Annotated in this window: 51 protein-coding genes and 1 riboswitch (2 of these 52 cut by a window edge); all 51 genes read right to left on the bottom strand. The window is 37.1% G+C overall.

What is annotated here, in order from left to right; translation table 11 throughout:
- Positions 1-270, bottom strand: the start of a protein-coding gene (gene gatB / locus CUU59_RS02350; protein WP_099950409.1) for an Asp-tRNA(Asn)/Glu-tRNA(Gln) amidotransferase subunit GatB. Its footprint begins 1149 nt before the window's first position; 270 of the gene's 1419 nt are visible here — the first part of the coding sequence; the start codon lies at positions 268-270; its stop codon lies beyond the left edge, outside the window.
- Positions 270-1670 carry an Asp-tRNA(Asn)/Glu-tRNA(Gln) amidotransferase subunit GatA gene (gatA, locus tag CUU59_RS02345; RefSeq protein ID WP_099950408.1) on the bottom strand — a complete coding sequence of 467 codons (1401 nt, stop codon included), beginning with the start codon at positions 1668-1670 and terminating at the stop codon, positions 270-272. Before gatA ends, gatB begins: the two co-directional genes overlap by 1 nt.
- Positions 1670-1939 carry an Asp-tRNA(Asn)/Glu-tRNA(Gln) amidotransferase subunit GatC gene (locus CUU59_RS02340; protein WP_099950407.1) on the bottom strand — a complete coding sequence of 90 codons (270 nt, stop codon included), beginning with the start codon at positions 1937-1939 and terminating at the stop codon, positions 1670-1672. Before CUU59_RS02340 ends, gatA begins: the two co-directional genes overlap by 1 nt.
- Positions 1936-3924, bottom strand: coding sequence for an NAD-dependent DNA ligase LigA (gene ligA, locus CUU59_RS02335; protein ID WP_099950406.1), 1989 nt, complete (start codon positions 3922-3924; stop codon positions 1936-1938). The genes CUU59_RS02340 and ligA overlap by 4 nt, the downstream gene beginning before the upstream one ends.
- A gap of 1 nt (position 3925) precedes the next feature.
- Positions 3926-6052: an ATP-dependent helicase gene (locus CUU59_RS02330; protein ID WP_099950405.1), complete on the bottom strand. Its 2127-nt coding sequence runs from the start codon at positions 6050-6052 to the stop codon at positions 3926-3928.
- A gap of 237 nt (positions 6053-6289) precedes the next feature.
- Positions 6290-7138, bottom strand: a complete 849-nt coding sequence (locus CUU59_RS02325; protein WP_075573832.1) for a bifunctional 5,10-methylenetetrahydrofolate dehydrogenase/5,10-methenyltetrahydrofolate cyclohydrolase — start codon at positions 7136-7138, stop codon at positions 6290-6292.
- A 14-nt stretch (positions 7139-7152) separates the two neighbouring features.
- Positions 7153-8163: a C40 family peptidase gene (locus tag CUU59_RS02320; RefSeq protein ID WP_099950404.1), complete on the bottom strand. Its 1011-nt coding sequence runs from the start codon at positions 8161-8163 to the stop codon at positions 7153-7155.
- A 70-nt stretch (positions 8164-8233) separates the two neighbouring features.
- Positions 8234-9526, bottom strand: a complete 1293-nt coding sequence (gene eno / locus CUU59_RS02315) for a phosphopyruvate hydratase (RefSeq protein WP_099950403.1) — start codon at positions 9524-9526, stop codon at positions 8234-8236.
- Between the two features lie 3 nt (positions 9527-9529).
- Positions 9530-10273: a triose-phosphate isomerase gene (gene tpiA, locus CUU59_RS02310; RefSeq protein ID WP_099950402.1), complete on the bottom strand. Its 744-nt coding sequence runs from the start codon at positions 10271-10273 to the stop codon at positions 9530-9532.
- Positions 10273-11457 (bottom strand): phosphoglycerate kinase, encoded by a 1185-nt coding sequence (locus tag CUU59_RS02305; RefSeq protein ID WP_099950401.1) that lies wholly within the window; start codon positions 11455-11457, stop codon positions 10273-10275. The genes tpiA and CUU59_RS02305 overlap by 1 nt, the downstream gene beginning before the upstream one ends.
- Positions 11454-12455 (bottom strand): type I glyceraldehyde-3-phosphate dehydrogenase, encoded by a 1002-nt coding sequence (gap, locus tag CUU59_RS02300; protein ID WP_099950400.1) that lies wholly within the window; start codon positions 12453-12455, stop codon positions 11454-11456. The genes CUU59_RS02305 and gap overlap by 4 nt, the downstream gene beginning before the upstream one ends.
- A gap of 12 nt (positions 12456-12467) precedes the next feature.
- Complete coding sequence (locus CUU59_RS02295) at positions 12468-13400, bottom strand: ABC transporter permease (protein WP_099950399.1); 933 nt, start codon at positions 13398-13400, stop codon at positions 12468-12470.
- On the bottom strand, positions 13400-14506 hold the full coding sequence (locus CUU59_RS02290; protein WP_099950398.1) for an ABC transporter permease: 1107 nt from the start codon (positions 14504-14506) through the stop codon (positions 13400-13402). The genes CUU59_RS02295 and CUU59_RS02290 overlap by 1 nt, the downstream gene beginning before the upstream one ends.
- Complete coding sequence (locus tag CUU59_RS02285) at positions 14499-16016, bottom strand: ABC transporter ATP-binding protein (RefSeq protein ID WP_099950397.1); 1518 nt, start codon at positions 16014-16016, stop codon at positions 14499-14501. The genes CUU59_RS02290 and CUU59_RS02285 overlap by 8 nt, the downstream gene beginning before the upstream one ends.
- A 50-nt stretch (positions 16017-16066) precedes the next feature.
- Positions 16067-17146, bottom strand: a complete 1080-nt coding sequence (locus CUU59_RS02280; RefSeq protein ID WP_099950396.1) for a BMP family lipoprotein — start codon at positions 17144-17146, stop codon at positions 16067-16069.
- 89 nt (positions 17147-17235) lie between these two features.
- Positions 17236-18423 (bottom strand): glycine/sarcosine/betaine reductase complex component C subunit alpha, encoded by a 1188-nt coding sequence (gene grdD / locus CUU59_RS02275; RefSeq protein WP_099950395.1) that lies wholly within the window; start codon positions 18421-18423, stop codon positions 17236-17238.
- Positions 18424-18433: 10 nt separating this feature from the next.
- On the bottom strand, positions 18434-20005 hold the full coding sequence (grdC, locus tag CUU59_RS02270; protein ID WP_099950394.1) for a glycine/sarcosine/betaine reductase complex component C subunit beta: 1572 nt from the start codon (positions 20003-20005) through the stop codon (positions 18434-18436).
- A gap of 299 nt (positions 20006-20304) precedes the next feature.
- Positions 20305-21615, bottom strand: coding sequence for a glycine reductase complex selenoprotein B (gene grdB, locus CUU59_RS02265; protein WP_099950393.1), 1311 nt, complete (start codon positions 21613-21615; stop codon positions 20305-20307).
- A 33-nt stretch (positions 21616-21648) separates the two neighbouring features.
- Positions 21649-22122, bottom strand: coding sequence for a glycine/sarcosine/betaine reductase complex selenoprotein A (gene grdA, locus CUU59_RS02260; RefSeq protein ID WP_099950392.1), 474 nt, complete (start codon positions 22120-22122; stop codon positions 21649-21651).
- Between the two features lie 54 nt (positions 22123-22176).
- Positions 22177-23463, bottom strand: a complete 1287-nt coding sequence (locus tag CUU59_RS02255; RefSeq protein ID WP_099950391.1) for a glycine/sarcosine/betaine reductase component B subunit — start codon at positions 23461-23463, stop codon at positions 22177-22179.
- A 98-nt stretch (positions 23464-23561) separates the two neighbouring features.
- The gene (trxA, locus tag CUU59_RS02250; RefSeq protein WP_075573847.1) at positions 23562-23876 is read right to left on the bottom strand and encodes a thioredoxin TrxA; all 315 of its coding nucleotides are present in this window, start codon (positions 23874-23876) and stop codon (positions 23562-23564) included.
- Between the two features lie 28 nt (positions 23877-23904).
- Positions 23905-24846, bottom strand: a complete 942-nt coding sequence (gene trxB / locus CUU59_RS02245) for a thioredoxin-disulfide reductase (RefSeq protein WP_099950390.1) — start codon at positions 24844-24846, stop codon at positions 23905-23907.
- Positions 24847-24959: 113 nt separating this feature from the next.
- Positions 24960-25046, bottom strand: a riboswitch (glycine riboswitch).
- 193 nt (positions 25047-25239) lie between these two features.
- Positions 25240-26850 carry a Na/Pi cotransporter family protein gene (locus CUU59_RS02240; RefSeq protein ID WP_099950389.1) on the bottom strand — a complete coding sequence of 537 codons (1611 nt, stop codon included), beginning with the start codon at positions 26848-26850 and terminating at the stop codon, positions 25240-25242.
- 70 nt (positions 26851-26920) lie between these two features.
- Positions 26921-27388, bottom strand: coding sequence for a tRNA (uridine(34)/cytosine(34)/5-carboxymethylaminomethyluridine(34)-2'-O)-methyltransferase TrmL (trmL, locus tag CUU59_RS02235; protein ID WP_099950388.1), 468 nt, complete (start codon positions 27386-27388; stop codon positions 26921-26923).
- Positions 27382-28194, bottom strand: a complete 813-nt coding sequence (locus tag CUU59_RS02230; protein WP_099950387.1) for a Cof-type HAD-IIB family hydrolase — start codon at positions 28192-28194, stop codon at positions 27382-27384. Before CUU59_RS02230 ends, trmL begins: the two co-directional genes overlap by 7 nt.
- Complete coding sequence (gene nrdR / locus CUU59_RS02225) at positions 28184-28648, bottom strand: transcriptional regulator NrdR (protein ID WP_099950386.1); 465 nt, start codon at positions 28646-28648, stop codon at positions 28184-28186. The genes CUU59_RS02230 and nrdR overlap by 11 nt, the downstream gene beginning before the upstream one ends.
- Before the next feature lie 58 nt (positions 28649-28706).
- A complete protein-coding gene (gene ftsZ / locus CUU59_RS02220) occupies positions 28707-29771 on the bottom strand; it encodes a cell division protein FtsZ (RefSeq protein ID WP_099950385.1) in 1065 nt (354 codons plus the stop codon).
- Between the two features lie 45 nt (positions 29772-29816).
- Positions 29817-30155, bottom strand: coding sequence for a small basic family protein (locus tag CUU59_RS02215; protein ID WP_099950384.1), 339 nt, complete (start codon positions 30153-30155; stop codon positions 29817-29819).
- Entirely contained in the window at positions 30155-30820 is a 666-nt protein-coding gene (locus CUU59_RS02210; protein WP_099950383.1) for a DUF881 domain-containing protein, read from the bottom strand. Before CUU59_RS02210 ends, CUU59_RS02215 begins: the two co-directional genes overlap by 1 nt.
- Complete coding sequence (locus CUU59_RS02205; RefSeq protein ID WP_099950382.1) at positions 30807-31529, bottom strand: DUF881 domain-containing protein; 723 nt, start codon at positions 31527-31529, stop codon at positions 30807-30809. Before CUU59_RS02205 ends, CUU59_RS02210 begins: the two co-directional genes overlap by 14 nt.
- Complete coding sequence (locus CUU59_RS02200) at positions 31519-32283, bottom strand: cell division protein FtsQ/DivIB (protein ID WP_075573857.1); 765 nt, start codon at positions 32281-32283, stop codon at positions 31519-31521. The genes CUU59_RS02205 and CUU59_RS02200 overlap by 11 nt, the downstream gene beginning before the upstream one ends.
- A gap of 1 nt (position 32284) precedes the next feature.
- Entirely contained in the window at positions 32285-33340 is a 1056-nt protein-coding gene (locus CUU59_RS02195; protein WP_099950381.1) for a UDP-N-acetylglucosamine--N-acetylmuramyl-(pentapeptide) pyrophosphoryl-undecaprenol N-acetylglucosamine transferase, read from the bottom strand.
- A complete protein-coding gene (locus CUU59_RS02190; RefSeq protein WP_099950380.1) occupies positions 33337-34446 on the bottom strand; it encodes an FtsW/RodA/SpoVE family cell cycle protein in 1110 nt (369 codons plus the stop codon). Before CUU59_RS02190 ends, CUU59_RS02195 begins: the two co-directional genes overlap by 4 nt.
- Positions 34436-35740, bottom strand: a complete 1305-nt coding sequence (murD, locus tag CUU59_RS02185) for a UDP-N-acetylmuramoyl-L-alanine--D-glutamate ligase (protein WP_099950379.1) — start codon at positions 35738-35740, stop codon at positions 34436-34438. Before murD ends, CUU59_RS02190 begins: the two co-directional genes overlap by 11 nt.
- Positions 35741-35747: 7 nt before the next feature.
- On the bottom strand, positions 35748-36707 hold the full coding sequence (gene mraY / locus CUU59_RS02180; RefSeq protein ID WP_099950378.1) for a phospho-N-acetylmuramoyl-pentapeptide-transferase: 960 nt from the start codon (positions 36705-36707) through the stop codon (positions 35748-35750).
- Positions 36708-36725: 18 nt separating this feature from the next.
- Positions 36726-38747: a PASTA domain-containing penicillin-binding protein gene (locus CUU59_RS02175; RefSeq protein WP_169922826.1), complete on the bottom strand. Its 2022-nt coding sequence runs from the start codon at positions 38745-38747 to the stop codon at positions 36726-36728.
- Positions 38748-38893: 146 nt separating this feature from the next.
- The gene (locus CUU59_RS02170; RefSeq protein WP_099950376.1) at positions 38894-39331 is read right to left on the bottom strand and encodes a septum formation initiator family protein; all 438 of its coding nucleotides are present in this window, start codon (positions 39329-39331) and stop codon (positions 38894-38896) included.
- Positions 39332-39339: 8 nt separating this feature from the next.
- A complete protein-coding gene (rsmH, locus tag CUU59_RS02165) occupies positions 39340-40272 on the bottom strand; it encodes a 16S rRNA (cytosine(1402)-N(4))-methyltransferase RsmH (protein WP_099950375.1) in 933 nt (310 codons plus the stop codon).
- Positions 40272-40706, bottom strand: coding sequence for a division/cell wall cluster transcriptional repressor MraZ (mraZ, locus tag CUU59_RS02160; RefSeq protein ID WP_099950374.1), 435 nt, complete (start codon positions 40704-40706; stop codon positions 40272-40274). The genes rsmH and mraZ overlap by 1 nt, the downstream gene beginning before the upstream one ends.
- Positions 40707-40885: 179 nt before the next feature.
- Positions 40886-41542 (bottom strand): deoxyribose-phosphate aldolase, encoded by a 657-nt coding sequence (deoC, locus tag CUU59_RS02155; RefSeq protein WP_099950373.1) that lies wholly within the window; start codon positions 41540-41542, stop codon positions 40886-40888.
- Positions 41529-42188, bottom strand: coding sequence for a TIGR01906 family membrane protein (locus CUU59_RS02150; protein WP_169922825.1), 660 nt, complete (start codon positions 42186-42188; stop codon positions 41529-41531). Before CUU59_RS02150 ends, deoC begins: the two co-directional genes overlap by 14 nt.
- A complete protein-coding gene (locus CUU59_RS02145; RefSeq protein WP_099950371.1) occupies positions 42172-42897 on the bottom strand; it encodes a YebC/PmpR family DNA-binding transcriptional regulator in 726 nt (241 codons plus the stop codon). The genes CUU59_RS02150 and CUU59_RS02145 overlap by 17 nt, the downstream gene beginning before the upstream one ends.
- A 1-nt stretch (position 42898) precedes the next feature.
- A complete protein-coding gene (gene nadE / locus CUU59_RS02140) occupies positions 42899-43615 on the bottom strand; it encodes an NAD(+) synthase (protein ID WP_099950370.1) in 717 nt (238 codons plus the stop codon).
- Positions 43612-44247: an IMPACT family protein gene (locus tag CUU59_RS02135; RefSeq protein ID WP_169922824.1), complete on the bottom strand. Its 636-nt coding sequence runs from the start codon at positions 44245-44247 to the stop codon at positions 43612-43614. Before CUU59_RS02135 ends, nadE begins: the two co-directional genes overlap by 4 nt.
- Positions 44216-45439, bottom strand: coding sequence for a GTPase HflX (hflX, locus tag CUU59_RS02130; protein WP_099950368.1), 1224 nt, complete (start codon positions 45437-45439; stop codon positions 44216-44218). The genes CUU59_RS02135 and hflX overlap by 32 nt, the downstream gene beginning before the upstream one ends.
- A gap of 154 nt (positions 45440-45593) precedes the next feature.
- The gene (locus CUU59_RS02125) at positions 45594-46355 is read right to left on the bottom strand and encodes a peptidylprolyl isomerase (RefSeq protein WP_099950367.1); all 762 of its coding nucleotides are present in this window, start codon (positions 46353-46355) and stop codon (positions 45594-45596) included.
- On the bottom strand, positions 46352-46678 hold the full coding sequence (locus CUU59_RS02120) for a DUF1667 domain-containing protein (RefSeq protein ID WP_099950366.1): 327 nt from the start codon (positions 46676-46678) through the stop codon (positions 46352-46354). The genes CUU59_RS02125 and CUU59_RS02120 overlap by 4 nt, the downstream gene beginning before the upstream one ends.
- Positions 46662-48005: an MATE family efflux transporter gene (locus CUU59_RS02115; RefSeq protein WP_099950365.1), complete on the bottom strand. Its 1344-nt coding sequence runs from the start codon at positions 48003-48005 to the stop codon at positions 46662-46664. Before CUU59_RS02115 ends, CUU59_RS02120 begins: the two co-directional genes overlap by 17 nt.
- Complete coding sequence (map, locus tag CUU59_RS02110; RefSeq protein ID WP_099950364.1) at positions 47998-48756, bottom strand: type I methionyl aminopeptidase; 759 nt, start codon at positions 48754-48756, stop codon at positions 47998-48000. Before map ends, CUU59_RS02115 begins: the two co-directional genes overlap by 8 nt.
- A 59-nt stretch (positions 48757-48815) precedes the next feature.
- The gene (locus CUU59_RS02105) at positions 48816-50819 is read right to left on the bottom strand and encodes a heavy metal translocating P-type ATPase (protein WP_099950363.1); all 2004 of its coding nucleotides are present in this window, start codon (positions 50817-50819) and stop codon (positions 48816-48818) included.
- Positions 50820-51081: 262 nt separating this feature from the next.
- Positions 51082-57671, bottom strand: partial view of an S-layer homology domain-containing protein gene (locus CUU59_RS02100; RefSeq protein ID WP_169922823.1) — the 3' portion only. The gene runs 7 nt beyond the window's last position; the window shows 6590 of its 6597 coding nt (coding positions 8-6597); its start codon lies beyond the right edge, outside the window; it ends in the stop codon at positions 51082-51084.

Below are 57671 nucleotides of genomic sequence, written 5' to 3'. Positions count from 1 at the left end.
GATTTGATAACCCTTGACCAAGTCTGGATAAAAATAATTTTTCCTATCCATTTTGATGACCTTTGCAATCTCAGAATTTAAGCCAAGGCCAGCTCTAATGGCCTGTTCAATAGCAAATTCGTTTATAACAGGAAGGGCGCCCGGCATACCAAGGCAAACTGGGCAAACATTTGTATTTGGTTCATCGCCAAAAGCTGACTTGCACTTGCAAAACATCTTTCTTTGAGTTTTTAATTCAACGTGGAGTTCTAATCCAATTAAAGTTTTCATTATTTCACCAACCCTTCGTATGCCATGGCAATCCTTGCCAAATTTGCATCATCTTTTTTATTTCCAATAAAGTGCATACCAGCATTTATCTTTCTTTCGCTTGTTGATGGAACAGAAATTGCAGGAAGTCCTGCCATATTTGGAGAAACTGAAAGTATGTCGCCTTCCATCATCTTCTTTGGATCTGTGGTCTTGCTGCCAAGTTTAAAGGCAAGTTCGTTGACAGTAGGAGTTAAAATTACGTCAGCATTTTTAAAAATCCTGTCGTAATCATTTCTAATGGCTTGTCTGATTTTCAAAGCCTTGCCATAAATTTGGTCTTTATTTTTGCTGGACAAAATATACATGCCAAGTAAAACCCTGCGCTTTACACTTTCATTTAAGCCCTCTGACCTAACCTTGGTCATGTAATCTTCAATACTTCCAGTATAATCTATGCCTGAATACCTAATCCCATCAAATCTGGAAATATTGCTTGAACATTCAGCGGCCACAAGGGTATAATAAGCGGCAACGGCAAAGTCTAAATACTTAAACTCATCTTCCACAATAATTGCCCCTGCATCTTGGAGGGCTTTAATGGATTTGTCATAAGCATCTCTTACGCCGTCTTCAAAATCAAAGTCATCAAAGTTTTTAAAGATGGCAATCTTCTTGCCCTTCAAATTTTCTATAGCCTGGTCATGACTTTTGTATAAGTCTGGCAAATCAACCTTAATCTTGGTCATATCATTTTGTGTGTCACAGGCAATATTTTGTAGGAACAAATAAGCGTCCTCAACTGAACGGCCAAGTGTGCCTACAGTATCAAAGGTATTTGCCAGGCTTTGAACACCGTACCTGGACACTGCCCCATAAGTCGGTTTAATACCAACAACTGAGCAAAAACTAGCAGGCTGCCTAATACTGCCGCCAGTATCAGTACCAATAGCCACGTCCACAAAGCCCATGGCAACTGCAGCAGCAGAACCGCCTGAGCTGCCCCCTGGCACAAGTGAATTATCCAAAGGATTTTTAACTGGGCCAAAGTATGAGCTCTCGTTGGAAGAACCCATGGCAAACTCGTCCATATTTAATTTGCCCAGTATAGTTGCCCCTGAATTTCTGATGCTCTTGGTCACATCAGCATCAAAAACGCTTTCAAAATCTTTTAAAATCTTTGAAGCACAAGTTGTCTTCATGCCCTTCACATTTACGTTATCCTTGATGCCAACTACAGCACCCCTTAGTGGGCCAGTCTTAGAATTTTTTGCCATTTCCTTAGCGGCTTCTAGTCCCAAGCTGATAAAAGAATTTATATTTTCATCTTCTTTTATATTTTCCAGGACCTCTGATAAATGCTCTTCTGGAGATAGCTTTCCTGAATTAATTAAATCTAAAGTTTCTGTTAAATTTCTCATTATTCACCTACATATTTATTAATAACAAAATAGCCATATTTTTTCCTGTCTGCATTTAGCAAAGCTTCTTCACTAGTTAGGCCTGCTTGTGGCTGGTCCGCATCTGGCTTTACCTCTGGAGAGTTTATATTGTAATCAACTTCCAAGTCTCCATCAAAATCACTTACATGCATGATAACATCAAGTGCTGATTTAAAACCTTTAAACATATGGTCTTCATATTCTATGCGTGCAAGTTTGCATATATCTTTAAATTCTTGTTCCTTCATTTTACCTCCAAAAACTCATCTATATCCATTACTCTAATGCCAAGTTCCCTCGCCTTATCCAGCTTTGATCCCGGCTTTTCGCCTGCCAAAACAATGTCTGTATTCTTGGAAACAGAGCCTGTGCATTTGCCTCCTTGACTTTCAATTATAGCCTTTAATTCATCCCTCTTATAATTTTCAAAGCTACCTGTAATTACCACCGTCTTGCCGCTAAAATAGCCTTCGCTAGTCTCTGCGTCCTCGCGTTCGATAGTGTTTACTCCACGCTTATCAAACTCATCTAGCATTTCAATTATATCGGGTCTGGCAAAATAATCCAAAATATTTTTTGCTATTATATCTCCAACCCCTTCAACTTCTATAAGCTCATCATAAGTCGAGTTTATAATATTATCAAGGGTCTTAAACTTAATTGAAATATCCCTAGCTGTCCTCTCTCCAACCTCTGGGATCCCTAGGGCAAATAAAAATCTATGCAAGTCTCTTAGCTTGGATTTTTCTATGGCCGCCAGTAAATTATCCGCTCTCTTTTCTCCAAAGAGGGGCAATTTTAAAAGCGATTCCTTATCCAAGTCATAAAGTTGATATACGACTGATATATCCAAAACATCGACTAGGCTCATGGCAGTTTTTTCGCTGAGGCCCTCTATGTCCATAGCATTTCTGCTACAGAAGTGCTCAATCCTAGAAACAATCTGTGGCTTGCAATAAGTTGAATTTGGACAGATCAGATAGGCCCCCACTTCTTTTAGTTCAGTCCCACAAGATGGGCAATGACTTGGTATTTCAATTTCCTTAGTGCCAGCAAGATCGCCAATGGTCCCCATTATCTCGGGTATAACTTCATTTGACCTCCTTACAATTACATCCGCACCAATCCTAACGCCCTTGCGATTTATATCGCCAACATTATTTAATGTTGCGTTTTGCACCATGGCCCCAGAAATTTCCACTGGCTCAAGGCTGGCAACAGGTGTTACCTTGCCAGTCCTGCCCACATTCCAAGTCACATCCAGGAGCTTAGTTTGAACTTCTTCTGCTTCAAACTTAAAGGCCAGGGCCCAGCGGGGGAACTTATTTGTAAAGCCAAGGATTTCCCTGGTCCTAATATCATTTATCTTTATTACTGCTCCGTCTGTCAAATAATTCAGTTGGTGGCGGGATTCGTCTATAAAATTAATTTCGTCAATCACTTGGTCAATTGTCTTTACCAATTTGTGATAAGGATTTACTGGAAACTTTTCCCTTTGCAAAAACTCCAAGGCCTCCATGTGAGTCTTAAAAGTTTTTCCTTCGATGTAACCTATGTTATAAGTGAAGACTTTTAAGTTTCTCTTGGCCGTTTCGGTCGTATTTAAATTTCTAAGGGCACCAGCAGCCGCGTTTCTTGCATTTTTAAGGGGAATCTCATTAGTCGCATTATAATTATCAAAAGCATCCAGTGGCATATAGCCTTCGCCTTGGATTTCCATAAGGCCTTTAAAATTTATAGCCAGGGGAAAGTTTTTTATAGTAAGTGCCTGCTTGGTAATATTTTCCCCAATAATTCCGTTTCCACGAGTTGCAGCGTTTACAAACTTGCCGTCCTCATAAGTTAAATTTATGGTAAGACCGTCAAATTTATATTCAACTACATACTCGACTTCAGGGAGGGGAGCAAGCGGATTTGCCTCATTATAAGCTGCCACTTCTCTCTTGCACCTTTCATCCCAAGCCCTTAGCTCTTCAAAGGATTGAGCCTTGCCAAGACTCCAAAGCTGGGCCCTGTGGGTGTATTTTTCAAATTCTGTTAAAAGGTCTCCTCCAACCCTTTGAGTCGGGCTGTCATCAAATTTAAAATTATTTTTGTGCTCCAGGTCAACAAGCTCGCTGTATAATTTATCGTAAACACTATCCGTAACAATTGGATCATCCAGAGTGTAATAGTGGTAATTGTATTCATTTAACTGGTCCACCAGCTCTCTCATTCTAATTTTAAAATCCATATTACACCTTCTTTTTAATTGGAGCGAGCGATAATTTTAATTTTTTCAAGCCCTTGGAGTTAAATACAATTGTGATGTCATCTCCATTTTTGCTAACTACTCGTCCTTCACCCCAAAGCTTGTGTTCAACCAAATCTCCAGTTCCAATATCAGCAGAATTTGCAGATGGACTATTGTACTTCATTGGCTTATAACCAGTTGTAAGTATAGTCCTGCCTGGAGAGCTTTGTGTTTTTATCGGAGCCTTCTTTTCACTCTCTTGTCTGTCTATATAGTCTTCAATTTCTTCTACAAAACGGCTGGGCTTGCCATAGATAACATTGCCGTACATCATTCGCTCATCAGCCGAAGTTAAAAACAATCTGTCCTTGGCCCTGGTAATGGCAACGTACATTAGCCGTCTTTCTTCCTCTACCTCTTCCTCAGAATCCATTGACCTGGAAGATGGAAAAAGCCCTTCTTCAAGACCAACTACAAAGACATTTTTAAATTCCAAACCCTTAGAAGAGTGAACAGTCATCAAGGTTATCTTATCATCTTCGCTCTTGGAATCTATATCTGATAATAGAGATATTTCTGCTAAAAAGTCAGTCAGACTTGCGTCTTCATGAGTCTGTGAATACTCTTCAGCAAAAGTTAAAAACTCTTCGATATTTTGAACCCTTGATTCGTCTTCAACTGCATTTGAAAGCCTTAAGCTATCCAAATATCCTGATCCATCAACTATAGCCTTTACCCTATCCATTAAAGAAAGATTTTTATTGTCCATAATCTCAAGCATTTTATTGCCAAAGTCCGCGGCTTTTTTATTGTTGGAATTGGTTATAATTGCAAAGAAATCTTCTCCCGTGTAGGTCTTGGCATTCAAAAACTCAGTTAGAGTCTTCTCTCCAACTCCACGACGTGGTGTGTTTATAATCCTCTCAAAACTAACTGTATCATAAGGATTTTCGTAGAGCCTCAAATAAGCAATTACATCCTTTACTTCCTTGCGGTCATAGAATCTTAAACCACCTATAATCTCATAAGGTATTGAAGACCTCAAAAATATATCTTCAAAATTCCTGGACTGGGCGTTGGTCCTATATAAAATCGCTATATCGTTATAGGAAACACCCTTTAGGTTGAGCTCTTCAATTTTATTTGCAACATAAAATGCCTCGTCGCTATTGTTGGGCAAATTTATAAAGACAACTTGATCATCGGATTCCCTGGATGTGAACAAGTCCCTCTTGTATTTTTGATAGTTATTCGCAATCAGGTGGTTGGCTGCATTTAGAATTTGATTTGTAGACCTATAGTTTTCGTTTAAATATATAACCTTGGCATCTTTAAAATCATTTTCAAAATTTAAAATATTTTCTAAATTAGCCCCCCTAAAGGCATAGATACTTTGATTTTCATCACCCACAACAGTGATATTGTTGTGGTAGCTGGAAATCAGTTTTACAAATTGGTATTGGATGTCGTTAACGTCTTGGTACTCATCTACAAAAACATACTCGAATTTTTTTGAGTACTCTTCCCTAACCTGGCTGTTAGATTTTAAAATCTGAACAGTTTTTAAGATCAGGTCGTCAAAATCAAGGGCGTTTGCCTCCTTCAGCCTCTTTTCGTACTCTTCAAAAACCCTGCCAATTCTCTCCCTATAATAATCAGCGCCAGCATCGGTCAAGTATTCATGAACTCCCTTGCCTCTGTTTTTGTAATCTGAAATCTCATACCTAATTGACGATGCTTTAAAAGTGTCGGTATCGTAGTCAAAATCTTTTATAATTCTCTTAATTAAATTTGTGGTATCAGCAGTATCATAAATTGTAAAAGATGATGAATAATGCTTCCTTAAAATCCTAACGCATATGCTATGAAAGGTCCCTATCCAAAGCCCATCTACAGGTCTGTTTAAAATACTAGAAGCCCGGTCTTTCATCTCGTTGGCAGCCTTGTTGGTAAAAGTAATAGCCAAAATATTATAAGGGCTAACGCCCAAATCATTTATAAGATGTGCGAGCTTGTATGTAACAACCCGTGTTTTTCCACTTCCAGCCCCGGCTAAAACCAAGACTGGCCCTTCAGTTTGCATTACAGCTTCGTATTGATTTGTGTTTAATAAACTTTTTATATCCATATGCCTTCCTTTAAATATAATCATATTCATTATACTTTTTATAGGAATTTAAGTCAAGAAAAAAGCAGGTCCATGAAAATTTCAGCCAGCTTATAAATTGCATATTAATTTAAAATTTACTTTCATTTTAAATAAATATTTTATTTAAATCTATCTACAAAAACACTTTGAACAATAAATTTTAAATTGAAAACAAGGGCACAAAAAAACTGCGGCTAATCCGCAGTTTTAAATTGCTTATTTATTTTGATTTTTGCAAGCTTTTACAACTTGGCTTAAAAGAATTGTTGTGGTGATAGATCCAACTCCACGTGGAACTGGAGTAATCGCTGCAACAAAATCTTTAACATCGTCAAAGTTTACGTCGCCTGATAACTTGCCATCCGCTGTTGTGCCTACTCCGACGTCAATTACAATTGAGTCCTCTGTGAAGTAAGACTTATCAAGCATGGCAGGTCTACCCAAAGCAGTTACAACTATGTCAGCTCTTTTTGTGTGAGCCTTTAAATCCTTGGTTCTGGAATGGCAAATAGTAACTGTGGCATTTTCTTGTAAAAGCATCATTGAAAGTGGCTTACCAACAACCATTGACCTATTGATTACAACAACGTCCTTACCTTCAAGTTCATAGCCGTGTCCTTTGATCATTTCAACAGCTGCTCTTGGAGTTGCAGGTTCTAGTCCTGTTGGATCGCCTTCAAAAATCTTTTCTAGATTTATAGGGTTCATAGCGTCAACGTCTTTTTCAGCTACAATAATATTTTGCATCCTGTCTTGGTCAATGTGCTTTGGAAGTGGTCTAAACATTAAAATTCCATGAACTTCTTTGTCATTGTTTAACTTAACAAGTTCAGCTTCCAATTCTTCTGTTGTGGTCGATTCTTTCAAAGTAACGAGCCTTACCAACAAGCCAATAGCTTCTGAAGCTTTGACTATAGCTCTTTCGTAAGAAATATCTGAATCATTTTCGCCAACCCTTACAACAGCAATTGTAGGATTAATACCCTTGGCTTTTAATTCTTCTATATCTTTTGATAAGCCTTCTTTAATTTGATCAGCAACAACTTTGCCTCTTAATTCTTTCATATAATCTCCTTAAATTATAAAACGCGTCTAGCGCAAACGTAACGGGCGTTATAATATTTCTCACTTAGAGAATTGATCATAACCTTCATATACGGAGCGCTTGCGGCATGAATAAATTTATCATTTCCAATATAAATTCCAACGTGGCTTACTCCACTACCTGAAGTGTTAAAGAAAACTAAATCTCCAGGAACCAGGTCATTTCTATTCACCAATTGGCCAAAACCTGATTGAGATGCGCTTGATCTTGGCAATTTAACTCCAAGTTGCTTGTAAACCCATGTTGAAAAACCTGAGCAGTCAAAAGAATTTGGACCTGCAGTTGCATAAACATATGGTGTGTTTAATTTAGTTTGTGCTATTGCAACTACGTCATTTTCTAAACTTGGATTTCTGTTAGCAGCCCTAGATAATCTATCCTTTACAATTTTTACAAATTGTTTTGCAATAATAAATTCCTTCTTATCTTTTGTACTTGCAGTAAAATTCCCGTCTGCAAATCCATTAATGACAACAGGAGTACCCACTTCTAGAGTTGTCCCATCAATTAGCTGTATCAAACCAAGTAATTCACCTGTTACAACATTTGAAACAACTTCTTTGTCCAAGTCACTTGACAATACATAACCTGTTAAATTATCTGTGGTTAAAACAAACGAGTATTCACCTTCGTTTTTTTGAACAATAATAGATTCGCCTTCAAGCAATTGTCTTTTTACCTGGTCACTAGCCTTATCATCTTTTAAAGCTGTTAACCTTCTAACGGTAAATTCATTGCTTTTTTTATTGAACTGAATAATATTTTCGCCATCAAGCTCTGCAGTTTGGTTGTCTTTTTGAATGACATATCCATTGGGAGTTTCCTTTAATATTTCAACTTCTTCTCCCTCTACAAAGTTAATAACTAAATTATCTTTTGTTTTTACATCAACATTATTTATGATAGTACCTGTATCGAAAGTGGATAAAGCTAGAATAGAAATTGCTCCTACAAGCTTTATTGTCCCTTTTAAAAACTTGTTCATAAATCCTCCTTTAGTTAACAAAATAATTATATCAAAATTTGCTATCATTTGCAAATTTTAAGGAGTTTTATTATTTTTTAAGATTGTAAAAACCCTTTAGTCCTTTGTATTCTGCAGTGAAATCTAAAAATTCTTCAATTCTTAGAAGCTCATTATACTTAGCAACCCTATCTGTTCTGGCAGGTGCACCTGTTTTAATTTGTCCAGTGTTAAGTGCAACTGCAAGGTCAGCTATAAAGGCATCTTCACTTTCGCCTGATCTATGGGATATAACAGCTGTGTATCCAGCTTCCTTGGCCATAGAAACTGCGTCAATGGTTTCTGTTAGGGTTCCAATTTGATTTAACTTAATCAAAATTGAATTTGAAATTCCTTCTTCAATACCCTTTTCGAGTCTCTTGGTGTTTGTAACAAAGAGGTCGTCGCCAACCAATTGAATTTTTCCGCCCATTTTTTCGGTCATATACTTCCATCCGGCCCAATCGTCTTCTGCAAGACCATCTTCGATTGAGATTAGAGGATATTTATTGCAAAGATCTTGATAGTAATCTACCAATTCTTCAGCCTTAAACTCCTTGCCTTCTCCCTTTAAGATGTAAGCTTTTTTATCTGCATCATAAAATTCAGTGCTTGCTGCGTCAATGCCCAGATAAATGTCTTCGCCTGGCTTGTAACCTGCAGCTTCTATTGCTTCAATAATAACCTTTAAGGCTTCTTCATTTGAATTTAGATTTGGAGCAAAGCCGCCTTCATCGCCAACGCCTGTTGAAAGATTTTTATCCTTCAAAACATTCTTTAGGCTGTGATAAACTTCTGATCCCATGCGAAGTGCTTGGTGGAATGACTCTGCACTTACTGGCAAAATCATAAACTCTTGGATGTCAACGTTATTATCGGCGTGTTCTCCACCGTTTAAAATATTCATCATTGGAACTGGCAGAACTTTTGCGTTTACTCCACCGATATATTTATATAGTGGCAAGCCTAGCTCTCCTGCAGCTGCCCTTGCCACAGCAAGGCTAACTCCCAAAATAGCATTGGCACCAAGTTTGTCTTTGTTTTCTGTACCATCAAGATTGATCATGATGTTGTCAATTTCAGTTTGAGCATCAACTGGCAGGCCAATTAATTCATCTGCAATTATATCATTTACATTTTCTACAGCCTTTAAAACGCCCTTACCAAGATATCTTTTCTTGTCTCCGTCCCTTAACTCGAGGGCTTCGTGGGCACCTGTTGATGCGCCAGAAGGAACTATTGCCCTTCCAACAACACCGCTATCTGTAACAACTTCGACCTCAACGGTTGGATTTCCCCTTGAATCTAGCACTTCGCGTGCATGAACATCAATAATTTCACTCATCATTTACTCCTTAAATTCCACTATTCTCTTCCATGAATCGAATTTTAAACTAGCTCCACCGACCAAGACGCCGTCAACATGTTCAGTTGCCATTATCTCATCGATATTGCTATCTTTAACGCTACCACCGTATAAGAGGTGGACATCATCCTTAATGCCCTTGTACATATAGTCAAGTGTATTTCTTATATACTCAAGAGCTGACTTTATATCCGATGTGTGGGCCGTCTTTCCTGTGCCAATTGCCCAGATAGGTTCATAGGCATAGATAATTTTTCTAGCATCTTCTATATCGACACCTTCTAGGCCCTCTTTTAATTCCTTGTACAAATAGGCTTCGTAAGTCGAATTTTCTCTTTCACTAATGGGTTCGCCAATGCAAAAAATTGGTGTGATTCCATTCTTTAAAGCAGCCTTAACTTTTTTATTTAAAAGCTCATTTGATTCATAAAAAATTGTTCTGCGTTCAGAGTGGCCAATAATTGCATATTTAATTCCAAAGTCCTTGGCTTGTTCTAGAGAAATTTCCCCTGTAAAAGCTCCACTTGCCTCGTAGTAAAAATTTTGTAGGCCGTAGCTCTTGCCCTCCAAATACTCTTCAGCTTGATATAAATATATATTTGGTAGGCAGATAATCATCTCGCGATTTTCTTTTTCTTCAATTTGTGAAAGATTTTTTAATAAGTCTTCGGATTCTTTTTTAGACAGGTTCATCTTCCAATTTGCTGCTAAAATTTTTTTCCTCATTAGGCTTCCTCCAAACACTTAATACCTGGCAGTTCTTTGCCTTCCATCATCTCAAGACTTGCGCCTCCGCCTGTAGATACGTGGGTAACTTTGTCTTCATAACCAGAAAGTTTAACGGCGAGGCTTGAGTCGCCACCACCAATAATGGAAATGGCATCACTTTCTGCAACTGCCCTTGCAATTTCAAAAGTACCTTTTGCAAAATCTTTGTTTTCAAATACTCCCATAGGTCCATTCCAAATTACAAGTTTGGCATCTTTTATAGCCTTTGAGAAATTTTTAATTGATTCTTCCCCAATATCTACAGCCATCAAATCTGATTTATCATCGTCAAGTTTAACAGTCTTTATGACTTTTGAATCATCTAAGCTATCAGTCATAACTAAATCAACAGGTAATAAAATTTCAACATTTTTATCATCAGATTCATTCAAAAGTTCTTTTGCCAAATCAATTTTTTCATCTTCAACTAAGGATTTGCCCATATCATAGCCCTGAGCTTTTAAAAAGGTATTAGCCATTGCCCCGCCTATGATAATCTTATCGACTTTGTTTATAAGATTTTCAATTACACCAATCTTATCCGAAACTTTTGCTCCACCTAAGATGGCCACAAAGGGATGCTTAGGATTGTCAAGGTTTTCTTTGATGTATTTGATTTCATTTTCAACCAAAAATCCTGCTACAGCCGGCAAAATTTCTGAGACACCAACATTAGATGCGTGTGCCCTGTGGGCTGTGCCAAAGGCATCATTTACATAAATATCTCCGTGGGCTGCAAACTTCTTTGCAAGTTCTGGATCATTTTTTTCTTCACCTACATCATATCTAGTATTTTGCAGGAGCAAAATGCTTCCATCAAAGTCCTTTGAAGCCTTTAAAGTATCGTCATTAACTGGACTTTTTATGTCAAAGAAGATAACTTTTTTGCCTGTTAATTCCTCTAACTTTTCAGCAACTGGTTTAAGTGAAAACTCAGGCTTATATACGCCCTTTGGGCGACCAAGATGGCTCATCAATACTACCTTGGCTCCTTTGTCCATCAGATAATCAATGGTTTTTAAAGCTGATTTTATCCTAAAGTCATCGATTATCTTACCGTCTTTCATAGGAACATTAAAATCAACTCTAACTAGGGCTCTTTTATTTTTAAAATCAATATCTCTAACAGTTTTTTTCATTATATGCTCTTTGCTATCATTTTAGCTAAATCTACAACTCTGCAGGAATATCCCCATTCGTTATCGTACCATGAAACGATCTTTACCATGTTGTCGCCCATCATCATTGTGAGTTTGCTATCAACAATTGAACTACGTCTGTCGCCTTGGTAGTCAATGCTTACAAGCTCTTCATCTGAGAAGCCTAGGATGCCCTTCATTTCATTTTCACTTGCTTTTTTCAAAGCAGCATTTACTTCTTCAACTGTAGTTGTTTTTTTAAGTTCTAGTACAACATCAACAACTGATACTGTAGGAGTTGGAACTCTTAGAGCATAACCATTTAATTTTCCCTTTAATTCAGGAATAACCTCTGCAACAGCCTTAGCAGCACCTGTTGTTGTAGGAACCATGCTCAATGCAGCTGCTCTTGCCCTGCGTCTATCCTTTTTATGTCTCTTATCAAGAATCATTTGGTCGCCTGTGTATGCGTGGCAGGTTGTCATCATACCTTTTTCAATACCAAAAGTATCTTCAATAACCTTAGCTACTGGTGCAAGGCAGTTTGTTGTGCAGCTTGCGTTTGAAATAATATTTTGTTCTGGCTTATATGTGTCACAGTTAACACCCATAACAATTGTATTATCAAGACCCTTGCCAGGAGCAGTTAAAATAACTTTTTTAACACTTCCTTTTAAGTGTTTTCCAAGGCCTTCCATATCCTTAAAAGCACCTGTTGCGTCAATTACGATTTCAACTCCGTGTTCTGACCAGTCAATTTCAGCTGGGTCTCTAAATTGTGTAAAGTGGACTTTGTGGCCTTCGATATCAAAGCCATCGCCTTCAACTTTTATATCCTTAGTAAATTTACCATAAAGACTGTCATATTTAAATAAGTGTCTTAGGTCATCCAAGTCACCACTAGCATTGATATGAACTAGTTCAAGACCGTGGTCTTCCTCTAGTAAAATCCTAGCTACGTCCCTACCAATTCTTCCAAAACCGTTAATTCCTACTTTCATTTTAACCTCCTACTAATTTTTCTTTACATATTGCAATCCATTTGCCTTTGGTGACCTACTCTTGCCTGATGTTATTACCAATATTATTAAAGTAAGAACATAAGGTAACATAGAAAGTACCGAGCTTGGGATTTGTGTGTTACCACCACCAAAGTGAATTGCAAGTCCTTGTGCAAGGCCGAACAATAATGAAGCCATTAATGCCCCTTGCGGTTTCCAATTTCCAAATATCATAGCTGCAAGAGCAATAAAGCCTTGCCCGCTTACCAAAGTTGTCCTAAAGTTTGCAACAACAGCTATTGACAAACTCGCTCCTCCAAGTCCAGCCAAGAAACCACTTGACAAGACTCCGAAGTATTTAATTTTTCTAACATTAATACCCAAGGTATCTGCGGCTAGAGGGTGTTCACCAACTGCACGCATCCTAAGGCCAAGTTTTGTATTATATAAAAGTATATATACGATTACAACCAAGATTAATGCAATATAAAATGTTGCATATTGGTTGAAGACTGACTTTAAAAATGAACCTTCAGCAAAGGTGTCTTTAAAAAGTTGTGGTAATTTTTGATCCATTGTTAGTGGTTTTGAAGTTGCACCACCATCAAAGAATAACCTGCACAAAAAGAGCGCAAGTCCAGGTCCCAAAAAGTTAATTGCAGTACCACTTACAACATGGTCAGCCCCAAACTTAATTGTAGCCAAAGCGTGTGGAATTGCAATTACAAGGCCGGCCAGGCCCCCGCATAAAAACGCTAGCCAAGGGCTGCCAGAGAAATGGGCAACTGTCGCTGCTATCAAAGCACCAATGGACATTATCCCTTCCAGACCAATATTTACAACGCCTGTGTTCTCACTCATTACCCCACCTATAGCAGCATAAATAAGAGGAGTTGCATACATAAATGTTATACCAATAATAATTCCAATTTCTTGTAAACTCATTATATTTCCTCCTTAGCTTCTATAGATGACTCTACTTTCTTTTTGTTTTTAAAGACAAAAGGTATAGAGATAAAGAACACGATAAATCCGATCATAATCGAAACGATTTCTCCTGGTACCCCAACGCTTAAGGTTAATTTTCCGCCGCCGTATTTGAGGGCTGAGAAAAGTAAGGATACTGGAATAACTGCAAGTGGATTGTTAAGTGCTATAAGTGCGATTGCGATCCCGTCAAATCCAACGCCTTGCATTAGAGCAAGAACCCCAATCCTTTGTGTTACTCCAAGTACATCGACAGCTCCTGCGAGTCCGCCAATAGCACCTGAAATAAACATAGCTTGTACTATCTTTTTATTTACTGAAATTCCTGAGAATTTTGCTGCATCTTTGTTTAGACCAACAGCTTTGAGTTCAAAACCAAGAGTAGTCTTTTTTAATATAAACCATGTTACAATTGCAACCAAGATGCCAACGAGTAGTCCCAAGTTAACTGGAGCCTTCAAGAAATTGCCCCAGAAAGAATTTCCTGCTAAATATTCCATACCAGCTTCAGTGGACTTCCATGAGTCTAATATTCTAATGCTTGCATTTGGAGAAATGTTATAAGAAAAGTCACTATTTGGCTGTCTAATCGCAGTTAATGTCAAGACATAATTGTTAAAGTAAAGTGCAATCCAGTTTAACATAATGGAAGAGATAACTTCATTTACATTAAACTTTGCTTTTAAAAATCCTACAAAAGCCGCATATAATCCACCGGCTAAAAATGCACATAACAAACAAAATATTGGATGAATAACAGGTGGTAAATCCACGAGTATGCCTGCACAAGTAGCTACCACAGAACCAATAATAAATTGGCCTTCGATCCCAATATTAAAAAGTCCTGTCTTAAATGCAAAGGCAGCAGCAATTCCCGTTAAAAGAAGTGGTGCCATATTTACAAGTGTATAGCTCATTGAGGTCGGTGTATTAAAAATACCATAAAATAAGTTATACATAACCTTTATTGGGTTGTGGCCCGCCAATATGAGTACAACAGATCCAAATAAAATACCGACTAAAATTGATAGGAGTGCTGTACTTATTCTTTTTTTATTATTCATTTTTACCTCCTGCCATCAAAAGTCCTAGCTCGTTTTCATTTGTTTCTGAAGCTTTTTTCTGATCTACAATTTTACCATCAAAGATAACAGCAATTTCATCTGATAAATTTAATATTTCATCAAGTTCAAAGCTCACTAATAAGATTGCCTTGCCCTTGTTGCGTTCATTTACAATTGCCCTGTGAACATATTCAATCGCTCCGACGTCTAAGCCCCTTGTTGGTGTAACCGCGATCAAGATATCTGGGTCTTCTGTAATTTGTCTAGCAATAATAACTTTTTGTTGGTTACCACCAGATAAGCTGCCGGCAGGAACAGAACCATCTGTAGGCCTTATGTCAAAGTTTTCAATAAGTTCTTGTCCGCGTTCACTAAGTTTATCTTCTTGTAATATTCCCTTCTTTGAAAGAGGTTCGTTTTTAATTCTTAAAATAGAAAGGTTGTAATCAACAGGATATTCTAAAATCAAACCGTGCTTTTGCCTATCTTCAGGTATGGATAACAATTTGCTATCTATAATATCCTTTGGACTTTTATTCTGAACTTCCTTGCCATTTATAAAAATCTTGCCTTCTTTAGCTGTGGTCATGCCGATAATGGCGTCCACAAGTTCAATTTGTCCGTTGCCATCAACACCAGCTAAACCAAGTATTTGACCCTTCCTTAGTTCAAGATTTAAGCCGCGAACTCTTTCTCTTTTATCTAAATCATCAACCTTTAGGTTTTCAACTTTCAAGCAAACTTCTCCTACTTCAACTTCAGGTTTATCAACAGCAAATACAACTTCCCTACCAACCATCATGTTAGCAAGATCTTGCTCTGTAACATCACATACATTTACCGTATCAATTTTTTTTCCCCGCCTGATAATCGTACACCTGTCGGCCATGGATTTAATTTCTCTAAGCTTGTGAGTAATTATTATTATAGTCTTTCCTTCAGCCTTTAAGTTATTGACAATACCAATAAAATCTTCAATCTCTTGTGGGGTCAAAACTGCAGTTGGCTCATCAAAAATAATAATGTCAGATCCCCTATAAAGAGCTTTAAGTATTTCAACCCTTTGCTGCATACCAACGCTTATATTCATAACCTTGGCATCTGGATCAACATTTAAACCATATCTATCAATCAATTCTTTAATAGTATCTTTGGCAGTATTCTTATCCAAGAACATTCCCTTTGTAGGTTCGTTGCCTAGAATAATATTTTCAGTAACAGTAAATACATCAACTAACATAAAATGCTGGTGAACCATTGCAATTTTATGGTTAATAGCATCAAGTGGTGAGTTAATAACAACCTTTTTACCATCTAAGAATATTTCGCCCTCATCAGCTGTATAAAGGCCATACAATATATTCATAAGAGTTGATTTACCCGCACCATTTTCTCCAAGCAGAGAGTGAACTTCGCCTTTTCTTATTTCTAAGTTAATTTTATTATTTGCAATGTTGTCGCCAAAAATCTTGGTGATATTAGACATTTTAATTAAATTATCTTCGGCCATGTGCCCTCCTTATCTTTAAAAAAAGCGACCTAAAGATAGGTCGCCTTTTTTTATAATGACTTAATATATTCTTCGTATGATTCTTCGTTATTTGGAACCTTAATATCTCCATTAACGATGTTTTCTTTAAGTTTTTCAACTTCTTCTAAAACATCAGCTGGAACGTGTTTATCACTTGTTGGAGCAATATCAACACCGTTATTAGCTAGTGAGAATTCAACTGTTTTGGCTTCGAATTTACCTTCAGCAAATTCTTTAGAAATATCATACATGGCAACGCCAACGTTTTTAATTGTTGAAGTAATTACGTGGTCAGGAGCAATATAGTTTTGGTCACGGTCAACACCGATAACCTTCTTGTCTGCTTCTCTAGCAGCTTCAATAACACCGTCGCCTACACCGCCAGCAGCGTGGAATACAATGTCAGCTCCGCCTTCGTACATTTTCTTTGCAATAGCCTTACCCTTTGTAGCATCTGTAAAGCTGTCAGCATATTGTACTTCAACTTCAATTTCCTTGCCTAATTCTTTTGCAGCGTATTGAACACCGGCTCTATATCCATATTCAAAAGCCCAAATAGTATCTCCTTCAATACCGCCAACAAAACCTACTTTATTTGTTTCTGTCATCTTACCTGCAATGTATCCAACCAAGAATGAAGGTTCATTGTCCTTAAATACACAGTTAACAACATTCTTTAGATCTGGATTTGAAGAAACAGAGTCAATAAGTGCATACTTTGTATCTGGATTAGCAGCTGCAGCAGCTGTTAAGTCTTTTTCTAGTTTAAATCCTACACCCCAGATTAAACCATTTCCAGCTTCTAACATAGCTTGGAAGTTTGGAGCATAGTCTGATGGAATGTGACTTTCTACATAAGATACATTGATTTTTGTATCTTTGTTAAGTTGTTGAAGTCCTTCCCAACCACCTTGGTTAAAGCTTTGGTCATTTACACCGCCTTCGTCTGTAACCATACCAACTTTTACATTACTGTAATCTACTGATTCTGTGCTTTCTGCATTGTCTTTATTGTCAACATTTGCATCAGCTGCTTTGTCGGATTTGTTTCCGCAGCCAAATGTAAATAACATTGCAACAGCTAATAAAATAGCAAATAACTTTTTCATAAAATCTCCTCTTTTAAATTTTTAATGTTTAAATAATAAAAAGGTAGCTGAGTCGTGCAAGACGACCCAGTTTACCTTTATTTAATATTCTAGCAGTTTGCGTCTCCTGTGACATAACCTGCTTTTTCTAGTTCCTTGTGTGCAGCTTCAAGTTTTGCTTCGTTAACCATAACGATTGGACCTGTGCAGCCCATTCCGCTTTCAGCATAAATGCCAACTGCCCATAATGCTTGAACAGCATCTTCAAGTTCTAGAATATCAATACCTGCGATTGAACCATCTACGATTTCTTTTTCAGGCATTTTTACTTCTTCTTTTGGTCCAGCTGCTTTTGTGGATTCAGCTTTTAAGCCATCTAAGATCTTATCTAAACCAGCTTTTTCAGCCTTAGCATATTCTGACTTTTTGATTTGATCGATTCCACCGCGAGCTGTTCTAATTGCATATTCAAGTGCGTTTGCAACTACAGGATATCCACTAGCACGGCTAACGATAAAGATATGTCTATCATATCCTCTGCCAATACCAGGACCATATCCATAACCCATGGCTTCAAATCCGCCACCTGTTTGGAAACTTGAGAACATCTTCATCAAGATATTCCCTGTAAGTGTATCTGTAACCATAACATCAGGTACGCCTTGTAAGAGGTCATTACCTCTCATTACACAGCCACCATCTGCACGGTTTGATTCTGCAAAATGAAGTGTGTATCCATTAGATGAAAGTTCTTTTAGAGCCCTTTCAACTTGTCTAGCACCGTCAACATTTAGAATACCAATTGTTGGTTCAGCCTTGCCCATTGCCTTTGCAGTAATAACACCTGCAATAGCGTTTAGAACCATAGCTTCAACCCTGTGTGGTGAGGAAGTTCCTGTTGTTGTGGCAATAGTCATTTCTTCTCCAAGAGCCGGAGTAATAACTCTACCTACAGTACTTACACCAATTGGGAAATTGTAGTGCATGGTAACAAAAGCTGAAACTTCTCCACTATCAAGCAGTTCTTCCATCTTTTTGTAACCTTCATCTTCACTTGCTACATTGTATTGAACAAGATCAGTTTCTGCCTTATCACCAACAGTGATAATTACAACTTCTGAGGATGGGTCAGCTGCTTGAGATTTTTCTGCTCCCTTAACTAGGTTTTCGACTCCATGTTCACTGCCAAATGCTGTTAAACCGACCCTAACTTTTTTACCAAAGCTACCTGATTCGATTCCATCAGCAATGTCCATAAAGACGTCACCAATCATCTTTTTAATATTTTGTTCTGACATCAAATCACCCCTATTCTTGAACGAATGAAGCTGCAAATTCTCTCATAGCATCTGCAACATATTTCTTAATTGTGTCTTCAGATACTCCCTTAGAGTCTTCTCCCTTCTTACCGTCATTTGCTTCAATAACAATAGAAGCACCATCAAATAGGTTTGTCATACGTCCTAGGAACAGGCTTCCTTTACCAATTAACATTGCTCTATTCATCTTTCCTTCGAGCATGTCTTCTCTAATAAATCCAAGGTATGGAACACCTGAAGGAATATGTCCTTGTGTTGGAGCCCATCCATTTACACCGTAGTCGCTAGCAAATGTTAGTAAGCCTTGTCTTTCGATTTCTCCACCCCTAACAGCTAGAGCACCAATCATCTTATAGTTAGCTTCAGGAACGTCTCCTGCACCAGCTGGTTTTGTGATGTCTGGGTTTTGCATTTCAACTGAATATTTATCAACGTCTGTAATCTTTAATCCAGCTTTTTCAAGTGGCATAGTTACAAGTGAAGAAATAACAGCTTGTGGTGCTGATCCAGTTCCTACTGTGTGACGACCAACGATGTCGTTTCTCATGATTGGGTTCTTGCCATCGTTTTCACCGATAACAGTTGCAAAACCTGCAACACAGTCTTCGATGATTGGAAGATCTTTCTTAACGTGGTCTTTACCGTTCATACCTAATTTAGCTGTACATCCACCTGCAACAACTAGAACGTTTTTAAATGTTCCAGCAGCAACTAGCGATGAAGCTTGTATAACAGAGTGTGATGGAGCAGCACAGAAACCTCTTGTATCTGATCCACTTGCGTTTACAAGACCAGCAAATTCAGCAATAGATTTTGCAAAGTTACCGCCACCACGTTGGTTCATATCACCGCATGCTTCTTCTGAGCATTCGATTACATATTCGATATCTTCTGGGTTAATTCCATTCTTTTCAATACAGTGTAAAGCTGCTAATATACCTGAAGCTTTTGCTACAAGGTTTTCAAACATTACGTGAGCTGATAAGTTTTGGTCTATCTCATGAGCTCTCTTGACACAGCCAACAACTTTACCATCATTTACGAGTGGTTCTGCGTTGAATTTATTTATTGCGTCATCAATAGCTGATTGATCTGCACCATCTTTTAATCTATCCACTAATTCATCTTTAATAAGTGGGTGATCAGCCATCTTTTGTTTAACAGCAGCGCTGAATTCATGTTCAAGAAGAACTAGGTCAAAAACGTCAACGATTTTAATTAAACCAATAAATTCATCTTGTGGCATGATTTCGCCGTATTTACCATGTCTGTCAGCATTTGGCATCTTGTGATTTGTCCATGGCATTTCTAAGTCTGCTAAAACTTCTGGTCTTTCATTACCAATATAAATTTGGTTTGGATAATAACTTACAACATCATCAAAGCTTCTTAAATGTTTTGGAACTGCATCCAAATACTTTTGTTCAGCATCAATCTTAGCTTGATCTTTTTCATGTTCGATAATGAATTTTGCACTTGTTTGTGTTGTACCATTATGAATAACCATATCTGGACAATGCATCAATACATAACTGCTTCCTTTGTTTACTGAGTAACTCAATATATACACCTCCATAAATTTGCTATTTTAATAAATAGCCTTGCCATACACATATACCCAAAATTATATGTATATATCCATCTAAATTATACAATATTAGGCCAATAATAACAATACCCTTTTAAAATTATTTCATTTTACCCTATAGAGTTTACTATTGATTATTTTTAAAAAGTTATCACTGGCTATTTTAAAACAAAATCACATAAATTTATATAATCACTAAAAAATTATTAAACCTATGCTCTACAATTTAAAAAATAAAACCGGGAACAAAACTGTCCCCGGTTGTTAGTGTACTAGTTATCAAAAACTGTTTGACCATCAACTTCTGTTGTTAATGCGTCAAGTGCTTTCTTAACTAATTTTTTCCTCAATTCATATTCTTCTTCCTTGGTTAACTTTGGATCTCCAAGTGGGTGAGGAATAGCAATTGTAGGAACAATTCTATTAGCTCCAACTGTTTGTGAAATTGGAACAACAGTACACATATGAACTACAGGTAGACCTGCGCGTTCAATTTCCTTAACCATCGTTGCACCGCAACGTGTACAGGTGCCTCAGGTTGAGGTCATTATAACTGCGTCAACGCCATCTGCAATTAGCTTTTGTGCGTACTCTGCAGCAAATTTCTTAGCACTTGCTACAGCGGTTCCGTTACCAACTGTTGTATAGAATTTGTTGTGAAGTGATCCGATGACTCCCTCTTTTTCAAATTCTCTCATTACGTCTACAGGTAAAACTCTGTCTGAGTCTTCATTACAGTAAACTGGGTCAAATCCACCGTGAGCTGTTTCGTAAGTGTCTTCTGTTAAGTCATTTACGCCAGTGATATCATATTCACCATATTTACTTGCAGATGATGATTCAATGTGGTCTGGATTGCCCTTAGGAACAATACCACCTGAAGTACATAATGCAATCTTGGCTTTTGAAAGATCTTTGATAGCTGGTTGTGGATCTACTCTATCAAACTCTGGCATTGGATATTCTGTTACGAATTCTTCGCCTTTGAGTTTCTTTAGAAGCATATCTACAGCTCTCTTTGAGCCAGTTTCTTCGTGGAAGAAGTTGTATCTAACTCCTCTTTCAATATAGCCTTCTTCTTCTGGTGTTCCGATTTCTTCGCCTTTAACTAACTTTAGAGCTAGTTTTGCGATAGCTGGAACAGCCTTACCCATAGCTGCTGCTGAGTTACCTGTTGATACGATATAAACAGATTTCTTAAACATATCAGCGCCAGGGTTTTCGATATACATACCGGTTACAGATGGAATTCCAAGTTCATTTTGAACTGCATCTGCAATAGTAGCACATGCTACCCCGTAACGTCCTGCGTTAAATGCTGGACCGGCGATAAATAAATCGGGTTTTATTTCTTCAACAATTTTGAGAATTTCAGCTTTGGCTTCTTCGATGTTTTCACCGAAGTATGAGTCACCACAAATGACGGTGTTTACAATTTCAGCTTCGCCTCTAAATGCACCTTTAAGAGCATTACCAGGGCCAACTGCACCATCTCTAACCTCAGGCTTAATGTCAGCCTTTTCTTCCCCACCGATACCGGCGAAGAATTGGTTAATATAGTGAACAACTTTGATTTTCTCCATTGTGTTCCCCCTTTCTTCTATTCGGATGTGAATTTATAAAAATTGACAGTGCTGATCTCTCATTTCTTTGATTTCAGCGTTAATTGCTTCGCCATCAAGGACCATTTCCATCATTCCAATTTGTTCATCATAAACAGCTGGATCGATTTCGGCCTTAACATCTTCTTCTAGTACATGGTATACCTTAAGTCCCAACGAGACTCCGGCGAGCGGACCTGCCCAGGTTGGATCTCCTGCAGTAACTGTTTCAGCAGCTAGTCCTGCTGTTTCTGCTTCAGCTCCACCTAGTAAAACTACAACATTTTCTGCGCCGTACTTATCTGCGGCTTCTTTAACTCTGTTTTGGTTTTCCAAGTCCATTGCTCCTGCGGCGGTTCAGACGAAGCATTCAGTAGCTGAAAATACGACTTCAGCTGGTGTCGTCTTAATGCACTCTTCCATTGCAGGACCAGGAATACCATCTCTGTCACCAATGATGATGACTTTTGTATTGTCATTAAATAACATTCTTGGTTCCTCCCTTAAAATTTTAATTTTTGTTATTGTTTGTGAAAAATATTACTATTTTCCTCTAGCAGTTAAATATCCAAATCCAGTTTCGTTTGTTGCACCTGTAATTGCTTGGATTTCAACTTCTAATGATCCGTCTTCTCTAATTGCTTTGTCGGATCCACCAGCGATAATTGCAACATATTTTTCATCGCCGATTACGTGGTCAAGTTTTGGTAATACAACAACTTGGTTAGCGTTACCACCTGTTACTACAGCATCTGCTAGTGGATCAGCGTCAGCTAATGATTGGCTGGCACCGTCACGGCCTGCATATTCGTCTGTAATAATAACAGTCTTAACACCTTGTTTTTCAATTTTTTTGCAGTTCATAATTAAGTCTGTATCTGGGTTACCAAATCCTTCTTGTGAAAGAATGATACCATCAAGATCTAAATATCTGCAAAGTTTAGCTGTCCAGTTTGAAGAACGTTCCTTATCAGCTAGGTAAACGTTTTCGTTAGTAATAATCATACCTACGAAGTTGATTTCCTTGCCGTGAACCTTGTAAAGATTCTTAATAACGTCGTTATTCATGTGAACATAGCTTGGGTTTTTATCACAGCTTGAAACACAGTTTCCGCTGATGATAGCTCCATCCATAACTTCTGTTGGATATAACAGTGTTGGTACAATTTGTTTTGCGTCTACACCATATACATATGTGTCATGGAGTAGGCCTTGAGATTGTAGCATTTGTACATAAGCTACTCTTGGTAGTCCTTTGAATTTTTCAGCACCTTCCATCAAAGGTAATGTTTCATAAACTTCAACTTCATCAGGTTCTAAATTTCTTCCTGCTTCTGCAAGATACATAGCTGTTTTAAATCCAGCTAATCTTAGAGCCTTTTCGTGATTGTGTTGCTTTAATCCTTCGATTGGATCAGCTTTCAATACGATGTTTAAAGTTTTTGAAAATGGTGTGTAGTCTGCACCTGGTCCAGTCATGTCTACGATTCCTTCTTGGAAGCCGACAACTTTACCAGTTGTTACAACTGCACAACCTTTGAGTACGTGGGTTTTACCACTTCCTACAACATCAACTTTTGACATAACCCCTGGGAAAATTCCCCCTGGGCCTTCAACTTTTACGCGTGGTTCAACAACATCTTTAACTGGTGTAATTCTGATGCTTTCACCTGGTCTAGCAAGTTCAACATCTGCAGTTGCGATGTGTTCGTCCTCTAAAACTAAATCGATAATTTCTTGTTTGTTAACAAAGAGAGTGCCGTTTTCGATTTTAGTTTCATTTCCGAATTGGATATCCTTAATAAGAATATTACCTATTTCGAGACGCATAAATTCACCTCCTTAAAATATTTATTTATCTAATCTGTGCACCGGGGAGGTGCACAGATTAAAACTAAATTATTGGTATATTAGCTATACCTTAGTACTTAAGCGTACTTTTCAAGCATGGCGCGAACATTTTCTTTTGTTGCGTCATCTGTGGTTACTGCATCAATTCTTTCACCATCTTTGTAGATAGCGATTACTGGTAGACCCATAACTTTTTCTCTAATAGCTAGTCTTCTACCTAAACCAATATCAAATGATGTGAATTTGATATTTTCGAAATCTTTTTCCATATCATGAACATGTGGCATTAAAGCTTTGCATGGTTCACATGATTGGCTCCAGAAATCTACTAGTACGTATCCTTCAGCTTCTTTAACTTCTTGGTCGAAATTTTCTTTTGTTAATTCTAACATTGATTTCCTCCTTTTAGAATGCTGCAGACTATTCTGCAAAGTTTTCTTCTATATATTTTTCAGCTTGTGTGGCAGCAATTGCGCCGTCACTGGTAGCTGTAACCACCTGTCTTAATAGTTTCTTTCTATTGTCTCCTGCTGCAAATACTCCTGGAATATTTGTATGCATGTTTTCATCTGTTACGATGTAACCATTTTCCATGTTTACAACATCTTTAACAATGTCATTTTGTGGTAGGAATCCGATAAATACGAAGCAACCAAATGTTCCGTCTTCTTCATCAGCATGGATTTCTCTGTTTTCCTTAGTTTTAGAATCTTCGAGAACCATTGTGCTTAACAAACCGTCGCCCTTAAATTCTACAACATTTGTGTTGAAAATAAAATCAAGTTTTGGATTATTGAAAGCCTTTTCTTGGATGCTCTTAGCAGCCCTTAGGTCTTCTTTTTCTTTTCTGTAAATAATTGTAACTTTTCTAGCAAACTTTGTTAAGTACATAGCTTCTTCAAGTGCTGAGTCTCCACCACCAACTACATATACTTCAAAATCTTCAAAGAATGCTGCGTCACATGTAGCACAGTAGCTTACGCCACGACCTGTGAATTCTTTTTCACCTGGGCATCCAATATATCTTGGTGATGCACCTGTAGCAACGATAACTGCTTTGGCTTCATAAGTTTTTTCTCTTCCGATAAGCTTTTTAACTTTTCCTTCAAGTTCAACTTCTTGGATAGTATCTAGTACAAATTCTGATCCAAATCCTTCAGCTTGTTCTTTCATTCTCTTGATAAGTGATGGTCCACCTGCGTTTTCAACGCTTCCTGGATAGTTAGCTACTTCATCAGTAGTAACGATTTGTCCACCTGCTTTTTCTTTTTCAATAATGATTGTTTTGAGCTTTGCTCTTGCTGCGTATAAACCAGCAGCTAATCCTGCTGGGCCGCCTCCGATAATTGCTATATCGTACATAAAACCCTCCTTAACTTATTTTATATATACCCAATCTACAAACAATAATAACGGACATAAAAACAAGAACTCCTTACAATTCTGTAGCAAATAGCTTAAAACTTCAGAGTTCTGTCCTTCACATAATTCTTTTACCTGAGTTTTCTAAGCAAAGCTTATTATACCTTCGGTGCCAAACTGGTCTCTCTTATGTGCTATCATCCAGTATATTAAGTTTGTAAATTAATTATATCATATTTTTTCATAAAATCAATAGTTAAGTTTATTTATCCCAACTATTAGTGTGGTATCCATCTATTCACTAGACACATACCCAATAACAAGGAATTTATAAACATATTTTTACATTATATTTAAAAATTTTTATTATTGTAACTTTGCTGACTTTTCTTATTAACTCTCCTTGTTCACTACATAAGAAGCAATGTTGTTGGAGTGGTCACTAATTCTTTCTAGATTTGAGATACAATCCAAGAACACAATTCCAGGAGCAGCATCTACATATTTATTAGCGAGTCTGCGTATATGGTTTTGCCTGTAGGTTTCTTCCATCTGGTCAACACTGTCTTCTATCTCAAAAGCTTTTTGTGCCAAGCCTTCATCTTTTTCTACAAAGGCCTCTATAGCTGTCTCGAAAACATTTTCACATGCATCAAACATATTGCCAAGTTCTTCCAATCCATCTTGAGAAAAAATTATTTCATCTCTTTCAATGTCTTCGTAAAGTTCGCAAATATTTTTAATATGATCTCCAACTCTTTCGATGTCGTTTATCATGTACAAGAGATCGTCAATTTCCTTGTGCTCTGTGTCGTTCAATAAAGACTCACGGCTTAAAGCAACCAAATAGTTAGTGATTGACCTCTGCATGGAATTTATAACTTTCTCGCGTTCCATAATAGATTCGTAATTTTTAGCCTTGCTATTTATTATTAAATCTTTAACCTCTTGTTGACTCTCTTTTACAAAGTCACCCATTCTAAGAGTTTCCTGCATGGCTTGACCCAAAGCAATTGACGGAGTCTTTAACATTCTTTCGTCAAGGTAAACTGTAAATTCATCCCCAATATCACTGCCTGGTATAACCTTTTCAGCCAAGGCTACAAGTTGTTTAGTAAATGGATATAATAACATTGTATTTATAAGGTTAAAGCCCAAGTGGCTGATAGCTATTTGTGATGGGAGCGATGAAAAATTACTTTCCATAAAATTGACAAATGGCGCTTTAAAAATAACAAATAAAATCAAAAATATCATTGATCCGATTACGTTAAAAATAAAGTGTAAAAACGCCGCCCTCTTTGCAGTTCTATGAGCGCCCATAGAGCTGATGGCAGCTGTTATGGTGCTACCTATATTGGAACCTAGTAGTATAGGAAAAGCAGCTCCGATTGTAATTAAATTTTGCATGCCCAGAGCTTGGACAATACCAACTATAACAGATGAACTTTGTACCAAAGCTGTGGCAACAAAACCAACTAGCACCCCAATAAATGGAGATTGCAAGGTTGCAATTGCGTTAACAAAAAAAGGAGTATTGCCTAATGGTGCGAGCCCGCCTTCCATTGTCATCATACCGAAAAACAAAATACCAAAGCCTAGGATAGCTTCCCCCGTTGCCTTGACTGTCTTGTTTTTTCCAGTAAGTAACAAAAGCGTTCCGATGCCTATCAAAAGTGGGGCATATTGATTTAAATTTAAAGCAATCAATATACCTGTCATGGTTGTACCAATATTGGCACCCATAATAACTCCGAGAGCTTGAGTAAGGGTCATTATACCGGCATTAACAAAACCCACAACCATAATAGTTGTAGCAGCACTTGATTGAATCATGGCCGTTACAAAAGCACCAACTATTATGCCTCTAATGGTAGATTTGGTAAGGGCGCCTACAATCGCTTTAAGTTTTCTACCAGCAGCCTTTTGTAGACCATCGCCCATTAGTGTCATGCCATATAAAAAGAGTCCTAATCCTCCTATGACTTGCATCGCAATTTCCATATACTACTCCTTTAAAAAATATTCTAATTCTATTGTATATCTTATTTATTAAATTGTAAAGTGTTTTAGATCACCTTTTTAGGAAGGGAAAATCCAATTGTCGGAGAGCCTCATATAGGACAATATTCGCCGAGTTTGCCAAGTTTAAGCTTCTTTTTATCTCTGTTATCATAGGAATTTTTATTAAAGATTGCCTATAGGCGTCTAAAATTTCATTTGGGAGCCCCTTGGTTTCTTTACCAAAAACAATAAAATCATTGTCCTTGTACTCTACTTCATGATAATATTTTGTGGCCTTGGTCGTAGCAAAATAAATATTTGCTCCCTTATTTTTTTCTATAAATTCTTCAAAATTCTTATATATAGTAAGATCCACCAGAGGCCAATAATCTAGTCCAGATCTTTTTAAATACTTGTCTGAAATTTCAAAGCCAAAGGGTTCTATTAAATGAAGCCTAGTTGATGTAAGGGCGCAAGTCCTGGCAATAGCTCCAGTGTTGTGCGGAATTTCCGGCTCATGTAAAACAATATTTAACATCCTATTAACTCCTTAATTTTTTTGTACACGCCTTCCTCGTTATAATGACCTATGATTTCTGATTTTGAAATTGCTTTTATATGATCAGGAGCATTTCCCATCAAAAATCCATGACCAACTATATTTAGCATGGGCAAATCATTTTCATTGTCTCCAAAAGCAGCCACATCTTTCAAATCTATATTATGACTTTGAGCAAGTGTTTTAATGGCAATTTCTTTTGTAGCAAGTGGCGATGTTATTTCTATATTATTAATCCATGATGAGCTGTTGTGAATATTATTTTCATCCAAAAGTCTCCTAAAGGCAAGCCTTTTTTCATTGTCGTCATCAATTATTATTATTTTATAAATCTCTTCGTCCAAGTTTTTCATTGCGTCAAAATCCATAATCCTAACTTTCAAGAGATCGTCATAGCCCTTGGGCATTCGCCTCCTATTAGTAGCGCTTGGATTGTCGCCATAGGGAGTTATCAAACCATCTATAGGATAAAGATGAAAATACATATCCGTTTCCTTTAATAGATCAATTGCCAAATTTAATTTATCCTTATCGATTGGAGCATTATAAATTTTATTATCATTCTCATCAAAAATGCAAGCTCCATTTGTGCTTGCAATTGATGCATTTAACCCATAGACCTCCTTGTATTTCTTTGGGCTGATATAGACCCTGCCCGTTATAAGAGCGAGTTTTATACCATTGTCCTGGGCGTAATGCAGGATTTTTAAAGTGTTATTTGAAATTTCATAGTCGCTATTTAATAAGGTACCATCCATATCAAAAGCCATTAGTTTAATTGCCATCTGTTTCCTCAATTATTTTTTTGAGCTCTTCCATAAATGTTTTTGAATCTTTAAAAGACCTATACACACTTGCGAACCTAACATAGCTTATCTCGTCAACCTTTTTCAGAGACTCCATAACCATCTCTCCAATTTCTGAGGTTGGAATTTGCTTTACCATTTGGTTCCTGCATTCTCTTTCAACATTATCAACGATCTTGTTCATAGTTTCAGAGGTGACTGGTCTTTTTTCACAGGCTCTAATAATGCCTCTTAAAATCTTTTCTCTATCAAATTCTTGGGTAGACCCATCTTTCTTTGAAACTAAAAGTGGAGCCATCTCATATCTTTCATAGGTCGTAAACCTAAATTGACATTTGAGACACTCGCGTCTTCTTCTAATTGTTTTGTGGTCTTCCGTTTGTCTGCTATCAACTACTTTTGAATCATGGTATCCACATTTTGGACAATACATAATTACCTCCTAATATATAAATAAAAAGACGCTTGTTTACCAAGCGCCTAATCTAATTCTATCCTCTTAAGAACGGCGGAATATCAAGCTGCCAAGGATCTGCTTTCTTTTCTTCTTTATCTTCAGTTTCTTCTGCATCTCCAGCTGCGTCTGCTGTTTTACCAGCAGCCTTACCTTCAAATTCAGTTGCAATAACTGTAATCTTGATTGAGTCACCAAGTGATTCATCAATACCAGCACCAAATATAATATTGGCGTCAGGGTCAACTGCTTGTCTAATGAAATCTGATGCTTCATTTAGTTCAAGCATACCCAAATCATCTGAACCTGTAATATTAATAAGAACAGATTTTGCACCTTCTATAGATGTTTCTAGTAGAGGAGATTCGATTGCAAGCTTTGCAGCCTCAGTAGCACGATTATCTCCTTGAGCAAATCCGATGCCCATGTGAGCAATGCCTTGATCTTGCATAATTGTTTTAACGTCTGCAAAGTCAAGATTGATTAAGTTAGGTACTGAAATCAAATCTGAAATACCTTGAATACCTTGTCTCAAAACATCATCAGCCATCATAAACGCATCTCTCATTGTCGTTTTCTTTTCAGAAATTTGAAGAAGTTTGTCGTTAGGGATGATAACGAGAGTATCAACTTTCATTTTTAATTCAGCAATACCTGTTTCAGCATTTCTCATGCGTTGTCTGCCTTCAAATGTAAATGGCTTTGTGACAACACCAACTGTAAGTATGCCCATGTCTTTTGCGAGTTCAGCTACAACTGGAGCAGCACCTGTACCAGTACCGCCGCCCATGCCGCTGGCAATAAATACCATATCAGCACCACTTAATTCAGCAATGATTTCATCTTTGTTTTCCATTGCTGCTTGAGCACCGATGCTTGGGTTAGCTCCTGCACCAAGTCCCTTTGTAATCTTTTCTCCAATTTGAACTCTTGTTTCAGCCTTGCTTGATTGAAGGGCTTGACGGTCTGTATTTAATGCAATAAATTCAACTCCCTTAACTCCACATTCAATCATTCTGTTTACTGCGTTGTTTCCGCCTCCGCCAACACCTATAACTTTAATCTTGGCAAATTTGTCAACGTCCATTTCAAAATCGATCATAACTTTCCCCCTAAAAATTTCTTGTATATATTATACCACAAAATTCTAATTAATGCTATTTTTAATTAAAATTCTTCTAATTTCTGCAAAATTATTAAAAATTCTGCTACCAAAAACCACAATTGTTGCATAATACATTGGCACTCCTACTTTTTGTCCAAAATAAGTAAGCACAACTGCAATTATTGTATTGCCTATAAAGCCCGACAAAAATATTTTGTTTTCAAATTTGTCTTGCAAGCTAGCATTAATCCCTCCAAAAACCGAATCCATCGATGCAAGTATAATAACTGATACATAAAGCGTGTATGCAGTATTATAAGTGTATGGCAAAATAACACCAATCATTACACCAACTATTAAACCCAAAATAACAATTAACACTATCTCACCTTCTTTGGAATCAATATCTCATCCGATTTTTTTATCTCAACCTTTATGCTGTAAACCTCTTCCAACAACTTTAAATAGCCGTTTGTATCATATAAACCCGCATATAACTTTTCTGCATCACCTATAGCCCTTATCACAAATGGAACCGCCTTTGGCAGGCCATCAATTCTAACAACGGGGCCGCCGCACTTTACATCTGTAGTTTCTATTACCCTAATATCATTAATGGAAATCGCCTCGGCACCATTGGCTCTCAAATCGTTAATTATATTAATGATATCAATATCGTGCACGATTCCAAAATTTGTATTTTGAAATACACTATCCTTGCTATCTTCTAAAATAATCTCAAGACCCTGGCCAGTCAAATCTGTTTCACAGGCCAGCTCTTGATACTTATCTCTCTCATGCTTTAAATGGTCTTCCATAACTTCTGGAGACTGAAGACTTTTTAGGCTCAAGACTTTTTCATTTAAATCACTAATTATTTCCTTGTTCACCCTTATTTGTTCATTTACAATGGCAAGTTCTTTGTTTTTATTTTCACCTACAAATTCCTTGTCCATATCCTCAGTTTCGACATTCATTTTAAGGCTAAGTCCAAACAAGATGCTCATAAAAACTGTGACTATGATTATGGATTTATTTATCTTCATTTGAAACCGTCTTTGCAAATTTAAAATCTTTTAGCATATTAATTTTTTCTATGCTGACATTGTCGTCTTCTTTGATAATAGCTTCAAAACCATAATTTCTTAAGGAATCCATAACGCCGGTTTTAATGTTAATGGCAGGAATAATCGTGTCCTTGTCTCCAATAGCCTTTATAATAATAGGAGAACTAACGCTAACGCCATTTATCTCCAAAACCCTTTGAGCGAGTTCAACTTCAGTATATGCAGTAATCCTTTGGCCATTGATTGAAATAGCCTCCGCTCCTGCGGAATTTAAAACTGAAATCAATCTTAAAATTATCTCTGGGTTGTTGTCTATTGAAGATCCACTATCTTCTACACCCTTGGGATTATTTATTGTAATTATAATTCCCTTGCCGCTTACATCTGTCATGCAGGCTAGCTTTTTATATTTTTCAATTTCATCGTACAAGATACTTGTCTTGTCGTCATTTTCTTTGTATTCGTTTTCATAGGCAAGGATTAAATTATTTAAATCTTCTATTTCTTTCCTTTGCCTATCTCTTTCTTCTATTGATTTTTTAAGTTCTGTTGCCAACTCCCTGGACCTGAGCTCTCCGTCCTTGGTTTTTATGGAATTGTTTTTACTAACAGTCCTAACCTGGAGGCCTATAACTATTCCCAAAAGAATTGATACCAGCAAAAGAGCTATGGAATTTTTATTCTTCATCCTTGCCCTCCTTTTTGGGAACTATTACAGCTGGATCCATATTGAGCTTTATAATCTCCGCTGATTTGCCCTGGTCGCTTAAGTTTTCTAGGGCGTTTACAATAAAGTTTAACTTGTACTTTATATTTTCAGCCCTTCCGAAGTCAATTTTTACATTGCCCTCCCTAAGCATGCCAAATTCATTGTTCTTTTGAAAACGGATTTCCTTGTATTTTTTAAGCTCTCCAACCTCCCTGGCTGTATCCAAAATCACCTTTAGAGACTCCAGACTCTCGTCTATTTCAAAAATATTATCCCCTGGCTCCATGGTTTTTATTTCATGTCCTTTTACAAGAGGTAAGACATCTGTGGCCTCAACTCTCTTGAGGACCCTGCCTTCGCTGTCACAAATATAAATTTTCCCGCCTGAGTAATAGCTAAAGTCCTCATCTCTTTCCGTAATAACTATTGAAATTTTATTTTTCGACTCCCTGGATATTTGAACGTCCTTTACATAGGGTAATTTTCTAATATTTTCTTCAGCCGCCTTGACATTAGCCTTTAAAATATTTTCTCCATATTTAAAAGCACTCGCATCCACAACTTCTTTTTCAGTCGTTTTTTTGCAGCCGCTGACTCCAATTACATCCAGTTTAAAAAAACTCGTATTAAAAAGCAGATACAAGACTCCAAGAACACTGATAAGCGCCATAAATATTCCGGCTCGTCTAATCTTTTCGAGCCGTCTTTTTTCTTTTCTTGTCATCTTTTTCATTTTATTTTAGAGCCTCCAAGATATTTTTTGCAATTATCTTTGCTGAGTTAGGCTCATAAAACTGGCCAACATTTTCAGATATTTGATTCATTTTTTCTTTGCTCTCAATAATATCTTCGACCATGGCCAAAAGCTTTTCACCATTTAGCTGGTCTTCAGTTATCATTTGAGCAGCATTTTTTTCATAATACTTAAGAGCATTATAATATTGGTGGTTTTCCTTTACATAAGATTTTGGAATCAATATCGACGGCTTTTTCATAGCTGCAATTTCTGTAAGACCTTGGGCTCCACAGCCTGATATAACAACCTTGGCCTTAGCCATAATATCAAAAAGTTCGTGATTGTATGTGTAAACTTCGGCGTAAGCAGGAAGATTTTTTACCGCTTCTTGAAATTCTTTTTCCCAATTCAATCCACTTATGTGGACCCATCTAAAAGGCAAATCATTGTGAGTATTAAAAATTTCTGCCACAGCCTCGTTTATAGATTTTTGTCCACCGCTTCCACCAAAGGACAAGACCAAGTCTTCAGTTTGTCCTTCGTAGTGGTCAAAGTTTGACCTGATAGGGATGCCCCCATAAACCTTGTTTGATGATTTTTTAAAGTTTTTTATATCATCTTTAAATGGATAAAAGGTAATGTCTGAATACCTATCTAAAAATCTAGTCGTAACCCCGTAGTGGGCATTTGATTCATGGATAAATAAGGGAACTTTTTTTAAATGAGCCGCATAACCTATTGGCCCCGATACATATCCCCCAGTTGCCACTACAGCATCTGGTTTGTATTCTTTAATATATTTTTTGGACTCTCTTAGCCCTTTAAAAAATGCATGTGCAGATTTTATGGCCTTTAAACTTGGCTTCAAGTAAAGGGGTTTAGAATGTATGCCCAAAAATTTATAGCCTTCTCTTTCGGCAATTTTTTCTTCCAAAAGCCCAGGCACACCCACATAAAATATTTCCACATCTGCGTGTTTTTTTAGTTCTTCGCCGATGGCAATAGCAGGATAAATATGGCCTGCTGTTCCACCACCTGTTAAAAATATCCTCATTTTCTTTGCACCTTCAACTTTCCTTTGCTCATAATATTTAAAGCAACCCCTGCAAATCCGCAATAAGTAATAATAGATGATCCACCATAACTAATAAATGGTAGAGTGATCCCCTTGGCTGGAATAGCATTTAATACAACCGCTATATGAATAAAACTTTGAATGAAAACAAATAATGAAAAAGCAATCAAAACTAATCTTTCATACTTATCTTCAAGTTTTCTGGAGAAAAAAACTGGTATCAAAACAATTCCAAGTATTGCAAATATAACAAGCATGCCGCCAAACATTCCCAGCTCTTCAGATATAATAGAAAAGATATAGTCCGAATAAGCTGCATAAACATAGCCATGTTTTTGGATGGAGTTTCCAATTCCAACGCCGCCAAAACCTCCGTTTGCAACTGCATACATGCTTTGAATTGCGTGCCAGCCTGTGTCTAGCCTGTCTGAAAACGGATCTCTAAATGCATTCCACCTGTTTCTTCTATATTGAGTACCTGCTATGGCATATATTAAAAAGATCACTCCTCCACTTGCATACAAAAGAAATTCTGCCATAGTCATATGAGTTATAAAGTATAAAATAAATATTACACCTAGGATTACAACTACTGTTCCCAAGTCCTTTTGCAAGTAAACCACGCCAGCAGTTAGAGCAATTATAAATAATATAATCGCCCTAGTCTGTCCTGTGATTCTTTTCCTAGACAAGACCGCAGGGAAAAATAAGCCCACACCGAGTTTCAAAAAGTCACTCGGTTGAAAACTTACGGGCCCAATCCTTAACCACCTGTAAACATCGTTTACAGCTTGATCTTTAAAGAGCGTAAAGGTTAGAGCGCACATGAACATTGAAATCAAAAGTATGGCAGGACTTGCGTACCTAAAGAAGTTAATCGGTAACTTGTATGCAATAAGCATGCCAATAAGTCCGATTATAACAAATATAAATTGTCTCTTGCCAAAATAATTGGGGTCGTTATTATACCTTTCTGCATACTTGATTGCAAAAGGATAGCTGGATGAATAAACCATCATAACTCCCAAGGTCAAGAGAATTAAAACCAATATTAAAAAAACTACTACTGGTCTCCTATTTGCCATTAATTAACTCCTTAATATATTCTTGAAATTTTTCCCCTCGTTCAGCATAGCCTTTAAATTCATCAAAGCTGCTAGCCCCAGGGCTTAAAATCAATTTATCGTTTTCCTCAGCAAGTTTAAAACCAAACTTGCTGGCCTCTTTCAAATTATCAAAAACTTTATAGTTTTTAATGCCGAGCCGGTCAGCATTTTCTTTTAATTTATCCTTGATTCCGCCTTCTAGCAAAAACATTTTAATGTCCCTGCATTCCTCAAAGATTTCAGAAAAATCTGTTCCCTTGTCATAGCCACCCAAAATTAAAATTGCATTATTATCATAATTTCTCATAGCCATTACAACAGCAGAAGGGTTTGTGGCCTTTGAATCGTCCACAAATTCAACTCCCTTATGGATTAAAAAGCTGTCCATCCTATGGGGATCGAGTTTAAATTCTTTCAAAAACCTATCTATATCTCCTTGGTCGGCTCCCATTAAAACAGCCGCCATAACCGAAGCTGCCAGGTTTGATAGATTGTGTTTTTGCTTGTATTTTATTTGGTCCAAAGAAATCTCAAATTTTTTGCCTTCAAAATTAAAATTAATCTTTTCCCCATCAAAATAAGCATTTGCATTTTTATCTTCTAAGGAAACTGTCAAAATTTTAGACCTGGTCTTTAATGAAGACTGGTCAATCCTATCCTTATCTAAAATTAAATAGTCATCTTCTCTTTGATTTCTAAAAACATTATACTTGGCATTTTTGTAATTTTCAAAATTCCCATGCCAATCCAAGTGATCTTCTTCTATATTTAAAAGTAGGCTGACATGGGCCCTAAATTCATCTATATCATTTAATTGAAAACTGGAAAGCTCAAAGACATAAATATCTTCGTCTTTAACTTCAATTTCCATAATAGGCGTCCCAATATTTCCCGCAACTCTTGCATTTTTATCTTCAAGGAGCATGCCAATCATTCTGGTAACAGTGGTCTTGCCATTGGTCCCTGTAACTGCTACAATGTTTTGCGGTTTAAATTCACGGTAGAAAAATTCTATATCAGTAATTATTTTCACGCCAGCATCTCTTAAGGCCTTCACATGGGCTTCATGCGGAGGAAAACCAGGACTCTTTACAGCAAGGTCTATTTCAGAGACATCAATACTTTCATCACCTGCATATGATTTAATACTGCGATTTTCATAGTCTTTGATTTTTTCAGAGTCGCCATCATAGACTGCAAAGGGAACTTGTTTCTTTGTCAGATATTCACAAATAGAATTGCCGGTCTTGCTAAGACCCATTACCAAAATCATCTTCCACCTACCCGTAAATTGCAATTAAAACTGCTACAATTGCAACTAATACATAAGATACAAGGACAATATTTTTTTCCTTGTGGCCCTTCATTTCAAAGTGATGGTGGATAGGACTCATCAAAAACACCCTCTTGCCTGTCAATTTAAATGAAGCAACTTGAATAATAACTGATAAAGTTTCAACTACATAGTAAATGCCAAGCACTATCAAGTGTAAGGGCATCTTCATTACCATAAAGCTAGAAGCCAAAAATCCTCCGATAAAGAGCGATCCTGTATCTCCCATAAAAACCTTGGCTGGGTTAAAATTATAAAATAAAAATCCGATTAAAGCACCTGACAAGGCCAGGGATAAAACTTGAACTTCGTCTTGGCCGTATCTCTTAGCCAAAAATGAAAGCCCCAAAATTACTATGGCACTAACACCTGCGCACAGGCCGTCCAGGCCATCTGTTAAATTAACCCCATTTGACGCACCCGTGATCATAATAATCATAATTGGATAATAAAAATATCCTAGGTCAATCATTTTGTCCGAGAAAGGCAAATGGACATTTGTGTCGATTTTTAAAACGAATTTTGAAAATAAAATCATCAAAATCGAAAATATGAGCTGAGCCATAAACTTTTGCTTGGCGGTTAGCCCCAAATTATCTTTTTTAATTACTTTTTGTATGTCATCAGTATAGCCCAAGTATCCATAATAGAGGCTTGAAACTCCAATAAATAAAAGCTTAACCAAGTCCACACCCTTTGTGCTTAAAGCGTAAATTATCAGCATAACCACAAAAGATAAGATAAATAATATGCCTCCCATAGTTGGTGTGCCAGCTTTTTTTAAATGACTTTGAGGCCCTTCTTTTCTAATTTCTTGCCCGTATTTTAACTTCTTCAAATAAGCTATAAAGGGCTTGCCAATTAGCAAAGTAATTACCATTGGCAAACCAAAATATAAATATTCCATATTTCCCCTTATTAAAAACTATTCCTTAAATGTGAGCTTAATCTTCTTTTCTTTTAAAAAGCTTCCCGCTTCAATTGACTGCTCTACACATTTACCTTCGCCATTGACACTTACATCCAAATCATATTCCTCAGCAAGTTTCATGGCATCGACAATACTGAGGCCAGTAAAGTCTGGCGTAAATTCTTTCTTGTCTACTTTCTTTAATTTTATATCTATAATCGTACCCCTGTCAACATTTGTAAATGCAGGGATGGAAATTTCTTTAATAATAGAGTATTCGCTTAACTCTTCTTCATCTATATAATATCTAAGTCCAGCTTCTCTCAAAGCCTTTGTCGCTTGAGCAAATGGCAGGCCAACTATATCTGGAACTGCAGCGACTCCCGCCTTGACTTCTACAGTTTCACCCGATGGTTTAACGCCCAGCATAGGGAGCACTTTTTCCATAATTCGAGCACTAACAGGACCTGCAACTGCACCTCCGAAACTTTGCCCGTTGCCCGGCTCCTCTACATTTACCAAGACCAAAAGCTTTGGATCGTCAATTGGAGCAACTCCAACGAAGCTTGACATATAAAGTCCATCTACGTACTTACCTTTTTTCGCAACCTGAGCCGTGCCACTCTTGCCACCAACTCTGTAGCCCGGAACTGCACCTTTTTTATTCATATTAATAACAGAGTATTCCATTATTTCCCTCATCTTATCAGAAGTATATTTGCTTATAACTTTTCTTCTGATTTCTACAGGAAATTTTTCAATAACTGTATCGCCAGATCTAACTTCTTTTACAATCCTTGGCGTCAAAAGATTTCCACCATTAACAGCTGCAGCGGTTGCCATAGCCATTTGTAGGTTCGTAGTCGCAATCCCCTGTCCATAGGAGGCTGTTGCCAACCTGACAGGAGTCATTTCTCTTAAATCATTTGGAATAAGGCCAACTTGCTCTGCATTTAAACGCACTCCGGATTTTTCTCCAAAGCCAAAGGCCCTAATATATTTTAAAAATTTATCTCTGCCTAATTTTCTAGCTATCTCTATAAATGCAACGTTGCAGCTTTCTGAATAAGCCTCAGTTATATTTAGATGACCATGAGGATGTTGCCATCTTACACATCTAAGCGTAACTCCTGGTATATCGGTTATAGCTCCGCCACAATAAAGGTCAGTTGAATCATCTACAACTCCCTCTTCAATAGCAGCCGCCAAAGTTACAGTTTTAAAAGTAGAACCAGGTTCAAAGAGGACATTGACGTTTAGATTATTCCAGTTTTGCTGCCAGAGTTCTGGCATCTCTTCTGGAGTTTTATCCTTCCATTCCTCTGCTTGCTCTTCATCTACTGGCGCCCTGTGGTCATTTGGATCAAACAAATTTGTATCAGACATAGCCAGTATATCTCCAGTCATTGGATCTATAAGAGTTATGCTTACTGATTTTGCTAAATTTTCTTCTTTTGTTCTGATAGCCTCATCTTGAACAATCCTTTGAATTTTACTATTTATTGTAAGCACCACATCACCATGATTTTGTCCACCATAGTGAATTGTGTCTTGAAATGGAAGTTCTTGGTTTGAGGCATCCGTCTTTTTAACAATGCGTTCAGGTTCGCCTTTTAACTCTTCATTAAAGGTCATCTCAACTCCTGAAAGCCCATTTTGGTCAATATCAGTAAAACCCAATATATGATTAAAAAGCACACCATCGTTATAAAAACGCTTTTGCACTTCCTCTAAAGATATTCCTCTTAAATCTTCAATTTCACTAATTTTCTTTACTTGATCTTCGCTTGCCCATTGGACAATCTTGCTTCTCTTTTCGCCGTTTAAGTATTTTTTTATATCCTCAGAATCCATTTCCAAGATCTCGGCTAATTTCGCAGCCAATTCTGTCTTGGCGGTATTTTCTTCGTATTCTTTTGGGTTGGCCCAAATGGTAAAGGCAGGGATATTAACTGCAATCCTAACGCCTTCATCATCTAAAATCTCGCCGCGATTATCATTTCCTCTGAAGGATTTGGTAAGTTGCTCCAGGGCCATCTTTCGATATTCTTCCCCTTTGACAATTGAAATATTTGCATATTTAATGATAACGTACAAAACAAAAAGAGTAAATGCAAAAAATACCAATGATATACGCAGGTTTTTTTGATTAAGCCTATTCTTTCTTTTTTTATTTGCCATAATTACTTAGTAAATAACCCCATAAATCCAATTTCTTTTTTCGGTTTTTCTTTAACATATTCTTGTTCCCTTGAGTTTATATAAATCTTATCTTCTTCTGAAGGGTAAAACATGCCTAATTGTTCTGTTGCAATTTCTTCAACAGCCTTGGCACTAATAATTTCCTCTAGCTTAGCTTCCATTAATTTAATTTCCTTTTCAAGCTTTGTATTTTGTCTCTTCTTCAATTCAACTGAATTTTTAACATTAGCAAGGGTTGAATAATTGATAAGTATATTAACTGAGCTTATGCAAACCACAAGAACAAGGAAAAATGCTTTTGACATAATTCTTTTACCAAGATTAGTCTTTGCAACCGGCCTTTCTTTTCTAACAGGCTCTTCTTTTTCTTTAACAACGGTAGTTTCTTCTAAACTATAATCGTATGCTAGATTTGTCATAATTCCTCCTATACTCTCTCAATTACTCTTAACTTTGCACTTCTAGACCTAGAGTTATTCCTAATTTCTTCTTTTGATGGAATAATAGGTTTTTTAGTAATAACTCTTCCCTCTTTAACTTTATCGCAAGTACAAATTGGTGCCTTAGGATCGCAAATGCAGTCTTTGGCCGCATAGTTAAAGGCCTCTTTTACAATTCTATCCTCCAGTGAGTGGAAGCTAATAATTTCTAATCTCCCACCTTTTTTAAGTAAACTTAAAGCATCTGGTATAACCTTCTTTAAACTCTCAAGCTCATCATTGACTTCAATTCTGATGGCTTGGAAAATCCGTGCGATGATTTTTATCTCAGATTTTTTTGCCTCATAAGGTATCGAAATTTTTATCAGCTCAACTAAGTCTGAATTCAAAACAATAGGCGCTTTTTCTCTTTCCTCTACAATTTTTCTTGCAATTCGCCTCGAATACCTTTCTTCGCCGTATTTAAAGAAAATTTCCGTCAGCCTGTCAAGGTCGTATTCATTTACAACCTCATATGCACTTAGGTCTTGACTTTCATCCATCCTCATATCGAGTTTGGATTCACCGCTAAAGGTGAAGCCTCTGTCTTTATTGTCAATTTGATATGAGCTAACCCCTATATCCAAGAGGATTCCATCAAAGCCAAACAAACCGTATGGCATTAGGAGTTCTCTCATATTTTTAAAATTGCCCTTGATTAAAATAATATTATCTTTAAATTCTGAAAGTCTATTTCCTGCAAAATCAAGTGCATCCTGGTCCCTGTCAATCCCCACAAGCTTGCCTGTAGTTAAGCGCTTGGCGATCTCATAAGAATGGCCTCCGCCACCTATGGTTCCATCTAGATACAAACCATCCGGTTTAATTCTCATTTCATTAATAACTTCATCTTTTAAAACCGAAATGTGATTGAATTCCATTAGAATAACCCCAGCTCTCCAAATTCAGCTGCAATGTCTTCAATAGATTTGTCTGTTGGGTTGGAGTATTTCTTCCAAGCGTCTGCATCCCAAATTTCAATCCTTGAACTTGCACCAGTAATATAAACTTCTTTTGATAAATGTGCGTGTTCTCTCAAGCTTGGTGGAATTAAAATTCTGCCTTGCTTATCAAGTTGCACGTCTGAAGCACCGCTAAAGAAAAATCTTGACATAGCACGAGCTTCAGGTTTTCCTGAAGGAAGGGCGTTAATTTTTTCGCTGAATTTTGTCCACTCTTCCATATTGTAACCAATCAAACAACCGTCGAGCCCTTTTGTAATCATAAAGGTCTCGCCGAGATCGTCACGAAACTTAGATGGAATTGTCAACCTTCCCTTTTCATCAAGGTTGTGATTAAATTCACCAATTAACATTTTTACCACTTAGTGACACTTCTTGCCACTCTCCTCCACTTGCTTATATTTTATACCATTTTTATGTTGATTTCCATACATTTATGACAATCAGATTAAATTTGATAAATAAAAAAAGAAGTCGGGACTAATAGCCCGACTTCTTTCAAGTGTACCTCTTGACAAAATTTTAAACTTCGTTATTTATTTTTTTCTGACTCTTCCATTATGATTGCAGATTTGCTTGCACCAATACGGTTAGCTCCGCATTCTATCATCTTTAAAGCATCTTCATAAGTGGAAACTCCACCAGCTGCTTTAATTTTTATTTTGTCCCCCACAACTTCCTTCATAATCTTGACATCTTCAAAATTTGCACCCCGAGTGGAGAATCCTGTGGAAGTTTTTACAAAATCTGCCCCACCTTCAACCACGCACTTGCTTGCAAGTCTAATTTCCTCTTCACTTAAAAGTGCGGTTTCAACTATAACCTTCAAAACATGGTCCTTGCAGGCAGCCTTGATCTCTTTGATTTCGTCGACCACATATGCTGTGTCGCCCATTTTTAATCTGCCGATATTTAAAACCATATCGATTTCATCGGCTCCTTTTTTTATGGCGTCTTCAGTCTCAAAAACCTTTGCCTCTGTTGTCATGGCTCCCAGCGGAAAACCTATTACAGTACAGACCTTGACATCTGTGCCCGCAAGTTTTTCCTTGGCATAGGAAATCCATGATGGATTGATGCAAACACTAAAGAAATCATATTTTTTTGCTTCGTCAATCAACTTGTCAATTTTATCTTGCGTGGCGTCCGCCTTTAAAAGTGTGTGATCAAAATATTTATTTATTTTCATTTTTTACTCTCCTCGTCAAATACAAAATATAAATCAGTCCCATAAATACCAGCCAGGCTATCAAAAAGCTAATTATTACCTTGATAACTATAGCGTTAAAAATCTCCCCTGGCAAAAGGTTTATCATCAAAGATTCATTTGGATCCATGAGCCACAAGTCATTCCTGAAAAGAATTTTGTGGAAGAAGGTCCAAAATTTATCAAAATTAAAAATTGCTGGCAAAATTAATACAGCTGGTGCAAAGGGAATTATAAGAGAAAACTTCAAAAATTCCATTAAATTTTTCTTATCCATTATTAATATGAAGATGACAGCAATAACAAAAGTCACTAAAGCAAATGTTTTTGCCCCCTTAAAAATATCTCTAACATCTTCCATATGGAGGATTTCATTTTCCGTGTACCTATTGTCACTCGTCAGTGCCAAATCTTTTGACTTCAACAAATAATCCTTATAATTATCGACTTCTTTTAAATAATCTTCTTCTGAATAACCAGTATTTTCACTAATATTTGTTTGCCCATAAACTTTTTTATAGGTTCTCTTGTTAAAGCCCTGGTAAAATATAGCTGCAATTAAAAGCATAAAGCTAATTGCAATTATTAAAATAATTTTAGATGTCTTGATCCTAAAGATCTTCGACATTATGGTATACCTCTTGAACGTCGTCATGGTCTTCAAGGGCATCAATTAATTTTTGCATTTTTTCCTTGTCTTCTTCTGATAAAGTAATTGTATTGTCTGGGAAATAGCCGATGTCCTTGGCTGCAACTTTATAACCTGCATCTTCAAGTCCTTGGGCAACAGCGTCCAAATCATTAGGAGCGGTAAATACTTCCACTACTTCTTCGTCATTAATAACATCTTGGGCGCCTGCTTCTAGGGCTGTCATCATTAGTTCGTCTAAATCAATCTTATCGTTTAGCTCAATTGCCAAATATCCAAGCATTTCAAACATATACATAACAGAACCAGATGTGCCTAGGTTGCCACCATTTTTATCAAAGAGGTGTCTAACGTCAGCTGCTGTTCTATTTCTATTATCTGTCAAACAGTGGGCAATAATTGCAGCTCCGCCGACCCCATAGCCTTCGTACATAATTTCTTCAAAGTTTACGCCTTCAAGTTCTCCTGCACCTTTTTTGATTGCACGTTCAATATTATCATTAGGCATATTAACAGATTTTGCCTTGTCTATAGCTGATTTTAATGATGGATTAAACTCTGGATTTGGTCCACCTTCTTTTGTTGCAACCATAATGTACTTAGCAATTTTTGTAAATTCTTTTGCCTTCCTTGCGTCTTCCTTACCTTTTTTGTTTTTAATATTATTCCATTTTGAATGTCCTGACATATTAATCCCTTCCTTTTCTATAAATTGGAATTCCCGCCCTCTTGTGGTCGGAAATTTTTATCATCCTTTGAATCTTTTTGTTTTTCTCTTCGTCCTCTAGCCTACCTTCGACACCGGCATCCAGGTCGTCATAGGAAAGTCCTATTTCCTCTTCATCAGACTGGCCAGTATAAAGTCCAGCAGATGGAGGCTTTAAAATTATTTCATCTGGTACTCCAAGCTCTCTTGCCATCTCATATATCTCGTGCTTGGTAAAATCGGCCAGTGGCAAAATATCAACGCCGCTATCACCGTGCTTAGTAAAATATCCTATCATGTACTCGGTCTTATTTGTAGCGCCTGCCACCAGTAAATTATTGGCCTGGGCTATGTTATAAAGTGCCGTCATCCTAAGACGCGGCTTTATATTTGCATAGGCCAGCTTGTGGTCGGTCTTTGGCAAAACTCTTACAAAGTCATCATACACATCTGAGAGATCAACTTTTAAAACATTTGCTTCGTTTCCACGGGTTAAAATTTTCGCGTGGTCCTCATCGGTCTCCAAGGAGTGAATGGGGAGCATGACGGATAAAAATTTTAATTCCTTAACCGGCTCTATAATCTTGTACAAAACCGAGGAATCAACTCCGCCAGAAATTCCAAGCACATATCCATCCGTGCCCGACTTTTTTACATAATCTATTAAAAACTCTCTAATCTTTTCTATTTCTCTCTTCACTTGAGTTTAATTCCCTTCTTTTCTATAATAGCTTTTCCAGCAGTTAAATTTAAAATCTCGCCCTCGATTTTTTCGACATCTTCAAGCTTAATACTAATAGTAGCTTTAACGTTTTCCAAAAATTCACTGTCGATAAGATCTATTTTAGCATTTTTTACGTAATTTAAAAAGATATCATAGAATTCATAATCCATATAAATATCCAAGTCTTGGTATTCTTTAAATTCCCTGATACCAAACTCATCTATTACTCCAGTTGCCGCAGCCAAGTAGGCTCTTGATAAGCCTCCTGCCCCAAGCTTTATGCCTCCAAAATATCTGGTAACTACAATTACAATATTCTGAAGACCATTTAACTCTATGGCCTTAAGTATTGGCATAGCCGAAGTGCCACTTGGCTCTCCATCATCATCTGCCTTTTGCTTTAATCCACCGTGGATTATGCTGTAAGCATAAACATGGTGAGTGGCCTTTGGGTGCTTGTCTCTAATTGACTGAACAAAGTGCTCGGCCTCTTCTACTGTCAAAACCATTTTGCTTTCGGCCAAAAATATTGATTTTTTGACCTCGTACTTGTATTCATAAGTTGACTGGGATGACTTAAAGGGTTTTACTTGTCCCTGTATATTCAAGGGCAACCACCTCCGCTCCGTTTTCATCGTAATTTATATCTAAAACCTTGTTTGATTTAATATATTCATCCATGTCAGCCTGGGAATCAAAAGAAAATTTTCTATTGACCTTCTCTATTTTACCAAATAACCTCTCTTCAATCTTTAATAAGAGCTTATTAATATCTCCATCATCAAAGGCAGAAATATTCAGATCTCCATCTTCTTTAAAGTCTCCATGGTCAGTCTTATCTATTTTATTATAAACTTTTAAAATCTTTTTATTGCCTAAGTTTAAATCTTTTAATAGCTTAGCCATGGTCTCCTCCTCTATATGGAGGTTTTCATTTGAAATATCCAAAACATTTACCAAGAGGTCCGCATACTTAATTTCATCTAAGGTCGATGAAAAAGCGTCCACCAATTGGTGGGGCAAATGCGAAATGAGGCCTACGGTATCGGTTAAAATAATCTTGGCACCGTGTGGAAGTTCCACTTCCCTGGCCGATGTATCCAGGGTTGCAAAGAGCCTATCGTCTGCATAAACTTGGGCAGAATTTTCTTTACCAGAAAGGTCTAAAATCCTATTTAAAATTGTAGACTTGCCCGTGTTGGAATAGCCAACCAGTGATACGATTGGTATGGCCGATCGTTTTCGGCGTTTGGCCTTGGTCTCTTCGACCTTGACTTGGTTGGCAAGTTCTCTTCTCAAAGAATCGATTGATGCACGCAAGCGTCTCCTGTCGAGCTCCAGTTTTTGTTCACCGGCCCCCCTCATACCTGCAACGCCTGCCTGCCTGTCCATATTTTTGCCAGCCCCTATAAGCCTAGGCAACATATATTCTTTGTTGGCAAGTTCAACTTGGAGCTTACCAAAAGAAGTCTTGGCCCTTTGACTAAAGAGCTCTAGGATAAGCATATTTCTATCCAAAACTTGCAAATCAAAAAAATCTACCAGGTTTGATAGCTGAGACGGTGAAATCTCATGGCCTACTACCACTGTATCTATATTTAATTCCTGGCAAATATTTTTAAAATATTCCAGCTTGCCCGAACCAAAGTACATGGCCGGTTTAATTTCTCTATTTTTTTGGATACCAGTAGCCAGCACTTTGCCGCCAGCAGATTTTATTAGCTCTCGATTTTCTTTTTGCTCAAAAGTCTCATCAGAAAAATCAATAGCTATTAACATTACATTTTTATCTTTAATCAATATATCACCAAGCTTTATTTTAACATAAAAGCTTACAAATTGCTATATGCCAAGCAAAACATTTTGAATTTACAAACAAAAAATACTCCCAAAATCGCCCTTAAAATTTTTAAGCGTCTGGGAGTATTTATTAAATTAAATTTTATTTTATTTTCTACTTTGTTTCGATTGTAGCTTCTTCGATTACAACATCTGTTTTTGGTTTGTCCATTTCGTCTCTTTCAACTGCTGCAATCTTATCAACTACATCCATTCCTTCAATGACTTGGCCAAAGACTGTGTGCCTGCCGTCTAGATGTGGAGTTCCGCCCAAGTGTGAGTAAGCATCTATAAAGGCTTCACTATAACCTTGGCTAAGAGCTTCTTCCATCATCTTGATGAGATCAGGTGAAACTTCCTTGGCTTGAACGATAAAGAATTGGCTGCCATTTGTATTTGGACCAGCATTTGCCATTGATAGAGCTCCGCGAATATTTAACATGCTATTTGAAAATTCATCTTCAAAAGCCTCGCCCCAAATGCTTTCTCCGCCACGACCAGTACCTGTTGGGTCTCCACCTTGGATCATAAAGCCGTCAATTACCCTGTGGAAAATAATTCCATTGTAGTAGCCGTTTTTAATATGTGTTTCAAAATTTTCTACTGTCTTTGGTGCGTATTCTGGGAATAACTTAATTTTAATGGTCCCCATATTTGTTTTTAAAACTGCAATCTTATCTCCTGCCTTTACCTCTTGTAATTGTGGTAGGGCTGCAATTGTTTCTGCCTTCAATTCATTTACCTCCTCTTTAACTTCTTCTTGAGCACTATTTTGTGCTTCACTGGTCTCTTCTTTTATTTTATCTTCATCCTTCTTTTGGCAAGCTGTAAAAGTTAAAGCTAGCGCCAAAAATAAAATTAAAAATTTATTTTTCATAAAATTCTCCTTTGAGCCAAAAAGCTAACGCCTGTTCCCCCTAGATTAAAAATAACCAATTGGCCCTTCTCAATGGGCGGATATATTTCAATCTTGGAAATCAGCCTTTGCAATTTTTCTTTTTCCTCTTCGGTAACGGGTACGTCGCTCCTAATAGCCAAGTGGCCTAAAGCTGCTTCCTTGAGCTTAACCCTGGTGTAAAAAATCGATTTTTCACCCATAGTTCTGTATTCAAGTCCACGCGAGCACCTGTTGCCAAATACCTTACCATCTTCTATTGTCAGTTCACATCCAATTGGACAGTTTTTACATATTACCTTCAAGTTTTAATTTCCTCCCTTTAATAGAAACAAATATAGCAAATGAAGTAATCCCTTTTAATATAGAAGAAATGGAAATCGCCATCCAAATCCCCGTCAGTCCAAAATAATCTATCAATAAATATGCAAGAGGTATGCGGAGTATGTTGCCTGTTATACCTATAATGCTTGGAATATGCGTCATCGAAATGCCGTTAAAGGCCCCTCCATTTGCAATCTCAATAGCCATAAAGACTTGTGAGAAACTTAGGACCATAAGGTACATTGCCCCGATTTGTATGGCCTCTGCCTCGTGCAAGAATAATTTAATAATAGGATAGCGGCCAAAATATAAAATTAAATTTGCGGCCAGGCCTATTAAAAACATAATCTTGCAGCTTGAATAAAAAGCTCGGTTGACCCTGTCATACTTTTGAGCCCCGTAATTTTGTCCAATGAAACTTGCATTTGCAGTTGCATAGCCCTCAGCCGACAACCAGGATATACCTTCAATAGTACTGCCTATTGATTGGGCTGCTACAGCTGCTGAACCAAATCCAGCAATCATCCTGCCCATATACATGCTTATAAAGCAATGGACGGCCGATTGCATTGCAGGTGGAATACCCAGCTTTAAAATTTCTCTTACCTTTTTAATTTCCCAAGGCTCCCTATAATCAACCAAGGCATATAAATGTCTGTGTTTGATACCGAAAAATATATAAATAAGGGTTACCAGGATTTGGCTAATGGCTGTTGCCAAAGCTGCACCAAATACCCCCATATCAAGAACAATAATTAGCAAGGGATCCAAAATCATATTGCATCCAACACCTATGCAGCTAACCTTAAAAGTTTCCTTAGAATCGCCTGCGGAATTAATAATTACCGCAAATATAGGATTCATAAATAAAAATGGAAAGCCAATGCTCACAGTTTTTAAATATACAACCGTCGAATCATAAGTTAGCTGGTCTTGGACTTGAAAGAAATTAATCAAAGACTTGTGAAAAAAATAAACTATAAGCGTATAGGTCAGGGCAATTAATATATTTAATTTGATCCCTGAATTTATATATTTTTTTGCAGTCGCTACGTCTTCTCTGCCCAAGTTTTGGCTGACAGTAACTGCCAAGCCAACATTGCAAATCAAAACTAGACTGGAGACCATCCACCAAAAAAATCCACTTATACCGACAGCTGCCACAGCCTCTGTGCCAATCTTGCCCACCCAATAAAGGTCAGTCAAATTGTAAGCCATGGTTAAGAAACTTGTCCCCATCAAAGGAAGAGCAAGCTTCATCAGCTGGTCTGATATATTGCCTTCAGTTAAAGACTTCCTATTAGTCATCTAGGCCCTCGTCTGTCAAAATGAAAACTCCGTCCTTGGTAACGGCCATTGTATGTTCGTATTGGCAAGATAGAGATCCATCCTTGGTCCTGGATGTCCAACCATTTTTGTCCATCTTCATCCTCCAATCGCCAACATTTATCATTGGTTCAATGGTAAATACCATGCCTTCACGCATCCTGGCGCCCTTGATGCCAGAGTTGTAATGAAAAACTTGTGGATCTTCGTGCATTTTTCTACCAATGCCATGGCCAATAAAATCACGAACAGGCGAAAAACCAAATTGACTTACATAATCTTCAATGCAAATTCCAATCTCGCCAAAGTGGACACCTGGTTTGCAAATTTCGATAGCCTTCATCAGCGAATCATGGGTTACATCCATGAGTTTTTTGGCCTGGTCAGAAATTTCTCCAACTGCGTATGACCAAGCCGAGTCTGATAAATATCCATCTAAGTCTACAACCATATCTATGGTTAAAATATCTCCTTCTTTTAATTTATATGAGCTAGGAAAACCATGGCAAATTTCATCGTTAACGCTAATGCATGTTGCATACTTGTAGCCTTGGTAACCTATTTGCGCAGGAATGCCCCTATGGCTCCTAATAAAATCTTCTGCAATTTTATCCAGCTCCATAGTGGTAATACCTGGCTTGATATGCTTTTCAAGTTCATAATGAGTAGATTTTAAAAGTCTGCCTGACTTTTTCATCCCCTTAATCATTGATTCTGTTTTAATTGAAATCATAATAAACCTCCAGCAACTATTTTACTATATTAAAAAGCTTTTTACAAGCAAAAAGGAGTCTATTTAGACCCCTTCTTATTTCTAATCTTAAGATTCATAAGCGCAATGCCAATTGAGATTAAGCTTACGCCTACGTCTGCAAAGACAGCCATATACATGCCACCATAGCCCAGGTAAATTAAAATCATGGTTATGATTTTAACTGCAAGGACAAATCCAATTATAAATTTTACATTTCTTATAATCTTTCTGGCATCACCTATGGTCGTTGCGACTTTGTAAATTGAGTCGTCTGTAATAACCACATCACTCGCCTCAACAGCTGCATCGCTACCCATGTTACCCATACTTATGCCTACGTCAGCTGCCTTTAAGACCGGAGAGTCGTTGATGCCGTCACCTACAAAACCAACCTTGCCCTTGGCTTTTAAACCGTGAACAACATTTAATTTATCCTCAGGACTTTGGCCTGCGTAATACTTATCAATATTTATATAGTCAGCAACTTGGCTAACCTTTTCTTCGCTGTCGCCTGAAACTAAAATTGCCTTTACGTTTAAGTCATGAAGCTTGTCGATTGTCTCGTTGATCTTATCCTTTAATTTTTCAATCATGAAAAATTCTCCAACTATTTCCTCGCCGCGAATCAAATTAATTTGACCGCCTCCAGCTCCGCCTCTTATCTTATAAGGTTTTCCTTCAAAGGCAAAGTCTATACCCTGACCCACAATTTCCTTGTAGTCCTCAGGGTCTGGTGCATTTCTCATCTTAAAAGCTTGGGCGATTGGGTGGGTGGAAAATTTTTCTCCAATGGCCATTAGTCGTCTGAGTTCTGCTTCATCTATGTCGGCTGGACATTCAACGCTTTCAATTTCCATATAATTTTCAGTTACAGTTCCTGTTTTATCCATGGCCAGGTATTCAACATGACTCAAAGTGTCGATGTATTCTGATCCCTTCATTAGCACGCCTTTGGTGCTAAGGGATGCAATGCCCACTGCATAAGAAAGTGGAACGCCAAGGACCAGTGCGCATGGACAAGATACAACTAGAAAAGCCAAAGACTTATAAATATACTCTTTAAAGTCTCCTCCATTAACCAGAGGAATTAGTGCCACTATTATAGCAAGTCCAACAACAATTGGCGTGTAAACTTTGGAGAATGTTGTCATGAATTTTTCTTGCTTGCTCTTTGAAGCCTCTGCTCTTTCCAAAAGATTGTTCATCCTTGAAAGAGATGAGTTCTTGTGGTCTACAAGTGTCTTTAAGTTTGCAGGATTATTTACAAGAATGGCTCCTGCCATAACGGTCTCGCCTTTTTTAATAACAATTGGATCTGATTCTCCTGTAAATGATGAATTGTCAACCACTATATACTCATCCAAAACCTCCGAGTCAAGGGGAACCATTTCGTGGGGATGGGCAAGAATTTTTGTGCCGATCTCAACACTTTCTACATCCACAAGCTTGCTCACTCCGTCTTCGCCAATAACTCTGACATCTAACTTTTGCGAAACAGCCAGCCTCTTATATTTTTCGCTAGCCTTCTTAAGAGCGTAATCACTTAGGGCTTCACCTAATCTATATAGGAGCATTATCATGGCGCCTTCTAAAGGTTGACCAATAATAATGGCTCCAATCATAGAGATGGACATCAAAAACTTTTCGTCCAAACCTCCGCCATTAAAAACAATCTTAAGGCCATCTATAACTATGGGTGCGCCTGCAAAAACTGCTCCAATTATTGCCAGCTTATCATTTTTTAAAAACAAAGAAAAAATGACAAAAACACAGCCAATTATAAGCGAGTACTTAAGCAACTTTTCTCGCCGGCCAGGCTCCTCTGCTTCTTCCTCTCCGCCTTCTACTATAACTTCAACGCCAGGCTCATACTTATTAACAGCTTCCACAATAATATCTTTTATATTGTCGCCCTCAGCCTGAATGGTAAAGTTAACTTTATCAAAAATCATATTCTTAACTTGATCATTGTTTTTTAATTCATTTTCAATTTTACTTGCGCAATGTGGACATACATTGCCCTTTAAAATAAACTTTTTCATAAGACCTCCTTTAAACAAATAAATATCTATTCATTTGTATTATAGGACAAATAAAATATTTTGTCAAGGGTAAATTCTTAAATTTATAAAAAATATTATTTAATAGTTTCCATTTAAAATTTGTAGATCACAAAACCACTGTAAATATAAAATTATTATAGGCACATTTCAACAACTTATTAGTTTTAAGCAATTAAAAAGACAGCACTTAATGTACTGCCTTTTGTGAAATATTTTTTTTGAAAAGCAAACTCAGTAAACCTTAACGCAAAATATATTGGAATTTATCTTGAGTTATAATCAAATCGTCAATATCAATATTAAATATTGTCTTGTTATCAAACTGAATTTCCTTGCTCAAAACACCATGAGCGCCATAGCGTCTGCCATCATGCAAGAAAGTATTGCTTGCACAGAGAATATCTTCATACAGATCCATGCTAGGATTAATATCCTTGTAGTTGATCAATCCCTTGTAGTTTCTATCGATATAAATCTTGTCAAGCACCCTTCTGAATGCCTTATTTGAAACAGCAGCTACCTCTTGTCTAGTAATAGGTTCGTCTGAAGCAAAGTTTGCAATTCCATTTTGATAAATTTCTAACCAACCAGCTTCATAAGCAGCTTCAACTTCTCCTGTTGCCCAGTGACCTTCCTTTAAATTCATAGAGTTGCCGTTAACTTCCCTTAGACTTTGGAATCTTCTTAAAGTTGCAATCCATTCAGCCCTGGTAATTTTATCTTCAGGTTTGAAATATCCATTGCCATCGCCATAGAAAACTCCAGCCTCAGTAACTACTTTAACTGCATCTGTATACCACATATCGCCAACATCTGCATAAGGTAAAACGAAATTAGGATTATAATTATATCCGTCCTCCCTCAAAGCATTAGCCAAAATTTGTGCAGCCTCAGCCCTTGTTAGACCATCATAAGGTCTAAAGTAACCATCGAAGCCTTGCATATATCTGATTTCTTTTCTGCGTTCGTTGTCCTTAACTTCGACAATCTTTTCAACAATTTTTTCTCTTTCTACAATCCTGTCTCTGTATACAACCTCATATCTAATTTCAGGTTCAGATGGTTGTGGTTCTGGACGAGCTTCTCCAACATAAACTAAAACTTCTACTAGTTGTGCAGATCCATCTGGATAAGTTACCCAGAATTCTACATTATAGCGTCCATTTCTATTAATGTTTGGAGCAGTATTTTCTACCATCTCAAGTGTAGTTCCTGTTTCGAAACTATATCCATCAGGCAATGTGATTTCTCTCTTGTAATCATAATCACTAATAGGTCTTCCTAATTCAGTATAGATAAATCCACCCTTGGCTTCAGGAATAGGTTCGACTTTTGGTAAGTCTCCAAAATCTTTAGTGTATTGTGCCGTAATGGTTGTTTCTTTGTCTGTAAATTGTTGAGTTAATTCCTTATCCCAACCTGTAAATAACCAAGTGAAATCTTTTGTTCCATCTTCTTTATTTACAACTTTTCCAGTAGGATTTGTAACTGGAATAGTAACTACTTTTGTTGGATTAACCCAGAAAGTTTGAGTTTGTTTTTCATCTTGTTGAAGTTCTGCATTTTCAGTCTTATCAACAATAACTTGAACAAAATTTTCTGGTACGTCAGGTTTTTTATCTGGATTAGTTTGTTCAACTACATCGCCAGTTACATTATATTTTACTGTAACTTCTTTTTCTTCTCCATTAGGATAAATAACCCTGATTGTTGTTTCTTTGTTTGTTCCTGGTGTTTGAGTTTCAGGTTCTGCTCCTGGTACAAATTCAAATCTTGTTCCAGGTGGAAGATTATTTGGATTGTTTGGATCGTTATCGTCATAAGGATTCTTTATAAAATCTTTTGGCGATGGATTTGATCCTTGTGGTATCCATTCATCATTCTTTCCAACAGGTTCAACATTTTCATCATACTTATAAGTTGCTTCTATATATGTGTCTACAGTAAAGATGTCGACTATAGTTTCTGAATAAGTTTTGCTTTCATCAGGTCTAATTGTCTTCCATCCACTAAACTTAAATTCTCTAAATACGCCGTTTACAAGTTTGCTTGCACCTGTAGGTGTATTCACTGCTAACCAAACTTCTTTTTCAGGATTTACCCAAAAAGTTCTTACGAAATAAGTGTTGTCAGTTGATTGATCAGTAGTATCAACAGTTACTTTTACATAATTGTCAGGAACATTAGGTTTGTCTTTGCCCTTTTGTTCAATAACATCGTCATTCTTACCTAGAGTTATAATGGTATCTTTGCTAAATTTATGACGCTTAGAAAATTCAAAAACTTCTCCATCATTTTGACTTGTATCATCTGCACTCCAATAAGTGCTTCCAAGAATTTCTTTGTCAGCATCACTTATAATTATCTCAGGAATATCTACCCAAGCTTTAGGATTTACATAATAAATTTTTGAGTCCTTATTTTGTGGCTCACCAGTTGGATTAACTGTTACCTTTACATATGGTCCTGTTATTTTAAATAATTCTCCATCTAGATTTTTTAAAGCATCATTTAATAATTTTTGTTCAGCTTCACTAGTAAGTCCTTCGTAAACATTTTTGTAAATTTTTACTGGAATTTCAATATCTTGTACAGAATTGTCTGCAAATTTAACCTTGGCCTTAAAGATTTCTGTTCTGACAAGTTCATCCTTGTCTAGCTTCTTCTTTTCTTTTACTTTTTCATAGATATCTTCTTGACTAAGTGAATTTCCAGCTTCATCAACGATTGTTATTTCAGCACCTGCTGGCAAGTCGCTTTCATTTTCATCTTTATCTACCCACTTAACTAAGTCTTTTAATTCTTGAAGAGTTGGGGCAAAATCATTGGTCCAATTGCCTTGAGGGTCTTTATAGGATTCTGTCCTTACAAGTTCATGCACCTTCACTCCTGACCAATCGAAATAAGCGGTAAAGATGTAGTCTTTATCTATTATTGTGTTTTTATTTAATAATTGTTGTTGATCCCATTTTATAAATTTCTTTCCTGCATCAGGAGTAATGTAATACTTGCCTTCAACTTTTGCTTCCCCTTCCTTTACTTCTTTTGGAACTGGAAGATTGTCTGATTTTAGTCCAACTATTACATCATAATAAAGTTCCTTAACGGGATTGTCTTTATCATCTGTAAACTTTCCGCCCTCTTCTGCGACAAATTTTACTCTTACATAGCCCTTTGGAACTGGATCATTAGGATCTTTTACTTCAATTACTCTTACATCCTTGTAGAAGAAGTTTATTTCATCAAGGCCACTTTCATTTATACCAGCAAAGGTATCTGTATCTTCAAAGATGTCGAAGAATAGTTGTTGTTGGGGTTTGTCATTTAGAACCCAACCAGGAATTTTTCTGTAGTTTCTAGCATCGTAATGGCGTTTACCATTTACCACTTTTTCATTAGGAACAATTGCATATTTCTCTTTTATCTTTGCAAATTCTTCTTTATTCTTTGTAAGAAGTTCTATATATGCATCACTCTTTTCTTCAGAACTCATCTCTTCATTATCTTTTATAACTTTATAAGCATCTTTAGCCTTTTTCATAAAGGCTTCAACTTCTTCTTTACCTCTCTCATCAAGATAATTTACTTGGTAAACTCTTTCTTTAAATGGCTTGTAGAAAAATTCAAAGCGATTGTTCTTTGCCTTAGGATTATCTACTAAAGCGTCTGTGTTAGGGGCATGAACTTTTTCTGGCTCAACTCTTAAAATTTGGTTATAGCTGTTTTCTCTATCTGTTTCATCTTTATAGGTTTGATAATCAGCATTTGCATTATAAAGTGCATCCCACTCAGCTTGAGGAACGAGCAAGTACTCGTCTCCTTGCCTACTTGCTAGACCTGTTGTGTAAGAACCAACCCTTCTGTTATAAAGTTTTTGTACTTCCTTAGATTTTTCGCTATAATCTGCATTCAAGAAATGGTGAATTGCCTCAACTGTTATTAGGTCTTGTTTGTTCCATATTGCCCTAAGGTGAACATTACCTACAACTTCATTGCCAAAGTGATACATTTCGGGCACTTTATATAAGTCCTTGTAACTTGTGTCCACAGTTTTTGTGTCATTGCCTTCTGCATCTTTTGTATATCTTACAAATTCCCAACCGGCAAAGTTGTAGCCATCTCTTTTTGGTTCAATGACATTCTTAACTGCATCTTGTGGTTCTTTTAAAATCATCTTGTGGACAAAATTAAATGTATTTTCTCCAGCAACTTTTTCCGGATAAATGTGAACTTTTCCATCTATTTCAAGTTTTTTAGTTTTCTCGGAAATATTTTTTGTGCTTAAATCAGCTAAACTTCCTCCGTTTGGATCAAATTTTACCTTCCAGATTGTCTCTGGTTCGCCCCACTTGGCGTAGAGAACTTGGTCGTAATGAAGTTTTGTTTCATTTCCGTCTTTTACCAAGTTTTCACCGGCGGGATCCAGTGCCCAGCCCAAGAAGCCCCAATCTTCAGGTACCCACTTTGGTTTTTCAGGCGCATGTTTTGTATCTAATTCCAAATCCTTTAGTGGTTTTTCGTAAGGCACATTCAAAATATTGCCCTCACCATATTCGCCATCGTTTTTTACTGTCTTGGGATCGTTATTTAATTTTAATTTGTAACTATTACGAGAGTAGTTCGCATAATTGTAGGCATTTGCCCCTTTAAAAGATTTTGTGCCCCAAGGAAATTGATCGATGTATTTGATCTTGTCGGCGTCGCTTCTAAAAGGCGTTTTCTTATTTCTCTGTGAATTTAATTCATCAAAAGTTTTACGTGCGTCCCAAGTTCCAAAACGACCTTTTTCTAGTCCTATCCATTCTGCCGTCCTTGTATCTTCTTTAAGGGTAAAACCTTGAAGATGAGGCAAACCGAAGGGATGCCCATTAGGTCCAGCTGCACTCGTATCGCTCTTCCAATAGGACATGTCATAATCGATTTGTTCCTTGCCATTGAAATCGTCCTTTATAATATCAATGTGATGGACAACAGCTTTGTCATAGGATGTCGATCCAATGGATATCTCATATTTATCTCTTTTCTTAGTTTCCCCATCCTTTATAGGTATTTGATCTGCGTGACCAAATCCCTCAAATTCTCCTTCACCCACTACATCTTGACTGTCGATAAAATCTTCTGCACTTAAACGATAGGGTGGCGTGTCACGATAAATTTCTTCACCCATGTTATTGTTAATTATCCAGCCTAATAGGCCGGTGTCTCCTTCGTCACTGCCAACAGAACTTGGAAGATTTGAAACTTCCTCATCCTTTGGCCATATTCCATCCAAGCTTTGGTTGAAGCGAACATCTACTTCATAAGGAGATCCTTCTTTCCCTATGACTTTTCCATCTCTTGTTATAATCGGCCAAAAGCTACCTACAATATCAAACGCCTCTCCACTCGCAGCTGTAAAGTAAAGGGTATAGACTCTGCGGTTGTAGTAGACATTGTAGACTGTTTCTCCTGTTGAGGATACAGATTTTTGTACGTCTGGATTGTCCTTTGAAGCATTTTGTTTTTTAGTCAAATCTTTATTTAAGAAGTAATATCTTTCAAATTCTTCTTTATTATTTTGAGCCTTTTCCAGGCGTCCGTCATTTAAGTCAGGGAAAGTGATGCCTTTAATGGATAAATCTGTAAGATCTGGCTTAGAACCGGTGTCGGCATTATCTATTCTTCTTGCACCGATAAAGTCGTAACGGTCACGCAAAGGAAGTGCATCATCTTTGTCATTATAATCTGGTTTTTCAGTCCAAAATTGGATGACATATTCTGCTTTTTCATTTTCTTTCCATTGAGCAGTAAAAGTAAGACCTTCTGCTGGCATGGCATTTTTTATACCAGCTTCGAATTTTCCACCTGCTTCAAAGTCTGCTTTTGTAATAAGAGTATCTTTAGTAATAGTTTCTTTATTTCCAGCTTGGTCAGTATAAGTTATATCCTTACTTACCTTCCAGCCTTCTAGCTCTGAACCTTTCTTAGTAATATCAAAGTTTAATTTTGGTATTGTTTGTCCATAGAATAATGTCATTCCTGGCAAGTCAGTTCCACCAGCAGAATCAAAATTCACATCATAAATAGCACGATTGTAACGCATTTCTATTTCAAATTTAGCTGCATTTTGTGGCACTTGTGTTGTTAGGACATTGACTTCAGGCTCATAGCCTTTGATCCTTTCGCTGTCTAATGCCTTTATAGTGACAGATGTTCCTGTTACACCATTTTGGTATGTGTAGATATATTCTCTATCTCCATCTTTTAAACCATATTCATTGCGATTCTCTAACATTTGGAAAGTGTGTTTTATCTTTATTGTCCCTTGTTTTGCCTTATAAAGATATGGGTGCTCTCTCTTATATTCGTTGCCATCTAAGTATCCTTCTCCTTCATTGGCTTTAATGTAGCCATAATTTACAGTAAAGCTTGGTGTTGGCGAAGTATAGCCATCAATAGCTGGCAAATCTATAGTCTTATTTATCTTAGATTTTTCTGCATCTGTTAAAACTTTTTGATTTTCATTGCCTTCTAAGTCAGTGTATGTGTAGTCCTCATCACCAACTGTTGCTATATAAGGCTGATAACCAATGACTTCTTCGTCATTTCTTGGAACCTTATAGTCTGCACGCATTGTATATAGCTTTGGCATGGCAGGATTTTTTATAATATCCTCTGCCGGCTTCCCCTTGGTCTGTGCCACTGTCAAAGGTGTCTTGTTCAAGTCTTGAACTGAGGTTATTGCCGTCTGATCGTAATTGTAATCAGCAGCAAATACATTTATTGGCAGTGATGTAAATACCATCATCACAGCTAGAGTAAATGTAAGCACTTGTTTGAATTTAAAATTTT

Source organism: Ezakiella peruensis (genome assembly GCF_900215725.1).
In the GTDB taxonomy this organism is placed as follows: domain Bacteria; phylum Bacillota; class Clostridia; order Tissierellales; family Peptoniphilaceae; genus Ezakiella; species Ezakiella peruensis.
This window is presented reverse-complemented; position numbering and strand designations above follow the sequence as displayed.

Bases quoted from the DNA above. Each gene is read 5' to 3' on its own strand.
- CUU59_RS02330 (WP_099950405.1), bottom strand. From the start codon at position 6,052: ATGGATATAAAAAGTTTATTAAACACAAATCAATACGAAGCTGTAATG.
- rsmH (WP_099950375.1), bottom strand. From the start codon at position 40,272: ATGGAATTCAATCACATTTCGGTTTTAAAAGATGAAGTTATTAATGAA.
- grdD (WP_099950395.1), bottom strand. From the start codon at position 18,423: ATGTCAGAACAAAATATTAAAAAGATGATTGGTGACGTCTTTATGGAC.
- CUU59_RS02240 (WP_099950389.1), bottom strand. From the start codon at position 26,850: ATGGAAATTGCGATGCAAGTCATAGGAGGATTAGGACTCTTTTTATAT.
- deoC (WP_099950373.1), bottom strand. From the start codon at position 41,542: ATGAAAATAAATAAATATTTTGATCACACACTTTTAAAGGCGGACGCC.
- murD (WP_099950379.1), bottom strand. From the start codon at position 35,740: ATGATTTTGGTAATGGGTCTTAGCAAGACCGGCAATTCTATTTGTGAA.
- CUU59_RS02145 (WP_099950371.1), bottom strand. From the start codon at position 42,897: ATGTCAGGACATTCAAAATGGAATAATATTAAAAACAAAAAAGGTAAG.
- CUU59_RS02115 (WP_099950365.1), bottom strand. From the start codon at position 48,005: ATGACTAATAGGAAGTCTTTAACTGAAGGCAATATATCAGACCAGCTG.
- trxA (WP_075573847.1), bottom strand. From the start codon at position 23,876: ATGTTAGAATTAACAAAAGAAAATTTCGACCAAGAAGTTAAAGAAGCT.
- CUU59_RS02280 (WP_099950396.1), bottom strand. From the start codon at position 17,146: ATGAAAAAGTTATTTGCTATTTTATTAGCTGTTGCAATGTTATTTACA.
- gap (WP_099950400.1), bottom strand. From the start codon at position 12,455: ATGAAAGTAGGAATTAACGGTTTTGGAAGAATTGGTAGGGACGTAGCT.
- mraY (WP_099950378.1), bottom strand. From the start codon at position 36,707: ATGGAATATTTATATTTTGGTTTGCCAATGGTAATTACTTTGCTAATT.
- eno (WP_099950403.1), bottom strand. From the start codon at position 9,526: ATGAGTGAAATTATTGATGTTCATGCACGCGAAGTGCTAGATTCAAGG.
- mraZ (WP_099950374.1), bottom strand. From the start codon at position 40,706: ATGTTAATTGGTGAATTTAATCACAACCTTGATGAAAAGGGAAGGTTG.
- trmL (WP_099950388.1), bottom strand. From the start codon at position 27,388: ATGTTAAATATTGTTTTACATGAGCCGGAAATTCCGCACAACACTGGA.
- ftsZ (WP_099950385.1), bottom strand. From the start codon at position 29,771: ATGATCGATTTTGAAATGGACGTTGACAAATTTGCCAAGATTAAAGTT.
- CUU59_RS02340 (WP_099950407.1), bottom strand. From the start codon at position 1,939: ATGAAGGAACAAGAATTTAAAGATATATGCAAACTTGCACGCATAGAA.
- nrdR (WP_099950386.1), bottom strand. From the start codon at position 28,648: ATGTATTGTCCAAAATGTGGATACCATGATTCAAAAGTAGTTGATAGC.
- CUU59_RS02290 (WP_099950398.1), bottom strand. From the start codon at position 14,506: ATGAATAATAAAAAAAGAATAAGTACAGCACTCCTATCAATTTTAGTC.
- CUU59_RS02195 (WP_099950381.1), bottom strand. From the start codon at position 33,340: ATGAGGATATTTTTAACAGGTGGTGGAACAGCAGGCCATATTTATCCT.
- CUU59_RS02125 (WP_099950367.1), bottom strand. From the start codon at position 46,355: ATGAAAAATAAATTTTTAATTTTATTTTTGGCGCTAGCTTTAACTTTT.
- CUU59_RS02295 (WP_099950399.1), bottom strand. From the start codon at position 13,400: ATGAGTTTACAAGAAATTGGAATTATTATTGGTATAACATTTATGTAT.
- CUU59_RS02210 (WP_099950383.1), bottom strand. From the start codon at position 30,820: ATGAAGATAAATAAATCCATAATCATAGTCACAGTTTTTATGAGCATC.
- CUU59_RS02320 (WP_099950404.1), bottom strand. From the start codon at position 8,163: ATGAACAAGTTTTTAAAAGGGACAATAAAGCTTGTAGGAGCAATTTCT.
- CUU59_RS02170 (WP_099950376.1), bottom strand. From the start codon at position 39,331: ATGACAAATCTAGCATACGATTATAGTTTAGAAGAAACTACCGTTGTT.
- trxB (WP_099950390.1), bottom strand. From the start codon at position 24,846: ATGTACGATATAGCAATTATCGGAGGCGGCCCAGCAGGATTAGCTGCT.
- CUU59_RS02190 (WP_099950380.1), bottom strand. From the start codon at position 34,446: ATGGCAAATAGGAGACCAGTAGTAGTTTTTTTAATATTGGTTTTAATT.
- ligA (WP_099950406.1), bottom strand. From the start codon at position 3,924: ATGGATTTTAAAATTAGAATGAGAGAGCTGGTGGACCAGTTAAATGAA.
- CUU59_RS02325 (WP_075573832.1), bottom strand. From the start codon at position 7,138: ATGAAAGAATTAAGAGGCAAAGTTGTTGCTGATCAAATTAAAGAAGGC.
- CUU59_RS02230 (WP_099950387.1), bottom strand. From the start codon at position 28,194: ATGGCAATTAAACTAATGGCTTTTGATATGGATGGTACCTTATTAAAT.
- CUU59_RS02175 (WP_169922826.1), bottom strand. From the start codon at position 38,747: ATGGCCCTGGAGCAACTTACCAAATCCTTCAGAGGAAATGATAATCGC.
- map (WP_099950364.1), bottom strand. From the start codon at position 48,756: ATGATTTCAATTAAAACAGAATCAATGATTAAGGGGATGAAAAAGTCA.
- CUU59_RS02205 (WP_099950382.1), bottom strand. From the start codon at position 31,529: ATGAAGAATAAAAATTCCATAGCTCTTTTGCTGGTATCAATTCTTTTG.
- CUU59_RS02200 (WP_075573857.1), bottom strand. From the start codon at position 32,283: ATGAAAAAGATGACAAGAAAAGAAAAAAGACGGCTCGAAAAGATTAGA.
- CUU59_RS02105 (WP_099950363.1), bottom strand. From the start codon at position 50,819: ATGAAAAAGTTTATTTTAAAGGGCAATGTATGTCCACATTGCGCAAGT.
- gatA (WP_099950408.1), bottom strand. From the start codon at position 1,670: ATGAGAAATTTAACAGAAACTTTAGATTTAATTAATTCAGGAAAGCTA.
- CUU59_RS02150 (WP_169922825.1), bottom strand. From the start codon at position 42,188: ATGTCGAAGATCTTTAGGATCAAGACATCTAAAATTATTTTAATAATT.
- tpiA (WP_099950402.1), bottom strand. From the start codon at position 10,273: ATGAGGAAAAAAATTTTAGCAGCAAATTGGAAGATGAACCTGTCTAAA.
- CUU59_RS02285 (WP_099950397.1), bottom strand. From the start codon at position 16,016: ATGGCCGAAGATAATTTAATTAAAATGTCTAATATCACCAAGATTTTT.
- CUU59_RS02255 (WP_099950391.1), bottom strand. From the start codon at position 23,463: ATGCGTCTCGAAATAGGTAATATTCTTATTAAGGATATCCAATTCGGA.